This is a genomic window from Zemynaea arenosa (assembly GCF_004614185.1).
GTDB classification, from domain to species: Bacteria; Pseudomonadota; Gammaproteobacteria; order Burkholderiales; family Burkholderiaceae_D; genus Telluria; species Telluria arenosa.
In genome coordinates this window covers 1-47,991 of the sequence record NZ_SPVF01000275.1, presented here as the reverse complement: position 1 = coordinate 47,991, position 47,991 = coordinate 1, and the positions used below count along the sequence as shown (strand labels likewise).

General features: G+C 65.8%; 51 protein-coding genes. 30 read left to right on the top strand and 21 right to left on the bottom strand.

Annotation, left to right across the window (positions count from 1 at the left end; all coding sequences use genetic code 11):
* Positions 1-37: 37 nt before the first annotated feature.
* Positions 38-817 (top strand): ComF family protein, encoded by a 780-nt coding sequence (locus tag E4L96_RS23415; protein WP_135209632.1) that lies wholly within the window; start codon positions 38-40, stop codon positions 815-817.
* On the top strand, positions 810-1,280 hold the full coding sequence (gene trmL, locus E4L96_RS23410; protein WP_135209631.1) for a tRNA (uridine(34)/cytosine(34)/5-carboxymethylaminomethyluridine(34)-2'-O)-methyltransferase TrmL: 471 nt from the start codon (positions 810-812) through the stop codon (positions 1,278-1,280). Before E4L96_RS23415 ends, trmL begins: the two co-directional genes overlap by 8 nt.
* Positions 1,281-1,334: 54 nt before the next feature.
* Here the strand turns inward: trmL and E4L96_RS23405 are convergent, their stop codons facing one another.
* The 3 genes from E4L96_RS23405 to E4L96_RS23395 form a co-directional block, all read right to left on the bottom strand.
* A complete protein-coding gene (locus E4L96_RS23405) occupies positions 1,335-1,790 on the bottom strand; it encodes a nuclear transport factor 2 family protein (RefSeq protein WP_135209630.1) in 456 nt (151 codons plus the stop codon).
* A gap of 311 nt (positions 1,791-2,101) precedes the next feature.
* On the bottom strand, positions 2,102-2,584 hold the full coding sequence (locus tag E4L96_RS23400; RefSeq protein WP_135209629.1) for an adenylyltransferase/cytidyltransferase family protein: 483 nt from the start codon (positions 2,582-2,584) through the stop codon (positions 2,102-2,104).
* Positions 2,581-3,774 (bottom strand): PilT/PilU family type 4a pilus ATPase, encoded by a 1,194-nt coding sequence (locus tag E4L96_RS23395; protein ID WP_135209628.1) that lies wholly within the window; start codon positions 3,772-3,774, stop codon positions 2,581-2,583. Before E4L96_RS23395 ends, E4L96_RS23400 begins: the two co-directional genes overlap by 4 nt.
* Before the next feature lie 143 nt (positions 3,775-3,917).
* Between E4L96_RS23395 and E4L96_RS23390 the strand changes: the two genes are divergently transcribed.
* Complete coding sequence (locus tag E4L96_RS23390) at positions 3,918-4,865, top strand: hydrogen peroxide-inducible genes activator (protein ID WP_135209627.1); 948 nt, start codon at positions 3,918-3,920, stop codon at positions 4,863-4,865.
* 8 nt (positions 4,866-4,873) lie between these two features.
* Here E4L96_RS23390 and E4L96_RS23385 read toward each other — a convergent pair whose 3' ends face one another.
* The gene (locus E4L96_RS23385; RefSeq protein ID WP_135209626.1) at positions 4,874-5,611 is read right to left on the bottom strand and encodes a GAF domain-containing protein; all 738 of its coding nucleotides are present in this window, start codon (positions 5,609-5,611) and stop codon (positions 4,874-4,876) included.
* A 143-nt stretch (positions 5,612-5,754) separates the two neighbouring features.
* On the opposite strand from E4L96_RS23385, the gene E4L96_RS24695 reads away from it, so the two are divergent.
* The 5 genes from E4L96_RS24695 to E4L96_RS23360 all read left to right on the top strand — a co-directional run bounded on the left by E4L96_RS24695 (position 5,755) and on the right by E4L96_RS23360 (position 9,310).
* Positions 5,755-7,362 (top strand): methyl-accepting chemotaxis protein, encoded by a 1,608-nt coding sequence (locus tag E4L96_RS24695; RefSeq protein ID WP_135209625.1) that lies wholly within the window; start codon positions 5,755-5,757, stop codon positions 7,360-7,362.
* Positions 7,363-7,427: 65 nt separating this feature from the next.
* On the top strand, positions 7,428-8,285 hold the full coding sequence (gene ubiA / locus E4L96_RS23375) for a 4-hydroxybenzoate octaprenyltransferase (RefSeq protein ID WP_135209624.1): 858 nt from the start codon (positions 7,428-7,430) through the stop codon (positions 8,283-8,285).
* Between the two features lie 30 nt (positions 8,286-8,315).
* The gene (locus E4L96_RS23370; RefSeq protein ID WP_135209623.1) at positions 8,316-8,636 is read left to right on the top strand and encodes an ElaB/YgaM/YqjD family protein; all 321 of its coding nucleotides are present in this window, start codon (positions 8,316-8,318) and stop codon (positions 8,634-8,636) included.
* Between the two features lies 1 nt (position 8,637).
* Complete coding sequence (locus E4L96_RS23365; protein ID WP_229414736.1) at positions 8,638-9,018, top strand: phage holin family protein; 381 nt, start codon at positions 8,638-8,640, stop codon at positions 9,016-9,018.
* The gene (locus E4L96_RS23360) at positions 9,008-9,310 is read left to right on the top strand and encodes a hypothetical protein (RefSeq protein WP_135209622.1); all 303 of its coding nucleotides are present in this window, start codon (positions 9,008-9,010) and stop codon (positions 9,308-9,310) included. The genes E4L96_RS23365 and E4L96_RS23360 overlap by 11 nt, the downstream gene beginning before the upstream one ends.
* Positions 9,311-9,313: 3 nt before the next feature.
* Here the strand turns inward: E4L96_RS23360 and E4L96_RS23355 are convergent, their stop codons facing one another.
* Positions 9,314-9,637, bottom strand: a complete 324-nt coding sequence (locus tag E4L96_RS23355) for a DUF1330 domain-containing protein (RefSeq protein WP_135209621.1) — start codon at positions 9,635-9,637, stop codon at positions 9,314-9,316.
* A gap of 130 nt (positions 9,638-9,767) precedes the next feature.
* Here E4L96_RS23355 and E4L96_RS23350 point away from each other — a divergent pair, with 130 nt between their 5' ends.
* Positions 9,768-10,247: a MarR family winged helix-turn-helix transcriptional regulator gene (locus tag E4L96_RS23350; RefSeq protein WP_135209620.1), complete on the top strand. Its 480-nt coding sequence runs from the start codon at positions 9,768-9,770 to the stop codon at positions 10,245-10,247.
* Positions 10,244-11,092: a CPBP family intramembrane glutamic endopeptidase gene (locus tag E4L96_RS23345; protein ID WP_135209619.1), complete on the top strand. Its 849-nt coding sequence runs from the start codon at positions 10,244-10,246 to the stop codon at positions 11,090-11,092. The genes E4L96_RS23350 and E4L96_RS23345 overlap by 4 nt, the downstream gene beginning before the upstream one ends.
* Before the next feature lie 64 nt (positions 11,093-11,156).
* Here the strand turns inward: E4L96_RS23345 and proC are convergent, their stop codons facing one another.
* Both proC and E4L96_RS23335 read right to left on the bottom strand, forming a co-directional pair.
* Complete coding sequence (proC, locus tag E4L96_RS23340; protein WP_135209618.1) at positions 11,157-11,969, bottom strand: pyrroline-5-carboxylate reductase; 813 nt, start codon at positions 11,967-11,969, stop codon at positions 11,157-11,159.
* A gap of 16 nt (positions 11,970-11,985) precedes the next feature.
* Entirely contained in the window at positions 11,986-12,681 is a 696-nt protein-coding gene (locus E4L96_RS23335; RefSeq protein WP_135209617.1) for a YggS family pyridoxal phosphate-dependent enzyme, read from the bottom strand.
* An 87-nt stretch (positions 12,682-12,768) separates the two neighbouring features.
* Here E4L96_RS23335 and E4L96_RS23330 point away from each other — a divergent pair, with 87 nt between their 5' ends.
* From E4L96_RS23330 to E4L96_RS23315, 4 genes are all read left to right on the top strand, one after another.
* Entirely contained in the window at positions 12,769-13,812 is a 1,044-nt protein-coding gene (locus E4L96_RS23330; RefSeq protein WP_135209616.1) for a type IV pilus twitching motility protein PilT, read from the top strand.
* 18 nt (positions 13,813-13,830) lie between these two features.
* Positions 13,831-14,967: a PilT/PilU family type 4a pilus ATPase gene (locus tag E4L96_RS23325; RefSeq protein ID WP_135209615.1), complete on the top strand. Its 1,137-nt coding sequence runs from the start codon at positions 13,831-13,833 to the stop codon at positions 14,965-14,967.
* On the top strand, positions 14,967-15,449 hold the full coding sequence (locus tag E4L96_RS23320) for a glutathione peroxidase (protein ID WP_135209614.1): 483 nt from the start codon (positions 14,967-14,969) through the stop codon (positions 15,447-15,449). Before E4L96_RS23325 ends, E4L96_RS23320 begins: the two co-directional genes overlap by 1 nt.
* Positions 15,450-15,591: 142 nt before the next feature.
* On the top strand, positions 15,592-16,803 hold the full coding sequence (locus tag E4L96_RS23315; RefSeq protein WP_135209613.1) for a beta propeller repeat protein: 1,212 nt from the start codon (positions 15,592-15,594) through the stop codon (positions 16,801-16,803).
* Between the two features lie 4 nt (positions 16,804-16,807).
* Here the strand turns inward: E4L96_RS23315 and glcF are convergent, their stop codons facing one another.
* From glcF to E4L96_RS23300, 3 genes are read right to left on the bottom strand one after another with little or no spacing between them, the layout of a single operon-like run.
* A complete protein-coding gene (gene glcF, locus E4L96_RS23310) occupies positions 16,808-18,046 on the bottom strand; it encodes a glycolate oxidase subunit GlcF (RefSeq protein ID WP_135209612.1) in 1,239 nt (412 codons plus the stop codon).
* Positions 18,047-18,062: 16 nt separating this feature from the next.
* On the bottom strand, positions 18,063-19,154 hold the full coding sequence (gene glcE / locus E4L96_RS23305) for a glycolate oxidase subunit GlcE (protein ID WP_135209611.1): 1,092 nt from the start codon (positions 19,152-19,154) through the stop codon (positions 18,063-18,065).
* 4 nt (positions 19,155-19,158) lie between these two features.
* Positions 19,159-20,637, bottom strand: a complete 1,479-nt coding sequence (locus E4L96_RS23300) for an FAD-linked oxidase C-terminal domain-containing protein (protein WP_135209610.1) — start codon at positions 20,635-20,637, stop codon at positions 19,159-19,161.
* A 401-nt stretch (positions 20,638-21,038) separates the two neighbouring features.
* Here E4L96_RS23300 and E4L96_RS23295 point away from each other — a divergent pair, with 401 nt between their 5' ends.
* From E4L96_RS23295 to E4L96_RS23270, 6 genes are all read left to right on the top strand, one after another.
* Positions 21,039-21,431, top strand: a complete 393-nt coding sequence (locus E4L96_RS23295) for a GntR family transcriptional regulator (RefSeq protein WP_229414735.1) — start codon at positions 21,039-21,041, stop codon at positions 21,429-21,431.
* Complete coding sequence (locus E4L96_RS23290; protein ID WP_135209609.1) at positions 21,431-22,330, top strand: ABC transporter ATP-binding protein; 900 nt, start codon at positions 21,431-21,433, stop codon at positions 22,328-22,330. Before E4L96_RS23295 ends, E4L96_RS23290 begins: the two co-directional genes overlap by 1 nt.
* On the top strand, positions 22,327-23,001 hold the full coding sequence (locus E4L96_RS23285; RefSeq protein ID WP_135209608.1) for an ABC-2 transporter permease: 675 nt from the start codon (positions 22,327-22,329) through the stop codon (positions 22,999-23,001). Before E4L96_RS23290 ends, E4L96_RS23285 begins: the two co-directional genes overlap by 4 nt.
* A 14-nt stretch (positions 23,002-23,015) precedes the next feature.
* Positions 23,016-24,257 (top strand): acyltransferase family protein, encoded by a 1,242-nt coding sequence (locus E4L96_RS23280; protein WP_135209607.1) that lies wholly within the window; start codon positions 23,016-23,018, stop codon positions 24,255-24,257.
* Between the two features lie 83 nt (positions 24,258-24,340).
* A complete protein-coding gene (locus tag E4L96_RS23275) occupies positions 24,341-24,898 on the top strand; it encodes a cob(I)yrinic acid a,c-diamide adenosyltransferase (protein WP_135209606.1) in 558 nt (185 codons plus the stop codon).
* A 13-nt stretch (positions 24,899-24,911) separates the two neighbouring features.
* Positions 24,912-25,895, top strand: a complete 984-nt coding sequence (locus E4L96_RS23270) for a rhomboid family intramembrane serine protease (protein WP_167758783.1) — start codon at positions 24,912-24,914, stop codon at positions 25,893-25,895.
* A 3-nt stretch (positions 25,896-25,898) separates the two neighbouring features.
* Here the strand turns inward: E4L96_RS23270 and dxs are convergent, their stop codons facing one another.
* Genes dxs through E4L96_RS23255 form a run of 3 tightly spaced genes read right to left on the bottom strand, consistent with a single transcriptional unit; the run spans position 25,899 to position 28,938 of the window.
* Positions 25,899-27,776, bottom strand: a complete 1,878-nt coding sequence (gene dxs / locus E4L96_RS23265; protein ID WP_135209604.1) for a 1-deoxy-D-xylulose-5-phosphate synthase — start codon at positions 27,774-27,776, stop codon at positions 25,899-25,901.
* Between the two features lie 35 nt (positions 27,777-27,811).
* Positions 27,812-28,714: a polyprenyl synthetase family protein gene (locus tag E4L96_RS23260; RefSeq protein WP_135209603.1), complete on the bottom strand. Its 903-nt coding sequence runs from the start codon at positions 28,712-28,714 to the stop codon at positions 27,812-27,814.
* A complete protein-coding gene (locus E4L96_RS23255) occupies positions 28,711-28,938 on the bottom strand; it encodes an exodeoxyribonuclease VII small subunit (protein WP_267874348.1) in 228 nt (75 codons plus the stop codon). The genes E4L96_RS23260 and E4L96_RS23255 overlap by 4 nt, the downstream gene beginning before the upstream one ends.
* A gap of 243 nt (positions 28,939-29,181) precedes the next feature.
* Here E4L96_RS23255 and E4L96_RS23250 point away from each other — a divergent pair, with 243 nt between their 5' ends.
* Genes E4L96_RS23250 through E4L96_RS23240 form a run of 3 tightly spaced genes read left to right on the top strand, consistent with a single transcriptional unit; the run spans position 29,182 to position 32,095 of the window.
* A complete protein-coding gene (locus tag E4L96_RS23250; protein WP_135209602.1) occupies positions 29,182-30,291 on the top strand; it encodes an aromatic ring-hydroxylating oxygenase subunit alpha in 1,110 nt (369 codons plus the stop codon).
* Between the two features lie 25 nt (positions 30,292-30,316).
* Positions 30,317-31,240 carry a DMT family transporter gene (locus E4L96_RS23245; RefSeq protein ID WP_135209601.1) on the top strand — a complete coding sequence of 308 codons (924 nt, stop codon included), beginning with the start codon at positions 30,317-30,319 and terminating at the stop codon, positions 31,238-31,240.
* A gap of 9 nt (positions 31,241-31,249) precedes the next feature.
* Positions 31,250-32,095 (top strand): sulfurtransferase, encoded by an 846-nt coding sequence (locus tag E4L96_RS23240; protein WP_135209600.1) that lies wholly within the window; start codon positions 31,250-31,252, stop codon positions 32,093-32,095.
* 187 nt (positions 32,096-32,282) lie between these two features.
* Here E4L96_RS23240 and E4L96_RS23235 read toward each other — a convergent pair whose 3' ends face one another.
* On the bottom strand, positions 32,283-33,032 hold the full coding sequence (locus E4L96_RS23235) for a ZIP family metal transporter (protein ID WP_135209599.1): 750 nt from the start codon (positions 33,030-33,032) through the stop codon (positions 32,283-32,285).
* 94 nt (positions 33,033-33,126) lie between these two features.
* Positions 33,127-34,011 (bottom strand): dienelactone hydrolase family protein, encoded by an 885-nt coding sequence (locus E4L96_RS23230; RefSeq protein WP_135209598.1) that lies wholly within the window; start codon positions 34,009-34,011, stop codon positions 33,127-33,129.
* Between the two features lie 84 nt (positions 34,012-34,095).
* Here E4L96_RS23230 and E4L96_RS23225 point away from each other — a divergent pair, with 84 nt between their 5' ends.
* A complete protein-coding gene (locus E4L96_RS23225; protein ID WP_135209597.1) occupies positions 34,096-34,551 on the top strand; it encodes a DUF1579 domain-containing protein in 456 nt (151 codons plus the stop codon).
* Between the two features lie 94 nt (positions 34,552-34,645).
* Here E4L96_RS23225 and polA read toward each other — a convergent pair whose 3' ends face one another.
* Positions 34,646-37,393, bottom strand: coding sequence for a DNA polymerase I (gene polA, locus E4L96_RS23220; protein WP_135209596.1), 2,748 nt, complete (start codon positions 37,391-37,393; stop codon positions 34,646-34,648).
* 183 nt (positions 37,394-37,576) lie between these two features.
* Between polA and E4L96_RS23215 the strand changes: the two genes are divergently transcribed.
* The 3 genes from E4L96_RS23215 to E4L96_RS23205 are packed head-to-tail and all read left to right on the top strand — an operon-like array spanning position 37,577 to position 39,781.
* On the top strand, positions 37,577-38,044 hold the full coding sequence (locus E4L96_RS23215) for a hypothetical protein (RefSeq protein WP_181017641.1): 468 nt from the start codon (positions 37,577-37,579) through the stop codon (positions 38,042-38,044).
* Between the two features lie 3 nt (positions 38,045-38,047).
* Positions 38,048-39,004 carry a homoserine kinase gene (locus E4L96_RS23210; RefSeq protein ID WP_135209595.1) on the top strand — a complete coding sequence of 319 codons (957 nt, stop codon included), beginning with the start codon at positions 38,048-38,050 and terminating at the stop codon, positions 39,002-39,004.
* A 3-nt stretch (positions 39,005-39,007) separates the two neighbouring features.
* A complete protein-coding gene (locus E4L96_RS23205) occupies positions 39,008-39,781 on the top strand; it encodes a BPSS1780 family membrane protein (protein WP_135209594.1) in 774 nt (257 codons plus the stop codon).
* A 44-nt stretch (positions 39,782-39,825) separates the two neighbouring features.
* Here the strand turns inward: E4L96_RS23205 and E4L96_RS23200 are convergent, their stop codons facing one another.
* Complete coding sequence (locus tag E4L96_RS23200; RefSeq protein ID WP_135209634.1) at positions 39,826-40,212, bottom strand: VOC family protein; 387 nt, start codon at positions 40,210-40,212, stop codon at positions 39,826-39,828.
* Positions 40,213-40,398: 186 nt separating this feature from the next.
* Positions 40,399-40,926, bottom strand: a complete 528-nt coding sequence (locus tag E4L96_RS23195; RefSeq protein WP_181017640.1) for a DUF8737 domain-containing protein — start codon at positions 40,924-40,926, stop codon at positions 40,399-40,401.
* A gap of 118 nt (positions 40,927-41,044) precedes the next feature.
* Between E4L96_RS23195 and E4L96_RS23190 the strand changes: the two genes are divergently transcribed.
* A complete protein-coding gene (locus E4L96_RS23190; protein ID WP_229414734.1) occupies positions 41,045-41,443 on the top strand; it encodes a winged helix-turn-helix transcriptional regulator in 399 nt (132 codons plus the stop codon).
* Positions 41,444-41,532: 89 nt separating this feature from the next.
* Here E4L96_RS23190 and E4L96_RS23185 read toward each other — a convergent pair whose 3' ends face one another.
* Both E4L96_RS23185 and E4L96_RS23180 read right to left on the bottom strand, forming a co-directional pair.
* Positions 41,533-41,829 (bottom strand): hypothetical protein, encoded by a 297-nt coding sequence (locus E4L96_RS23185; RefSeq protein ID WP_135209592.1) that lies wholly within the window; start codon positions 41,827-41,829, stop codon positions 41,533-41,535.
* A 101-nt stretch (positions 41,830-41,930) separates the two neighbouring features.
* A complete protein-coding gene (locus E4L96_RS23180) occupies positions 41,931-44,249 on the bottom strand; it encodes a UvrD-helicase domain-containing protein (protein ID WP_135209591.1) in 2,319 nt (772 codons plus the stop codon).
* A gap of 174 nt (positions 44,250-44,423) precedes the next feature.
* Here E4L96_RS23180 and E4L96_RS23175 point away from each other — a divergent pair, with 174 nt between their 5' ends.
* Together E4L96_RS23175 and E4L96_RS23170 are read left to right on the top strand one after the other, a co-directional pair.
* Positions 44,424-44,927, top strand: coding sequence for a hemerythrin domain-containing protein (locus tag E4L96_RS23175; protein WP_167758782.1), 504 nt, complete (start codon positions 44,424-44,426; stop codon positions 44,925-44,927).
* A gap of 58 nt (positions 44,928-44,985) precedes the next feature.
* Entirely contained in the window at positions 44,986-45,555 is a 570-nt protein-coding gene (locus E4L96_RS23170; RefSeq protein ID WP_135209589.1) for an SRPBCC family protein, read from the top strand.
* Positions 45,556-45,719: 164 nt separating this feature from the next.
* Here E4L96_RS23170 and E4L96_RS23165 read toward each other — a convergent pair whose 3' ends face one another.
* A complete protein-coding gene (locus tag E4L96_RS23165) occupies positions 45,720-47,816 on the bottom strand; it encodes a M13 family metallopeptidase (protein ID WP_135209588.1) in 2,097 nt (698 codons plus the stop codon).
* Between the last annotated feature and the right edge of the window lie 175 nt (positions 47,817-47,991).

Here is a 47,991-nt window from a genome sequence, read left to right as displayed (position 1 = left end):
GCGCGAGGCGTGGCGACATTTGCGCGGGGAGCAGGCCATGGCACGTGAGCTGGGGCTGGCGTGGCGGCGCTGGGTGGCTGCGGCGCTGCGCGCGGCGCTGCCATCGCACTGCGCGCTGTGCGGGATGGCGGCAGGCGGCATCATTTGCGTGCCTTGCCATGCCGATTACGTCGCACCACAGCGGCCGCGCTGCCGCGTCTGCGCCAATCCAGTGGCCGACCACCGCATCCGCACCTGCGGGCGCTGCCTTGCGCATCCGCCGCCGTTCGATGCCACCGTGGCCGCCGTCGACTACGCCGCCCCCCTGGACCGCCTGGTCCTCCAGCTCAAGTTTGCCGCCCGTCTCCCCTACGCCACCTGGCTCGCCCAAGCCATGACTGACGCCGTCCTCGCCCAGCCGCACCTCGAACTGCCGCACGTGCTCTGCCCCGTCCCGCTCGGCCCCAAGCGACTGGCTGAGCGCGGTTTCAATCAGGCCCTGGAGATCGCCCGTCCACTGTCCCGCTCCCTTGGGATCCCGCTGCGGCCACGACTCGCGTGCCGTCCGCTGGACACCCGAGCCCAATCTTCCATCAGCCCTCGGGAACGCCACGCCAATCTGCGCAACGCCTTCACCCTGCCGCCCGAAAGCGTTCACCTCGTACGCGGCCTCCACATCGGCGTGGTTGACGATGTGATGACAAGCGGCCACACTCTCGCCGCATTGGCCGCCACCCTCAAGCGCTTCGGCGCCGCGCGCGTCACCAACATCGTGTTCGCCCGTACACCCCCATCCACGGACGCGCAACCAGAAACCGAAGGAAACCGCAGTGTTTAACGTCGTCCTCGTCGAGCCCGAAATCCCACCGAACACCGGCAACGTGATCCGCCTGTGCGCCAACACCGGCGCCCAGCTGCACCTGATCGAACCGCTCGGCTTCCCACTGGACGACGCCAAGATGCGCCGCGCCGGACTGGACTACCACGATTACGCCAGCATGATAGTCCACCAGAGCTGGGACGCGTTCCTGGCCGCCGAGCAGCCGGACCTGCACCGGATGTTCGCCATGACCACGCACGGCTCCAGCCCCTTCGCCCAGCAGCAGTTCCAGCCCGGCGACTGGTTCATCTTCGGCAGCGAAACGCGCGGCCTGCGCCCCGAGCTGCGCGAGACCTTCCCGCCCGCCCAGCGCATCCGTTTGCCGATGCGGCCGGACAACCGCAGCCTCAACCTCTCGAATACCGTGGCCGTGGTGGTGTACGAAGCCTGGCGGCAGCACGGCTACGCCGGCGGCGCCTGAACGACGCGCAGAAAAATAGCCCGCCGAAGCGGGCCCGTTTGTATTACACAAGCGTCAGTGAATCGGCGGCCGCTGCGGCTGCGTGGTCTGCTGCCGCCCCAGCATGGTCCCGGCGCCGTACGCCAGGGCCGCCTTGTGCGTGTCCCCGTACTCGCAGAACCGGATCACCTTCCCGTTTCGCACGGTGAAGACGTGCATCCAGTCGCTGTCGAAGCGCTGCCCGCTGGCCTTGACGGTCCAGCCGTAGTGGCCCATGACGGCCACCTTGTCGTTCTGCGCGATGTAGTCGATGGGGCGGAAGTCCTGCACATCCTGCAGATCGCTCAGCTGCTTGAAGAAAGACGCGACTTCATCGCGCCCATAGCGGTGGCCGGAAAACGGCACCCCTTCCACCTCTGGCAGCTGCCAGTCGATGTCCTGGTCCATGTAGGACAGCAGGCGCGGCATGTCGCGTTTGATGAACGCGTCATAGCACTGCCGGACCAGGTCAATGTTTGCTTGCTCATTCATGGTCGCCTCCCTTGTTCTGAGACTTCCAGTATGTGCCGCCGCCCCGCGAGGTCAATGGTCCCCCGGTATCATTTCCCACGACTGCCCTCCCACAACAAGTTCCCGTCCCTAGCCCGTCTCCCCTCAGCGTTTGAGCAAAATCAAAAAGGTGCCTGACCCCGGTAGCGGGAAGCGCTACAAAGTCGCGGAATCCAACACCGGGGTCAGGCACCGGTTTGAGGGGGCGCAAGGGTGGCGAGGGGCGGTTTTCGGCGCGGGAACTCGGTGCCTGACCCCGGTAGCGGAAGCTGCTACCGGAGGCGGCTCAGCAGCTAGCGGTAGGCGCGGACGCGGGCGAGGAGCTTGGTGGTGGAGCGGTCGTGCTCGAAATCGATGGCGACGGCGGTGCCGCCCCAGGCGAGGACGGCCTGGCCTTCGGGGATCTCCGTCATCACGTAGTCGCCACCCTTGGCGTAGATGTCGGGGTGGGCGGCGACCACGGCTTCCAGCGCGGTGTCTTCATCGAAGTCGACCACCAGCGAGACCGATTCGAGCGCGGCCAGCACGGCCATGCGGTCGGCGCAGGTATTGAGCGGACGGTCGTCGCCCTTGCCGAGGCGCTTGACGGAGGCGTCGGTGTTGGCGGCCACCACCAGCGAGGCGCCCAGCGCGCGCGCCTGGGCGAGATAGGTCACGTGCCCGCGGTGCAAAATGTCGAACACGCCGTTGGTCATCACCACCGGTTTGGGTAGCGCGGCCACACGCGCGGCCAGTTCGTCCCGCGTGCAGATCTTGGATTCAAACGCGGCACTCACTTCTTGTCGCCTTCCTCGTCCTCTTCGTCCTCTTCGATGGCCATCGAGAGGTCGTTCGAGGTCACCGCGCCGGCACCGGCGCCCGGTTCCTTGCGGTCGCCGCGTAGCTTGATCTGCAGCCGCAGCCCGTTGGCCGAGTCGGCATTGCGGATCGCCTCCTCGTAGCTGATGTAGCCCTTGTTGTACAGCTCGTACAGCGCCTGGTCGAAGGTGCACATGCCCAGCTCGCGCGACTTGTGCATGATCTCCTTGATGCCGTGGAAGTTCCCCTTCAGGATCATCTCGCTGATGGTCGGCGTGTTCAGCAGGATCTCGATAGCCGCCTTGCGCCCCTTCCCGTCCTCGGTCCGCACCAGCCGCTGCGACACGATCGCGCGCAGGTTGGACGACAGGTCCATCAGCAGCTGGTTGCGCCGCTCTTCCGGGAAGAAGTTGATGATCCGGTCCATGGTCTGGTTGGCATTGTTCGCGTGCAGCGTGCCCAGGCACAGGTGGCCGGTCTCGGCAAACGCGATCGCGTGTTCCATGGTCTCCGTGTCGCGGATCTCGCCGATCAGGATCACGTCCGGCGCCTGGCGCAGCGTGTTCTTCAGCGCGTTGTGCCACGACAGCGTGTCCACGCCCACTTCGCGGTGCGTGATCAAACAGCCCTTGTTCTTATGCACATATTCGACCGGGTCCTCGACGGTGATGATGTGCCCCGCCGAGTTCGTATTCCGGTAGTCGATCATCGCCGCCAGCGTGGTCGACTTGCCCGAGCCGGTGCCGCCCACCACCAGCACCAGCCCGCGCTTGGTCATGATGACGTCCTTGAGCACGTCCGGCAGGTCCAGCTTCTCGAAATTTGGAATCTCGGACGCAATGGTCCGGCACACCATCGCCACCGCCTGCTGCTGCACCAAGACGTTGATGCGGAACCGCGTCGCCCCCGGGACAGAGATCGCGAAGTTGGATTCCAGCTCCACCTCGAACTCGCCGCGCTGCTTGTCGTTCATGATCGACAGCGCCAGCGCCCGCGTGATGTCGGGCGTCAGCCGCTGCTGGCTCATCGGCTTCATCGCGCCCTGGTGCTTCATCGACGGCGGGAAATCCGCCGAAATGAACAGGTCGGAGCCGCCCTGCTGGTGCATCACGGTCAGCAGCTTGTAGAGATAGGCCCGGGCTTCCTCGGGACCGAAGGTGGTGGACATGCAAAGACCTTTCGAACCGGTAAAACGTCGGGGCCATTATCGGCACCCCGCGCACGCCTGACAAGCATTTGCTGACTCTACGGCAACATTGTGTCAGGATGGTGGCATTGCGCGCACAAAACCCTTGTGATTCAATAGCCTCCATGACCTTGACTGAACTGAAATACATCGTCGCCGTCGCCCGGGCGAAACATTTCGGCCACGCGGCGGAAGCCTGCTTCGTCGCGCAGCCGACGCTGTCAGTCGCCATCAAGAAGCTGGAAGACGAGCTCGGGGTCGTGCTGTTCGAGCGCGGCGGATCGGAAGTCTCGGTCACCCCGCTGGGCCAGCAGATCGTGGCGCAGGCCGAGCGGGTGCTGGAACAGACCGCCGCCATCAAGGAACTGGCCAAGCAGAACAAGGACCCGCTGGCCGGGCCGCTGCGCCTGGGCGTAATCTACACGATCGGCCCCTACCTGTTGCCGCCACTGGTCAAGAACGTCATCGAGCGGGTGCCGCAGATGCCGCTGGTCCTGCAGGAGAACTTCACCGTGCGCCTGCTGGAGCTGCTGCGCCAGGGCGAGCTCGATGCGGCCATCATGGCGCTGCCGCTGCCGGAACATGGCATGGCCTCGCAGCCGCTCTACGACGAACCGTTCGTCGTCGCCATGCCCAAGGCGCACCCGTGGACCAAGCGGCAGGCCATCGCCGCCGAGGACCTGAAGCAGGAGACCATGCTCCTGCTGGGGAACGGCCACTGCTTCCGCGACCAGGTGCTGGAAGTGTGCCCGGAGATGGCGCGCTTTTCCGCACCGGGCAACGGCATGCAGCGCACCTTCGAAGGCTCGTCGCTCGAAACCATCCGCCATATGGTTGCCAGCGGCATCGGCCTGACCGTGCTGCCGCGCGCCTCGGTGGCGGACATGAATCCGAAAGACGGCATGCTGCGCTACGTGCCATTCGAGGAGCCGGTGCCTTCGCGCCGCGCGGTCATCGTGTGGCGCAAGAGCTTCACCCGCAAGGCCGCCATCGACGCGGTGTGCGCGGCCGTCGCAGCCTGCGACCTGCCGGGCGTGCAGATGCTCACCCACAGCGCGCTCGCTGCGGCTTGATGCTTCGTTCAGTGGCCGGTGCGCCGCTGGATTTCTTCCGACGCCATGATCGCCAGCTCGCGCAGCGCCTTGAGCTCGCGCTCGCGCAGCTTGCGCGCCTCGCGGTCCAGCACACATAGGGTGCCGAGGCGGAAGCCGTGCGCGTCCTGCAGCGGGAAGCCGGCGTAGAAACGGATGTGCGGCTCGCCCGTCACCAGCGGGTTCTCGCGGAAGCGCGGGTCCTGCAGCGCGTCCTCCACCACCATCGATTCACCCAGCAGCGCGTAGCTGCAGAAGGCCCACGAACGCGGGGTCTCGCGCAGTTCCACGCCAGTGCGGGACTTGAACCACTGACGCCGCGCGGTGAGCAGCGTCATCAAGGCCATCGGCGAATCCGTCACTTGCGCAGCCAACCAGGTCAGGCGGTCGAACACCCACTCGTCCGGCGTGCCGACCAGCTGGGCCTCGCGCAGCGCGGACAGGCGCGCCGCCTCATCGTCCGGCACCGGGTAGGCCGGCTGGAGTGCGGGCAGGAACTCGTCCGCCAGCGCGGTATCCCATTGGATCGCTTGCGGATGCCGGACCTCGCGCTCGCCCAGCACCTGCAGCACGTCGCTGCGCCTGGTGCGGCGGTGCCCGCCCGGCGTTTTCCACGACGGGATGGCGCCGCTCTCCATCCACAGCTGCGCGGTGCTGACGGCCACGCCGAGCAGTTCGGCGGCCTGGCGGGTTGTCAGGATCGGATCGGGTGGCGTGCTGGAACCCATGGGTGTTGTAAGGATGTATCTGACAAAGACACCCGCCATTATACAAAGCTCAACCCGCATTGACTTACAGAAAGAACCCCATCAGAATTGACCGCTTGGCAATCGATTTCGTCATTTTTCTGAAACCTCTTCCTGGAGTCCGCATGCCCCAGTTTTCCCAGGCCCGGGTAGGCACCCGGCTGTTCCTCTCGTTCGCCACCATCGCCGGCCTGATGCTGCTCCTGGCGGGCTTCGCGGTGCTGCGCCTGCAGGGCCTGCAGACGGCCATCGACCACGAAGAGGCCGTCCGCGGACGGAAACTGGAGCCCCTGTACGTGGCGCGGGAGGCGCTCGCGCAAACCGGTATGGCCGCCCGCAATGCCTACATCTTTGCCGATGCCGCTGCCGCGCGCCGCGAGCTCGATATCGTGGACGAGCAGAAGGCGCTCTACCTGTCCGCCCTCACCCGTCTGGAACCGGCGTTCGGCAGTGATGCCGCCTTCGCCAAAGTGAGCGCGGGCCTGCGCCAGATGGCCGCCGAGCTGGCGCGCCCGCGCAAGTACCGCGACGCCAACGACATGGAAGGCTACGGCAAATTCCTGACCGAGGAATGCAGCCCGCTGCGCCGCCGCATCGTCGCGGACATCGACGTGGTCCTCAAGCAGGTGCAGGCCGACAGCGCTGCGGCCACTCTGGCGCTGAACCAGGCCAATGCCAGCACCATCCGCTGGATCGTGGGCGTGTCGGCGCTGATCCTGGCGCTGGCCACGGCCATCGGCGTGGTGCTCGCGCGCGGCCTGCTGCGCCAGCTGGGCGGGGAACCGGTCTACGCGGCCGAAGTGGCCGGCCGCATCGCACAGGGGGAATTGATGCACGATGTGGAGATCGGCGACGCGGCCAACGACAGCCTGATGGTCGCCATGAAGTCCATGCGCGACAAGCTGGCCGGGATCGTGGCGCGCGTGCGCACCGGCACCGATGCGATCACCGCCGCCTCCACCGAGATCGCGGCCGGGAACATGGACCTGTCCTCCCGCACCGAGCACCAGGCGGGCGCGCTGGAGGAGGTTGCATCCTCGATGAAGCAGCTGGTGCAGTCGGTACGCACCAACGCAGCCGACGCGCAGGAAGCCGAGCGCCTGGCCGGCAGCGCGACCGAGGTCTCGGTCCACGGCGGCCAGGTGATGGGCCAGGTGGTGGAGACCATGGGCGCCATCAACGAGTCCTCGCGCCGCATCGCGGACATCATCGCCGTCATCGATGGCATCGCCTTCCAGACCAATATTCTCGCCCTGAATGCGGCGGTGGAAGCGGCACGCGCCGGAGAACAGGGGCGCGGCTTCGCGGTCGTCGCCAGCGAAGTGCGCAACCTGGCGCAGCGCTCGGCCGCAGCGGCCAAGGAGATCAAGGCGCTGATCGAGGACTCGGTCGGCAAGGTCGGCGCGGGCACCACGCTGGTCGAAAAGGCCGGCGGCACCATGCAGCAGGTGGTGGACGGCATCCACCGCGTTTCGGACATCATGGCCCGCATCAGCGCGGCCTCGCGCGAGCAGACCGACGGCATCGAGCAGATCGACCGCGCCATCGTGGAGCTGGACGACATGACCCAGCAGAACGCCGCACTGGTGGAGGAAGCCGCAGCGGCCGCGCAGTCGCTGCAAGCCCAGGCCACCGGGCTGGCCGAAGCGGTGGGCGTGTTCCAGCTGGCCGAGGCCCACACCCGCCTCGCCGCCCCAGCTGCGCGGCGCCTGCCCGCCCCCGCCGCGTACTGAACGCCTTCTTGCCGGGTTGGCAAACACGTTAGAATGCGACGTTTGTCAAACACCCCGAAGAAGGAATGAACAGGCTCGCACTGTATTGGCGGCTGGTCCGCCTGGACAAGCCGATCGGCATCCTGCTGCTGCTCTGGCCCACGCTCGACGCGCTGTGGCTTGCCTCGCACGGCCATCCACCGTGGGGCATCGTGGCGATCTTCGTGGTGGGCACGGTGCTGATGCGCTCCGCCGGCTGCGCCATCAACGACTACGCGGACCGCGACTTCGACCGGCACGTCAAGCGCACCGCCCAGCGGCCGCTGACCAGTGGCCGCATCCGCGCCTGGGAGGCGGTGGCCATCGCCACCGTCTTGTCCTTGATCGCCTTCATCCTGATCTGGCCCCTCAACACGCTGACCAAGCAGCTGTCGGTGGCGGCGCTGATCATCGCGGGGACGTACCCCTATTTCAAGCGCTTCTTCGCCATCCCGCAGGCCTACCTGGGGATCGCGTTCGGCTTCGGGATTCCGATGGCGTTCGCCGCCGTGCAGGACCAGGTGCCCGCGGTGGCCTGGTGGCTGCTGGTGGCCAACGTGTTCTGGGCCGTCGCCTACGACACCGAATACGCGATGGTGGACCGGGACGATGACCTCAAGATCGGCATCCGCACTTCCGCCATCACCTTCGGCCGCTTCGACGTCACGGCGGTGATGCTGTGCTACGGCGCCTTCTTCGCCATCGAGCTGGCCTGCGCCTGGGAGCTGGGGCTGCGCTGGTGGTTCGTGGCGGGGCTGGCGGTGGCGATCGGCATGTCGCTCTATCACTACGCCCTGATCAAGGACCGGGACCGCATGCGCTGCTTCGCCGCCTTCCTGCACAATAACTGGCTGGGCGCCGCCGTGTTCGCGGGGATCGCGCTAGACTATGCCCTGAGTAAATAATCAACGTATTACACAATCGGAGGAGAACCCATGATGCAAGCCATCCCCACCAAATCGTCTGCGCGCGAAAAGCTGATGGACGATCTGCGCACCGTCGTCTCGGATGCCCAGAACTGGATCAGCCAGGGCGGCCAGATGACCGGCGAAGAACTCGCGGCGCTGAAGGACAAGCTGGAACGCGCGGTGGTCGGTGCCAAGGACGAACTGGTGAAGCTGGGCGAGCCGGTTATCGAAAAGACCAAGGAAGTGGCGCAGGCCACGGACAACTACGTGCACGAGAATCCGTGGAAGTCGGTGGGCATCGGCGTGGGCGTCGGTGTCGTGATCGGCATGCTGCTCGCCCGCCGCTGACATGGCGCTGCTGGAATCGGCGGGGCGTATGGGCGCCACCCTGGTCGCGATGCTGCACACGCGGCTCGAACTGGCGGTGGTGGAGATCGAGGAGGAGTCGCAGCGCTTTTTGCGCTACCTGATCCTGTCGCTGCTCGCGCTGTTCCTGTTCGGGATCGCGAGCGTGCTGGTGGCGCTCTTCGTGATCGTGCTGTTCTGGGATTCCTACCGTCTGGCCGCCGTGGCCGGCATGGCGCTGGTGTTCATCGCCGCGGGGGCCATCCTGGCGGTCAAGGTGCGCGCGGAGATGCGCGCCAAACCGCCGCTGCTGGCCGATACCATTGGCGAGCTGCGGCAGGATATCGCCTGCATCCGCGGGCTGGGGGGCAACCATGACACATGAAACCCTGTCCGCGCGGCGCGTGCGGCTGAAGGCCGAGTGCTCGGCGCAGCGGGCGGCCATGCAGGCGGCGGTGCTGTCCATTCCGGCCCCGCGCGACCTGCTGTCTTCCTTGCCGCGTCCATCGAAGCCGGTGCTGATCGCGGCCGGCCTGGCCCTCGGCCTGTTCGTGTCCCGCCCGCGCAAGCTGCTGGCCCTCATCCCCGCCGCCGCGGGCCTGTGGAAGCTGGCCCGCCCCCTGCTCGAAACCATCCGCCAGGCCTCCAGCGCCGCAGCGCATTCGAGCCAGCTGTAATCCTCAGCCGCCCAGCACATCGACGCCTCGGTGGCCCGGCGGTACGCCGTTCACCAAGAACAGCGTGCCCTCGGTGTTCGCCGTCCGCAGAGTCTTGATGGCCTGGTAGGCGGGCGAGGCGTACCACGCCTGGGCGTGTGCCATGTCCGGGAAGCGGATCGCAACCAAGTCGCCCGCCAGCGCGCCCTCCTTCACCTCATACGGCCCGCCGTGGATGGCGAATTCGCCGCCGTACGGCGCCAGCGTGGCGTCGATGCGCTGCAGGTATTCACGCACCTCGTCATTGAAGCGAGTCTCGGTGATCAAGGCGATGGCGTAGGCGGTCATGGTGTTTCCCTCTTGCGTGTGCGTCGATGGCTGCATTCTGTCCCTCGCCATGGCGCCCGGCGATTACCTCCCACGTCATACATCTGCAAAAATACTTAAGCACTTATATAATCTGTGATATTCTTGCCGCATGAGACAAGGACTGGGCACCCAATTGCGGCATCTGATCGAACTGCTGGACGGCGACGTGGCCCAGTCCTATGTGGACGCGGGCCTCGACTACCGTCCGCGCTACACCCCCGTGATGCGCGTGCTGGCGCAGGAGGAAGCGGCCTCCGTGGGCCGCATCGCGCAGGTGGCGGGCATCACCCAGCCCGCCGCCACGCAGACCATTGCACTGATGAAGAAAGAGGGGCTGGTTACCGTCGGACCGGGCGCGGACGGCCGCGAACGCGTGGTGCGCCTGAGCGAAGCGGGGCTGGAGATGCTGCCGCAGGTGCAGGCCTGCTGGGCCGCCACCAAGGCCGCCGCCGACTCGCTCGATGCCGACCTCCCCTATGCCCTCTCCCAGTGCCTGGCCGATGCCATCGAGGCGCTGCAGAAGAAACCGTTCGGAGCCCGTATCCAGAAGGCCCGCACCGTCATCAAGAAGAAAGGTACAACACCATGAACACCGCAGTCGACGTGCAGGCCCTGCGCCCCTCCGTGGCGAAGCGTATCTTCAAGTCCACCCCGATCCGCATCGTGCTTGCCGCGCTGGTGGTGATGCTGGCGACCTTCGTGCCGATCGCCGTGATCCACTCCTGGGTACCCAAGATGTATCGCCCGCTGTGGCCCGAGCTGGTCTCCGCCACTGTCGCCCTGCTGGTCTACCGCTTCTACACGCGCCGCACGGAAAAGCGAGACGTGACGGAGCTTGCTGCGCCGCGTGCGCTGCCCGAACTGGCGGCCGGATTCGGCGTCGGCTTCGTGCTGGTCTGCGCCGTGTTGGCGGTGCAGGCCCTCTTGGGCGTGTACCACCTGGAGCGCATGAACCCGATGAGCTTCGCGGTCATCAAGCCGCTCGGCGAGATGGTCTTCGTGGGCACGCTGGAGGAACTGCTGTTCCGCGCGATCCTGTTCCGCATGCTGGCCACCGCCTGGGGCACACTGCCTGCGCTGATCGTGTCCTCGCTGCTGTTCGGCCTCGCCCACGTGCCGGGCGCCTCGCCCACGCTGCTGGCCCTGGGCGTGATCGTGGTCGCGAGTCTGATGCTGTCCGCCGCCTACCTGCGCACGCGCCGCGTGTGGCTGTGCATCGGCATCCATGTGGGCTGGAACTACACGCTGGGGACGATCTGGTCGATCGCCGTCTCCGGCCATGAGGTCAAGGAGGGTCTGTTCACCGGCCAGCTGACCGGCCCGGATTGGCTGACCGGTGGCGTCTACGGACTGGAGGGCTCAGTCGTGTCGCTGGTGGTGCTCATCATCGCGACCATCGCCCTCATGCGCCGCGCACGATTCGCCTGGGCGTGACAAGAATGCATCGCGCGCCGCCCCGTGCGTCCGCAAGGCGTGTGCACGCCGGCCGGGGGCGCGTCTAGTCGCGGCCCAGCTGTTCGCCCAGCTCGCGCCCGCGCGCGGCCGCGGCCTGCATCGCCGCGCCGATGGCCGCGGCCACTCCGCTCTGTTCCATGCTGGTGATGGCCGCATAGGTGGTGCCGCCCTTGGACGTCACCCGCTCGCGCAGCACCGTGACCGGCTCGGGCGACTGCACGGCCAGTTGCGCGGCACCGGCAAAGGTGGCTAGCGCCAGCTGGCGGCCCTGCTCCGCCGAGAGACCCATCTCTTCGGCCGCCTTCTGCATCGCCTCGATGAAGAAGAACACATAAGCCGGACCACTGCCCGATACCGCCGTCACCGGATCGATCAGCGCCTCGTCATCCAGCCACACCGTCTGGCCGACCGCGCGCATGATGCTGTCGGCCGCCGCGCGCTGCTCGCCGCTCACGCCCGCGGTGGCCACCATTCCGGTGATGCCCATGCCGATCAGCGCCGGCGTATTCGGCATGGTGCGCACGATCGCAGCGTAGCCGCCCAGCCAGCGCGCCAGGTCCGCCGCGCGGATGCCCGCCGCAATCGACAGGACCAGCTGGCGTGCCAGATGCGGCTGCAGCGCCGCCGCGACCTCGCGCATCTGTTGCGGTTTGACCGCAAGGACGACGACATCGGCCGCCGCGATGGCCCCATCGATGGTGGGAGATGTGCTCACGCTGAACTGGTGATGCAGCCGCGCCAGCGCGTCCGCATTCGGGTCCACCACATGAATGTTGGCGCCCGAGGTCAGCTTGCCCGCCAGCCCGGCGATCAATGCCGTGGCCATGTTCCCGCCACCGATGAATGCGATTTTCATAAGTTGCTCAATCGAGTCACGTCTGTTTATAAGTGCGCGCGCCGAAGATCGCGCTGCCGACGCGGACGATGGTCGCGCCTTCCTTGATCGCCGCATCCATGTCGCCCGACATGCCCATCGACAGCGTGTCCAGGTCCAGCCCGTCCGCACGCAGCGCGTCGTAGAGAGCCCGCAGTTGACGGAACGGCACGCGCTGCTGCTCCTCATCCGCCGCCGGTTCCGGGATCGCCATCAGCCCGCGCAGCCGCACGCCCGGCAGCGCAGCCACAGCGCGCGCCAGCTCCGGCAGCTCGGCCGGAGCACAGCCGCTCTTGGTCTGCTCGCCGCTCACGTTCACCTGCAGGCAGATGTTCAGCGGGCCAAGCGCCGCGGGCCGCTGTTCGGAGAGACGCTGCGCGATCTTCAGCCGCTCGACCGAATGCACCCACGCGAAGTTCTCGGCGATGGGCCGCGTCTTGTTACTTTGGACAGGCCCGATGAAATGCCACTCGATTCCCTGACCCGCCAGCGCTACAATCTTGTCCAGCGCTTCCTGCAGGTAGTTCTCGCCAAAACGGGACTGCCCGGCGCGCACCGCCGCGAGCACCGCCTCGGGCCCAAAGGTCTTCGATACCGCCAGCAGCTGCACCTCGTCCGCCCGCCGTCCCGCCTGCGTGGCGGCAGCGCCAATCCGGTCAACGACAGCTTGCAAGTTCTCGGCGATTGTGGACATAATCTTTTCAGCGGGCAACATACACGCGGGGCTGCGTTCGCGCCTGCACCAACGCGCAAGCCCATCCCCACCGGCACAGGATTATAAATGGACATCTCCGAACTTCTCGCCTTCTCCGTCAAGAACAAGGCCTCCGACCTCCACCTCTCGGCCGGCCTGCCGCCGATGATCCGCGTGCACGGCGACGTCCGCCGCATCAACCTGCCGCCGCTGGAGCACAAGGACGTCCACGGCATGATCTATGACATCATGAATGACGGCCAGCGCAAGCAGTACGAAGAGGTGCTCGAGTGCGACTTCTCGTTCGCGATTCCCGGCCTGGCGCGCTTCCGCGTCAACGCCTACAACCAGGAGCGCGGTGCCGCTGCCGTGCTGCGGACCATCCCGTCGAAAATCCTCAGCCTGGAAGACCTGAACGCGCCGCGCATCTTCGCGGAGTTTGCGCTCCGCCCGCGTGGCCTGGTGCTGGTCACCGGCCCGACCGGCTCGGGCAAGTCGACCACGCTGGCAGCGATGATCAACCACCTCAACGAAAACGAGTATGGCCACATCCTCACCATCGAGGACCCGATCGAATTCGTGCACGATTCGAAGAAGTGCCTGATCAACCAGCGCGAAGTCGGCCCGCACACCCTGTCCTTCAACAACGCGCTGCGCTCCGCACTGCGGGAAGACCCGGACGCGATCCTGGTCGGCGAGCTGCGCGACCTGGAGACCATCCGCCTCGCGCTGTCCGCCGCCGAGACGGGCCACCTGGTGTTCGGCACCCTGCACACCTCGTCCGCCGCCAAGACCATCGACCGTATCGTCGACGTGTTCCCGGCCGATGAAAAAGAGATGGTGCGCGCGATGCTGTCCGAATCGCTGCAGGCCGTGATCTCGCAGACCCTGCTCAAGACCAAGGATGGCTCCGGCCGCGTGGCTGCGCACGAAATCATGGTGGGCACGCCCGCCATCCGCAACCTGATCCGCGAAGCGAAGATCGCGCAGATGTACTCCGCGATCCAGACCGGCTCCAACGTCGGCATGCAGACGCTGGACCAGAACCTGACGGACCTGGTGCGCCGCAACGTGATCTCGTCGTCCGCTGCGCGCGCGTACGCCAAGATCCCCGAGAACTTCCCGGGTTAATCGACAGGAGCACTGACCATGGAACGCGATCAGGCCTCCAAATTCATGTTCGACCTGCTGCGCCTCATGGTGAGCAAGGGCGGGTCGGACCTCTTCATCACCGCCGGCTTCCCGCCCGCGATGAAAATCGATGGCAAGGTGACGCCAGTCTCCAACCAGCCGCTGACCGCCGCGCATACGGCGGACCTGGCGCGCGCCATCATGAACGACAAGCAGACCGCCGGCTTCGAGCTGACCAAGGAAGCCAACTTCGCCATTTCGCCGGGCGACCTGGGGCGCTTCCGCGTCTCGGCCTTCGTGCAGATGAGCTGCGTGGGCATGGTGCTGCGCGTGATTACCACCACCATTCCGAAGCTGGAAGACCTTGACCTGCCGCCGGTCCTCAAGGACGTCATCATGACCAAGCGCGGTCTGGTGATCATGGTGGGTGCCACCGGCTCCGGTAAATCGACCACGATGGCCGCGATGGTCGGCTACCGCAACGAGAACTCGCATGGCCACATCCTGACCATCGAGGATCCGGTCGAATACGTCCACCCGCACCGCAACTGCGTGGTCACGCAGCGCGAAGTCGGCGTCGATACCGAATCCTTCGAGGCGGCGCTGAAGAACTCCCTGCGCCAGGCGCCGGACGTGATCCAGATCGGCGAGATCCGCGACCGCGAGACGATGGAACATGCGATCGCGTTTGCCGAAACCGGCCACCTGTGTCTCGCCACCCTGCACGCCAACTCGGCCAACCAGGCGCTGGACCGCATCATCAACTTCTTCCCGGAAGAGCGCCGCCAGCAGCTGCTGATGGACCTCTCGCTCAACCTGAAGGCGCTGATTTCGCAGCGCCTGATTCCGAAGAAGGAAGCCAAGGGCCGCGTGGTGGCCATCGAGATCATGCTGAATTCCCCGCTGATCTCGGACCTGATCTTCAAGGGCGAAGTCCACGAGATCAAGGAAATCATGAAGAAATCGCGCGAGCTGGGCATGCAAACCTTCGACCAGGCCCTGTTCGACCTGCACGAAGCGGACAAGATCACCTACGAGGACGCGCTGCGCAACGCCGACTCGGTCAATGACCTGCGCCTGAATATCAAACTGAATGGCAAGTCGGCCAAGGACCGCGACCTCTCGGCCGGCACCGAACATCTGGGGCTGATCTGATGAACGTCTACGACTTTTCGGCGGTGGCGCTGGACGGCGCGCCGGTCGACCTGCAGCAGTATCACGGGAAGGTGGCGCTGGTCGTGAACACGGCCAGCGAGTGCGGCTTCACGCCGCAGTACCAGGGGCTGGAGGAGCTGTACCGGCGCTACCGGGACCGCGGCTTCGTCGTCCTCGCCTTCCCGAGCAACCAGTTCGGGGAGCAGGAGCCGGGCAGCGCGGACGAGATCCGCACCTTCTGCGCGTCCAAGTACGGCGTGACCTTTCCGCTGTTCGCTAAAACGGACGTCAACGGCGACAACGCGCATCCGCTCTGGCAGCACCTCAAGAAAGAAGCTCCAGGCCTGCTGGGCACCCAGGCCATCAAGTGGAACTTCACCAAGTTCCTGGTGCGGCCGGACGGCACCGTCTTCAAGCGCTATGCACCGAATACAGCGCCCGCCGACATCGCAGCGGATATCGAGGCGCTGCTCGCGGCGTAAGCACGCGGCGCCCGCCCGCGACATTTCGCGACAATCTCCCGACAATGATCCTCAGGACTTCGGAGCCCTGCCCTTTCTAAAATGGCCACGCCCCACAAGGGCGCCCGGCCGCAGGCAGTGCGGTGCTTCCCTCGAGGTATTCATGACGTTCCCACGCCTTGGGCCGGCCTGCGCGGCTGCCCTGGCCGCCCTGCTGACCGCATGCGGCGGCGGTTCGACCACCAGCACTCCTGAGACGCCCAGCGCGCCGGTCCAGACCCGCGTCGACCTCCTCGCGAGCTCGGTGCGCGGCATCGAAAGCATCGCCTTCCGTGGCAATACAGCGTATGTTTCGCTGTCCAATTCCCAGCTCGATGGCACCTCGGTGATGAAAACCACCCTGCCGCTGCAGGCCAGTTCCACCTGGACCGACGTGGCCCTCGGCAGCTGCGCGCTGGGCACCACGACGCAGTTCACGCCCACCCGCGCGCCGCGCCTCAAGGTGCTGGGGTCGAGCGTCTGGCTGTTCCAGCAGTGGTCCGACGAAAACAGCGCCACCAAAACCGAGCACTCGCTGTGCGTGCTCGAAGCGGGCAGCACCGCCTTCACGCCGCGCGATCAGGGCCTGCAAGCCTGCGCAGGCGGCTATTGCTCCACCTTGTGGATGACGGACCTGAAACAGGTCGGCAACCGGCTTTTCACCAACGCGGGCGCGGGCCTCAACGTGTTCGTGTCGGACGACCAGGGCACGAGCTGGCGCGTGCTGCTCGGGCAGTTCGACTCGATGATCTGCACGCACTCGGCATTCAGCGTTGTCGGAGACAGGGTTCTGGTGGGCGGCGAATGCCCGCTGGACGATGCCTTCCTGCGCGCCTACCCACTTACCCCTGATGTGAAACTGGCGTCGCCTGCGGAAGTGCCCCTGGCACTGCCGGTGCTGGAAAACCGCAACGTGCAGTTCATTGAACCGGTGCCGAATTCGCAGCGCGTGTTCGCTGGTGTCGAGGGTGGCCTGCTGCGCAGCGACGATGGTGGCAAGACCTTCAAGTTCGTGATCCAGCAGCCGCTGAGCGGCACGCAGAATTATCCGTACATCCGCTCGTTCGTGTCGCTGTCCGCCAAGCCCACGACACTGGTCGTAGGCGGCTTCGACAAGGCGGCCGCCAAGCCTTACCTGGCCTGGTCGTCCGATGGCGGTGACCACTGGACCGACATCTCGTCCCTGCTGCCCGGCTACTCGTCCCTCAACGGCACGCCCACGCTGGCCGAGGTCACCTCCGTCACCGAAGACCCTCAGGGCCGCATCATCGTCACCGTCAACGAAGACGCCAACGCCAAGGGCCGTCTGCTCCTGCTGACGCTCGGCGCGCGCTGAGGGGTCAGGCCAGCATCCGGTCCAGCAGCTCGATCCAGTGGGTGACTGGAAGCTGGGTGCCGGATTGGAGGTGAGTCTGGCAGCCGACGTTGGCGGAGACGATCTGGCGGGCGCCAGTCGCTTCCAGGTGAGCGAGCTTGCGGTCCCGCAGTTCGGCCGCAAGTTCCGGATGCAGCACCGAGTAAGTGCCCGCGGAGCCGCAGCACATGTGGCTCTCGTGGCACAGCACGACGTCCACACCGGCGGCGCGCAGCAGGCTTTCGACCTTGCCGCGGATTTGCTGGCCGTGCTGCAGGGTGCAGGGCGGGTGGAAGGCCACGCGCTCGTCCACCATATGGCGCGCGCGCTCCGCGACTTGCGCTTCGAATTCCGGCAGCACTTCGGACAGGTCTTTCGTCAGCAGAGAAATGCGCGCGGCCTTGGCGGCGTAGCGCTCGTCGTGAGCGAGCAGGTGGCCGTATTCCTTGACGGTGGCACCGCAGCCGGAGGCGGTCATCAGGATCGCCTCGACTTGCGGTCCGCCACTGGCCGGGTCAACGTAAGGCCACCACGCGTCGACGTTGCGGCGCATGTCATCCAGGCCTGCTGCCTGGTCGTTCAAGTGGTAGCGCAGCGCGCCGCAGCAGCCGGCCTTCGGCGCCACCAGCAGCTGCACGCCCAGCGCGTCGAGCACGCGGGCGGCGGCGGCGTTGATGTTGGGGGCCATTGCGGGCTGCACGCAGCCGTCCAGCACCAGCATCTTGCGGGCGTGTTCGCGGCGCGGCCATGCGCCTGCGTCGGCGGCGGGTTGTTGCTTCTTGCTCAAGGTCGGTGGCAGCAGGGGCGCTACGGCACGGCCGGTTTTGAAGGCGGGCGTGAAGATCCACCTGCGAGGCAGCGTTTCCTTGAGCAGGGTGCGCTTGATGCGGTCCAGCGGAGGGCGCGGCACGCGCTCTTCCACCACGCGGCGGCCGATGTCGGCCAGGCGGCCATAGCGCACCCCGGACGGGCACGTGGTCTCGCAATTGCGGCAGGTGAGGCAGCGGTCCAGGTGCAGCTGGGTCTTGCGAGTGGGCGTGGCGCCTTCCAGCACCTGCTTGATCAGGTAGATGCGGCCACGCGGGCCATCCAGTTCGTCGCCCAGGATCTGGTACGTCGGACAGGTGGCGGTGCAGAAGCCGCAGTGCACGCAAGCGCGCAGGATCGCCTCGGCTTCGTCGCCGTCCGGCGTGCCCTTGATGAAGTCGGCTAAATTCGTTTGCATGGTTTGGCTTTACCGCTTAATACATCCGTCCGGGGTTGAAGATGTGGGACGGGTCGAAGGCGTCCTTCATGCGGGAGTTGATGGCCGCGAGCGCCGGGGCGAGCGGGTGGAAGACGCCAGCCGATTTGTCCGCGCCACGGTACAGAGTCGCATGGCCGCCCGCCGCAGCGGCAGCGGAGCGGATGCGCTGCGCGGTGCCGCTGTCGGCGGCCGCCTTGAGCCAGCGCTGCGCCCCGCCCCACTCGATCAACTGCCCGCCTCCCAGCGCCAGCGCAGGCGCGGTGCTCGGCAGCGACAAGCGCCACAGCGCATCGCTCGGGGCCGCGCCGCCATCGCCAACACATGCGACGCCGAACCATGCGTGCGTTTGGTCGCGCAGGCTGTCCCAGAAGGCGCCCGCATCATCGACGCGCTGCCCGCCCAGCATGCGCACGGCGGCATCCACCGCGGCCTGCGCGCCGGAGAGGCGCAGCGTGAGCTCTCCGTCCAGCCAGCAGCTGCCCGACAGCGGCAAGGGCTGCCCGCCCCACTCGTTCAGGCGCCGCAGGGCATCCTGCTCGCTCATCTCCATCCGCAGCGTGGCCTCGCACAATGGCCGCGGCAGCACCTTGATGGAATGCTCCAGCATCAGCCCCAGCGTCCCGAGCGACCCCGCCATCAGCCGCGACACGTCATATCCCGCCACGTTCTTCATCACCTGCCCGCCAAAGCGCAGTACCTCGCCCTGCAAGTCCATGATCCTGGTTCCGAGGACGAAATCGCGCACCGCCCCACTGTTCGCGCGCCGCGGCCCCGAAAGTCCACTTGCGATCACGCCGCCTATCGTCGACGCCGGCCCAAACCGTGGCGGCTCAAACGCCAGGAACTGGTTGCGCTCCGCCAGCGCCGCCTCGATTTCCGCCAGCGGAGTCCCGCAGCGCGCCGTGATCACCAGCTCCGTCGGCTCATAATCCACGATTCCGCTGTACGCACGCGTGTCCAGCACCTCGCCAATCAAAGCCTGCCCATACCAGTCCTTGGTCCCGCCCCCGCGAATCCGCAACGGCGTGCGCAAAGCAAAGGCTGCACGAATCTGATCCCGGAATTGTTCAATCGCCTGCACCTGCATCTCCTTAAAACCGCGGCAGGTCCGCGAACGGCAACTGGCCTTTGGACACGTGCATGCGTCCGAACTCCGCACACCGGTGCAGGGTCGGAATCGCCTTGTCCGGATTGAGCAGGAAGGACACGTCGAAGGCGCGCTTCACCGCAAAGAAGGTATCCAGCTCCGCGCGCGTGAACTGGATGCACATGGAGCCAATCTTCTCGATGCCCACGCCATGCTCGCCCGTGATGGTGCCACCCACCTCAACGCACAGCGCCAAAATCGCCGCGCCAAACGCCTCCGCGCGCTCGAATTCATCCGGCTTGTTGGCATCGAACAGGATCAGCGGATGCAGGTTCCCGTCTCCCGCATGGAACACGTTGGCGCAACGCAGCCCGAACTCCTGCTCCATGCGCTCGATCCCGCGCAGCACCTGCGCCAGGTTCTTGCGCGGGATGGTGCCGTCCATGCAGTAGTAGTCCGGCGAGATGCGGCCCGCCGCCGGGAAGGCGTTCTTGCGGCCGGACCAGAACTTAAGCCGCTCCGCCTCGCTGCGCGACACCGCGATGGCCGAGGCGCCCGCGTCTTCCAGCACCGCCGACATGCGGCCGATTTCTTCTTCCACTTCCAGCTCGGTGCCATCGGCCTCGCACAGCAAGATGGCCGCGGCATCGGTGTCATAGCCTGCGTGGACAAACGGTTCCACCATGCGCGACGAGGTCCGGTCCATCATCTCCAGCCCCGCCGGGATGATGCCGGCCGCGATCACGCTGGCCACCGCATTCGCACCGGTCACCACATCGTCGAACGATGCCATGATCACGCGCGCCTGCGCGGGCTTGGGCACCAGCTTGACGGTGACTTCGGTGACGATGCCCAGCATGCCCTCCGAGCCGATGAAGACCGACAGCAGATCCAGCCCCGGCGCATCCAGCGCCTCGCCGCCCAGCTCCACCACATCGCCCTCGATGGTCGCTACGCGCACCCGCAGCACGTTGTGCACCGTGAGCCCGTACTTGAGGCAATGGACTCCGCCCGAGTTCTCGGCCACGTTCCCGCCGATGGTGCAGGCGATCTGCGAGGACGGATCGGGCGCGTAGTACAGCCCGTGCGGCGCCGCCGCCTCCGAAATCGCGAGGTTGCGCACGCCCGGCTGCACCACGGCCACGCGGGCGTAAGGATCCATGCGCACGATGCGGTTCAGGCGCGCGGTGGACACCACCACGCCATCGCTGATCGGCATCGCCCCGCCTGACAGGCCGGTGCCCGCACCGCGCGGCACGATGCGCACGCCCAGTTCCCGGCACACGTTAAGGATGGTGACGACCTGCTCCTCGTTTTCCGGCAGCGTCACGATCATCGGTAACTGGCGGTACGCGGCCAGGCCATCGCACTCGTACGGACGGGTATCTTCGGGATCGGACAGGACAACGCGCTCGGGCAGGCGGGCACGCAGCGCGGCCGCGACGGAATGGCGGCGTTCAGCGAGGGGCAGGTCGGACGGCATCCGGCCATTGTAAGCGTTTTGGCGAGCAGTCAGCATCTGGCGCGGGCAGGCACAGGCCCATCACGCACCCGCTTCGGCTTTTTCCCGGTCCCAACCAAAGTATCAAAATTCGCCACCGGGGTCAGGCCCCGTTTTGATTTCCCTCAACCATCCACGGTGGCATGCCCGACCCGCAGCACCCGGCGCCAGACCCCGGTAGCGCAAACTGCGCCAAAGTCGCGCCATCCAATACCGGGGTCAGGCTCCTTTTTGATTTCCGTCAAGCGCCGAGAGCGATGGGGTTGGGCGGCTGGGGGCCGGTGCCTGACCCCGGTCGCGGGGAACATGGGGCCGGTGACGGGCCGTGCCGCCTGAGCGTCTTTTCTGCTTGCACCCGGCGGAAAAGTGGATATACTGTGTATATGGACATGCACAGTGGCATCACGATCTCCCAAACCGACGGCCGCCCGATGTACCTGCAGATCATCGAGCAGATCCGTCACAAGGTGGCGGTGGGGGACTGGACGGCGGGCCAGGACATCCCGTCCATCCGCCAACTGGCGGCGGACCTGTGCGTCAGTGTCATCACCATCAAGCGCGCCTACCAGGAACTGGAACGCGATGGCGTGATCGTCACCGTGCAGGGCCGTGGTTCGATGGTCGCGGCGGTCCCCAACCTCGGCGGGCCGCAGCGGGAACAGGAATTCGAGGCCGCGCTGCGCCATGCGGTGCGCAGCGGCGCGTTGCTCGGCCTGGCCGCCGATGAGATTGTGGTCCGGCTGCGCCGTGCCATCGACGAGATGAAGGAGGAGTGATGGACCAGACCCTGGCCGTACGGATGCGCGGCGTATGCAAACGCTATCCCCATTTCACGCTGGACGGGATGGACCTGTCGGTGCGCCAGGGCAGCATCATGGGCTTCCTCGGGGCGAACGGCGCTGGCAAATCCACCACCCTCCGTATCCTGATGGGACTGGTACTGGCTGATGCTGGCGACGTCTGCGTGCTGGGCCACGAGATCCCGGCCGGCGGCGCCCTGGCGCGGCAGGAGATCGGGTTCGTGTCCGAGGACCTGCGCCTGTACGGCCGCGCCACCCTGCAATGGCACATGGGCTTCGTCGCGTCCTTTTACCCGCGCTGGGACCAGGCTTATGCCGAGCGCCTGCTGCGCCGCTTCGACCTGCGTCCGGCGCAGCAGATCAAGGGCATGTCGCACGGCCAGCGGGTCAAGGCGGCGCTGCTGCTGGTGCTCGCCCGCCACCCGCGCCTGCTGGTGCTGGACGAGCCGACCAGCGCCCTTGACCCGGTCGCCCGCCACGAAGTGCTGGCCACGCTCATGGAGGTGATGGGTGACGAGGAGCGCAGCGTGCTGTTCTCGTCCCACAACACGCACGAGGTCGAGCAGATTGCCGACGCGGTCACCATCATCGACCGGGGCCGGCTGCTGGAGACCGATGACAAGGAATCCTGCCTGGACCGCTGGCGCCGCCTGCGGCTCGAGGTGCCGGCCGGCGTCACGCTGCCGCGCTTGCCATCGGTCGTCGCACTGCAGGGCCACGGCCGGGCCCAGGTGCTCACCAGCAGCGACTTCGGCGCCGAGCTTACCGCGGCCCTGCAGGCGGCGGGCGCGCGCATCCACGCAGTCGAGACCATGAGCCTGGAAGAGATTTTCGTCAGCACCGTGATGCACCGCCGCGAGGAGACCACCGCATGAGCGTCCACCCCCTGCTCCACCTGCTGCGCAAGGACTGGCACCTGGTCGGCGTGCCGGTCATGGCCTATGCCATCGCCGGCGCCGCCGCCGTGATCCTGCTGGGCCTGCAAAACCAGGCCGCCTTCTACGCCGGCACCGTGCTGCTCATTACTGTGCTGGTCACGCTGGGCGTGCACCCGGCCACCGCCACGGTGGTCAGCGAACGCAAGGATCAGACTATCGCCTTCACCATGAGCCTGCCGATTTCGGCCGCCGACTATCTTCGCTCGAAGCTGGCGTTCAACCTGCTGGCGTACTTTGTGCCGTGGGGGGTCCTGCTGCTGGCCACCTGCGCCCTGTTCGCCTGGCAGGACAACCTGCCCGACGGCCTGATCCCGCTGGTGCTGATCCTGTTCGGCGCGCTGGCCATGAATGCCGTACTCATCCTCAGCGCCGCCCTGCTGACCGAATCGATGGAGACGACCATCGCCACCATGGCCGTGTGCAACCTCGCGTTTCACGGCGTGCTGTTCGGCGCGGCCAACATGTCCGCCATCGGGCCCACCCTCCATGCGCCGCATCCCGTCTGGAGCCCGGCCGTATTCGCCTTCCTCGGCACCTATGCGCTGGTGATCGCGGCCAGCCTGGCGCTGGTCACCTGGCGCCACGCCCGCAAGACCGACTTCCTCTAACCCTGGAGATCTCCATGACAACTGACAAGCAGTCCTTGGCAGCGGGCTCGGCTCGCCTGCCCGGCCTGGACGCCGTCCGCGCTTTCGCCCTCGTGCTGGGCGTGGTGCTCCACGCCACCATGTCGTTTTTCCCGGAACGCGTCTGGCTCGTGGATGACAGCGCCAGCAGCACCGGCGCCACCGTACTCTTCTACGTCATCCATATGCTGCGCATGCTCACCTTTTTCCTGCTGGCTGGGTATGTGGCCCGCATCAGCCTGCACAAGCTGGGGGCGCGCGCCTTCTTCCGCGACCGGGCGCTGCGGATCGGGCTGCCATTGGTGGCCGGCTGGCCGCTGGTGTTCGCGGCCTTCACTGTCGCCATCATCATCGCCGCCGTCATTGCCAACGGCGGCGCCATGCCAGCGGGCAAGCCGCCGGAGCAGGGATTCGGCTTGCGGACCTTCCCGCTCACCCATCTGTGGTTCCTGTATCTGCTGGCCCTGCTGTATGCCGGTCTGGCGCTCGCCCGTCCCCTGCTGCAGGCGCTCGACCTGCGCACGGGTGGGTGGTTGGGCACGGTGGCCGGCCGGGTGACCAGCTTCTTGCTGCAGCCCTGGGGTCCGCTCGTGCTGGGGTTGCCGCTGGCTGGCGCGCTGTACGCGGAACCGGGGTGGATCATGTGGTTTGGCATCCCGACGCCCGACCACGGCTTCCTTCCCGCGCCCGCGCCCTGGGTGGCATACGGGGGCGCCTTCCTGTTCGGCTGGCTGGCCCAGCGCCAGGGCGGCGCGGTCGACCGGTGGCGCCGGCACTGGGCCTGGCATCTGGGTGTCGCGCTGGCCCTGACCGGCGCCTGCCTGGGGATGGCCGGCCTGGCGCCGCGGCTGCTCCCGGCAACGCCAGGATCAGCCACGCTGGCCTACGCCGTCTGCTACGGCATCGGCGCCTGGAGCTGGGCGTTCGCCCTGACCGGCCTGGGCTTGCGCTTCTTCGACCGTCCGCATCCGCTGCGCCAGTACCTGGCCGATGCCTCCTACTGGATCTACCTCGTGCACCTGCCCTTGGTGGTGCTGCTGCAGGGCCTTGTATCGCAACAGGGGTGGCCATGGGCGCTCAAGCTGGCCAGCATCGTGGCCGGCGCCTTCGCCGTCATGCTCGCCACCTACGCCTGGATGGTCCGGGGCACCTGGGTCGGTGCGGTGCTGAATGGCCGGCGCAAGGGCCCGCTGCGCGCCCGCGCGCGCTCGTCCCAGGCCAGGCCAGCCGCCACCTGAACGCCGCTGGGGGGTGGCCCGGCATGGCGGGCGCCTACATTTTGTAATATGCTCGCCATTCTTTCAGCTACCAAGGCAAGAACATGGGCAACCGGCTCTCCAAGATTGCGACGCGCACGGGTGACAACGGCACCACCGGCCTGGGCGACGGCAGCCGCACCACCAAGGACAGCCTGCGCATCCAGGCGCTTGGCGATGTGGACGAGCTCAATTCCTTCGTCGGCCTGCTGCAATGCGAACCGCTGCCGGATGGCCTGCTCGATGAGTTGAGCGCCATCCAGCATGACCTGTTCGACCTGGGCGGAGAACTGTGCATTCCAGGCTATCAGCTGATCAAGGACGAACACGTGGAACGGCTCGATGACCTGCTCGAGAAGTACAACGCCGACCTGCCGCCGCTGAGGGACTTCATCCTCCCCGCCGGCTCGCGCGCCGCCTCGCTGGCGCACGTGTGCCGCACCGTGTGCCGCCGCGCCGAACGCGCCATCGTGGCGCTGGGCAGCGAAGAGACCATCAACGAGCAGCCGCGCCAATACGTGAACCGCCTGTCCGACCTGATGTTCGTGCTGTCGCGCGTGTTGAACCGCTTTGCGGGGCGCGACGGCGACGTGCTGTGGAATCACGAACGCAAGCGTACCTGAGCGGATGACCAGCATGGCAGAACGCTTCACCGTCCGCTTCTACATGAACACGCCGAACCGGCCAAAGAACGACTTCGGCTTTTTCGATGATGGAGTACTGGAGGTGGGGCCGGATGCGGTGACCCTCAGTGGCAAGGTGCACCGCTCCTTCCGCTTCGCGCGCCAACATGCGGAGCGTATCGAGCAGCAGAACGTGTGGAACGCGTGGAGCGACCGGGACGAAATCATCTTCGACTGCCGGGATGGGAACAAGCTGCGCACCGTGGGCTTTACGGTGTCCAGCCCCAATGATTCGCGGCGCATCATGGAGCTGCTGCCGATGCAGCAGACCAAGGACTATGCGGTGCGCCAGACGGAGCGCGAGGTGTTCTATGACCGCATCCAGCACTGGAGCCCGGGCTCGCCGGTGATGTGGACCATCCTCGCGGTCAATGTGGCGATCTTCGGCTTGATGTGGCTCGCTGGGGTCTACAAGAACCCGTCCACCACCGCGCTCGCGCTGGTGAAGTGGGGCTCGAACTTTGGCCTGCTGACGGCGCACGGCCAGTGGTGGCGGCTGGTCAGCTCCATGTTCCTGCATGGCGGCGCGCTGCACATCCTCTTCAACATGGTGGCGCTGGTGCAGATCGGAGGCTTGGTGGAACGGCTGTTCGGCAGCTCGCGCTTCATCGCGCTGTATCTGCTGGCGGGTGTCTGCGGCAGCTTCGCGAGCCTGTGGTGGACGCACGGCGTGGGCAACAGCGTGGGCGCATCGGGCGCGATCTTCGGGCTGATGGGCGGCCTGCTCGCCTTCCTCCGCAACCCGCACAGCGGCGTGCCCGCCACCGTGGTCAAGGACCTGCGCGGCTCGGCCACGGGCTTCATCCTCTTCAACATCTTCGCGGGCTTCGTCTACCCGCACACGGACAACGCAGCCCACATCGGTGGCCTGGTGGGCGGCTACCTCGCCGGCCTGCTGCTGGCGCGCTCCCTGCACGTGCCGGGAGCGCGGGCCTGAGGCTTACGCGGCCGAGGTATTGTTGACGACGAGGCGCGGGAGGGATGCGCCGAAACGGTCGCGGATCGATTTCGCGATACCCGTTGCGTCCAGGCCCACACTGGCCAGCAGCACACCCGGGTCGCCGTGGTCGATGAACTTGTCCGGCAGGCCCAGATGCAGGATCGGCTTGACGATGCCCGCTTCGGCCAGCGCTTCCGCCACCGCCGACCCGGCGCCGCCCATGATGCAGCCCTCTTCCACCGTCACCAGGTAGTCGTGGTCCGCCGCCAGCTGGCGCACCAGGGCCACGTCCAGCGGCTTCACGAAGCGCATGTCGGCCACGGTGGCATTCAGCGTCTCGGCCGCGCCCAGCGACGGCGCGACCATCGAACCAAAGGCCATGATGGCGATCGACTTGCCGGTGCGGCGCACCAGGCCCTTGCCGATGTCCAGAGTCTCCAGCGCCGGCTCGATGGCCGCACCGACACCCGCGCCACGCGGATAGCGGATCGCCGCCGGGCCGTTGAAGTGGAAGCCCGTGCTCAGCATCTTGCGGCACTCGTTTTCGTCCGACGGCGCCATCACCACCATGTTGGGGATGCAGCGCAGGTAGGCCATGTCGTAGTTGCCCGCGTGGGTCGCGCCATCGGCACCGACCAGGCCTGCGCGGTCCAGCGCAAAGGTCACGTCCAGGTTTTGCAGGGCCACGTCATGAATCAGCTGGTCGTAGGCACGCTGCAGGAAGGTCGAGTAGATCGCAACCACCGGCTTGAGGCCTTCCGTGGCCAGGCCCGCGCCGAAAGTGACCGAGTGCTGTTCGGCGATGCCGACGTCGAAGTAGCGGTCCTTGTACAGCTGCTCAAAGCGCACCATGCCCGAGCCTTCGCGCATGGCGGGCGTGATGCCGACCAGGCGCTTGTCCGCGGCGGCCATGTCGCACAGCCAGTTGCCGAAGACTTCCGTGTAGGTCACCTTGGTTGACTTGGCAGGCTTGATGCCTTCGGTCGGATTGAACTTGCCCGGGCCGTGGTACAAAATCGGGTCGGCCTCGGCCAGCTTGTAGCCTTGGCCCTTCTTGGTCACCACGTGCAGGAACTGCGGGCCTTTCAGCTTGCGGATGTTTTCCAGCGTCGGGATCAGCGAATCGAGATCGTGCCCGTCGATCGGGCCGATGTAGTTGAAGCCGAATTCCTCGAACATCGTGGCCGGGACCACCATGCCCTTCGCATGTTCTTCCAGCTTGCGCGCCAGCTCCAGCACAGGGCCAGGCAGCACGGTGCGGCCGACGTTGCGCGCCGCGGCGTAGAACTGACCGGACATCAGGCGCGCCAGGTAGCGGTTCAGGGCACCGACCGGCGGCGAGATCGACATGTCGTTGTCGTTCAGGACCACCAGCAGCGGCAGGTCGTCTTCCACGCCGGCGTTGTTCAGCGCCTCGAAGGCCATACCGGCCGTCATGGAGCCATCGCCGATCACCGCGATCGCGTGGCGCTGCTCGCCCTTGATCTTGGCGCCGAGTGCCATGCCCAGCGCCGCCGAGATGGACGTCGACGAGTGCGCCGTCCCGAAGGTGTCGTACTCCGATTCCACCCGGCGCGGGAAGCCCGAGATGCCATTCAGCTGACGCAGGCCCGGCATCTGGTCGCGGCGGCCGGTGAGGATCTTGTGAGAGTAGGTCTGGTGGCCCACGTCCCACACGATGCGGTCGTGCGGCGTGTTGAACACGTAGTGCAGCGCGATGGTCAGCTCCACCGTGCCGAGATTCGACGACAGGTGGCCGCCGGTCTTGGACACGGAATCGAGCAGGTAGGCACGCAGCTCGTCGGCGAGCGGAGTCAGTTGGCTGCGCTGCAGTTTGCGCAGGTCCGCCGGATCGTTGATGGTGTTCAGGAGACTCATGTTCTATGTACTCTTTTCCGCTTGTACGTTGCGACTTATGCGTTGCGTTGCACGATCAGGTCCGCCAGATCGCGCAGGTGGCGGGCATTGTCGCCGAAGGGTGCCAGCGCGGCGTGGGCTTCATCGCGCAGGGTCTGCGCCAGCGCCTTCGATTCTTCCAGCCCGAGGATGGACACGTAGGTCGGCTTGTTGGCCGCCGCGTCCTTGCCCGCGGTCTTGCCGAGGGTGGCCGAATCGGCGGTGGCATCCAGCACGTCGTCCACCACCTGGAACGCCAGGCCGATGGCGCGGGCATAGGCGTTCAGCGCCTGCATCTGTTCCTCGTTCACTTCCGCCCCGGCCAGCGCCCCCAGGACCACCGATGCGCGCAGCAGCGCACCGGTTTTCAGCTGGTGCATGCGCTCCAGCTGCTCCAGCGTGAGCTGCAGGCCGACGCTATCGAGGTCGATGGCCTGGCCGCCGCACATCCCAGCCGCACCGGCCGCATGGGCCAGCACCTTCAACATCCACACCAGGCGATCATGCGGCACCGTGTGCGCATTGGCCAGCACGTCGAAGGCCTGCGCCTGCAGCGCGTCGCCGACCAGCAGCGCGGTCGCCTCGTCGTATTGCACGTGGACGGTCGGCTTGCCGCGCCGAAGCGCGTCGTCGTCCATGCAGGGCATGTCATCGTGAACCAGCGAGTACACGTGGATCATCTCGACGGCGCAGGCGGCATGGGCCAGGGCCCGCTCGTCCGCGCCGAACAGCGCGCCCGCGGCGTAGACCAGCAACGGGCGTACCCGCTTGCCGCCGCCCAGGGCCGTGTAGCGCATCGCCTCGTGCAGCTTGCGCGGCTCCTCACCGGCCGGCGGCAGGAAGGCGGAGAGCTCATGCTCCACCTTGTGCTGCACGGTCTTCATCCAGTCGGCGAATTGACCTTCTCGTGCACCGCTCATTCAGCGTCCTCGCCGCCGTCGTTGAACGGCTTGAGCATGTCACCTTCCAGCACCTTGACCTGCTGCTCGACCTTTTCCAGCTGCGCCGCGCAGTACTTCACCAGCTCCGAGCCGCGTGCGTATGCCGCCACCGACGCTTCCAGCGGCAGCTGCCCCGATTCCATCTGGGTGACCAGTTGGGCCAGTTCGGCCATGGCCTGTTCGAACGATTCCGGCGTCGCCACCTGTGATCCCCGCTTAAACCTGATTCGCAAAGGGTGAATTTTAGCGTATCCGGCGCCTTCCCTCGAAAAATCATGCCAAGCTGGCAAAGGAAATTTCACCTTTCTGCCGTTGAATCGCGGGACGGAACCCCCATTTGGCGCTATAATCTCCGGTTCTGTCCAAACAAACCGTATTCGCAACCAATACTGGTCTCTGGATTCTTTCTCTTCTTTGGGTTGAAGACTTTTTAAAGGGGGGTTGGGATGTCCGATCTGGCTACCCACGCAAAGCTCGCGCGTTCGCGCGCACAGCTTCCGGTAGACGTCTATTTTGACGCCGCGCTGCTCCAGCGCGAACTGCAACTGCTCTTCAAGAACGGCCCGCGCTACGTGGGCCATGAGCTTATGGTTCCGGAGGTGGGCGACTACGCCACCATGCTTGGGGAGAACGAAGGCCGCATGCTGGTGCGGAATGCGAACGGCGTCGAGATCCTGTCCAATGTGTGCCGCCATCGCCAGGCATTGATGTTCAATGGCCGCGGCCATGCGGACAACATCGTCTGCCCGCTGCATCGCTGGACCTATGACCTGAAGGGTGAGCTGATCGGCGCGCCGCATTTTCCGGACACGCCCTGCCTCAACCTGCCCAAGACCCAGCTGCAAAGCTGGAACGGCATGCTGTTCGAGCAGAATGGCTACGATGTCAACGCGCGCCTGAAGCAGCTGTCCGTGGCCACCGACCTCGATTTTTCGGGCTATATGTTCGACCACGTCGAAGTCATGGAGTGCAACTACAACTGGAAGACCTTCATCGAGGTCTACCTGGAGGACTACCACGTCGAGCCGTTCCACCCGGGCCTCGGGGGCTTCGTCAACTGCGACAACCTGCGCTGGGAATTCGGCCAGGATTACTCGGTGCAGACCGTGGGCGTGAACCGCGAGCTGGTCAAGCCGGGCTCGAAGATCTACAAGCGCTGGCAGGAGCAGGTCCTCAAGTTCAATAACGGCGTCGCGCCGGACAAGGGCGCGATCTGGCTGACGCTCTACCCGAACATCATGGTGGAGTGGTACCCGCACGTGCTGGTGGTGTCCACGCTGATCCCGGAAGGGCCGCAGAAGACGAAGAACGTCATCGAGTTCTACTACCCCGAGGAGATCGTGCTGTTCGAGCGTGATTTCATCGACGCGGAACGCGCGGCCTACATGGAGACCGTGAAGGAGGACGACGAGATCGCCCTGCGCATGGACGCTGGCCGCCAGGCCCTGCTCGCGCGCGGTGAGAACGACGGCGGCCCTTACCAGTCGCCGATGGAAGACGGGATGCAGCACTTCCACGAGTGGTACCGCAGCCATATCGAGGTGGGTTCGGTTTGATCGATTCGTCTGCTGCGAGGTTCTGATGGCATCCGCCTGGATGCTGGTGGCCACCTTCCTGTTTGCGCTCATGGGCGCATGCGTGAAGGTGGCTTCTTTACATTGGTCGACCGCCGAAATCGTGATGTACCGGGGGCTGATCGGCACCGTCATGCTGTTCTTTACGGTGCGGCTGCGGGGCGGGTCGTTCCGCACCCTGCTGATCAAGGATCACCTGTGGCGCGGGTTCGTGGGCGTGGTGTCGCTGTGGCTGTGGTTCGTCGCGATCGCGCGGCTGCCGCTGGCGACGGCCGTCACGCTCAACTACATGTCGCCGATCTGGATCGCCGTGTACCTGTTCTGCGCGGGCTGGTGGCAGGCGCGCAAGCATGTGGAGTGGCCACTGGTGACGGCGATCGTCGCCAGCTTTGTCGGCGTGACGCTGGTGCTGCGGCCCGCGTTCGAGGCGCAGCAATGGGCGGGGGCGCTGATGGGGCTTTCGTCCGGCATGCTGTCCGCGCTCGCGTACCTGCAGGTGCGCAAGCTGGGGCTCATGGGGGAGCCTGAGTACCGGGTCGTCTTCTATTTTTCGATTTCGAATTTCGTGGCCGGGCTGGCGGGCGTGCTGCTGGAATCGGCCGGCTCCCCTGCTCCCGCCTTCCACGCGTTCGATGTCAAGGGTGCGGCGCTGATCCTGGTGCTGGGCGTCTCGGCCACGCTGGCGCAGATGGCGATGACGCGCGCCTACCGGGTCGGCAAGACGCTGGTGGTGGCGAACCTGCAGTACAGCGGGATCATTTTCTCATCGGTGCTGGGCGCCGTGTTCTGGGGTGACCTGTTCGACTGGCACGTGTGGCTGGGGATGGGGATCATCCTGTGTTCGGGCATCGCCGCGACGTTCTACAATACGCGCACCACGGCGCGCGGCAAGGCCATCGCCGACACCGATCCCATTGCGAGCGAAACCTGAGGAGCGACCATGTACACGACACTGATTTCGGCCGCCGAGCTGGCGGAGCACATCGAGGACCCGCGCTGGGTGGTGATCGATTGCCGGCATGACCTGGTCAACCTGGATGCGGGGCGCGAGGGCTATGCGATCGGGCACATCAAGGGGGCGCAGTTCGTGAACCTGGAGACCGAGCTCTCGGGCGAGAAGCGCGGTGTCGACGGCGCCTTCCGCGGGCGGCACCCACTGCCCGCGCGTGCTGAATTCGTGGAGGTGCTGCGCCGCCTCGGCGTCAATGACGATACCCAAGTGGTGGCCTACGACGCGCACGGCGGCATGTACGCTGCGCGCTTGTGGTGGATGCTGCGCTGGATCGGCCACCCGGCGGTCGCGGTGCTTGATGGCGGCATGGCGGCATGGCAGTCCGCGGGCCTGCCGATGGATGCGGCGGTGCCCTCGCGGGCGCCGGGTTCCATCGAAGCCAAACCTTCGCTGGTAGAGACAGTCGATATGGCGGCGGTACTGGCCAACCTGGAGTCCGGGGAGTTCACCGTGGTCGACGCCCGCGCGCCCGACCGCTTCCGCGGCGAGAACGAGACGATCGATCCGGTGGGCGGGCACATTCCCGGCGCCGTGAACCGCTTCTTCAAGGACAACCTCCAGCCCGACGGCAAATTCAAGGACCCGGCGCAGCTGCGCGCCGAACTGACCGCAGTGGTCGCCGATCCGTCGAAAGCCGTGATGCAATGCGGCTCCGGCGTCACCGCCTGCCACAACCTGCTCGCACTGGAAGTCGCCGGCCTCCCCGGCGCCGCCCTCTACCCCGGCTCCTGGAGCGAGTGGTCCGCCGACCCGTCCCGCCCCGTCGCCCGCTAACCCGCCCCTTTTTGCGCCCCCTCAACCGGGGTCAGGCCTCTTTCCATCTCCTTGGGGTCAGGCCCCCGCTTGTCTGGACGCAACAGCGCAGAGCGAGAAATCTGTGGATAATCTGTGGATAACTAACCGGAGTCAGGCACCCTCTATGAGAGACAGGCCTGACCCCGGGGTTGAGGTAGCGCAAGGGCTAGTGGTGCGCAGTGAGGAAGAGGACGAGCACCACGCCGAGGGCGATTAACAACACTTGGGGGATCGATTCGCGCACCGTGGCGCGGCGCTGCATCTGGGGCATCAGGTCGCTCACGGCGATGTAGATGAAGCCCGAGGATGCGAACACCAGCACATACGGAATCAGCCCGCTCGCCTTGTCCAGCGTGAAGTAGCCGAGCAGGCCCCCGATGATCGCCATCAGGCTGCACAGAAGGTTGTAGACGTAGGCCCGCATCCGCGAAAAGCCGGCATTCAGCAGCACGATGAAGTCGCCAATCTCCTGCGGGATCTCGTGCGCGACAATTGCGAGGCCCGTGACGATGCCCAGCTGCGGATTGGCCAGGAACGCCGCGGCGATCAGGATGCCGTCCGTGAAGTTGTGCATGCCGTCGCCGACCAGGATCATCCACCCGCTCTTCCCCGCCTCGCGCGCGTCATGTCCGTGCGCATGGTGGTGGCCGTCCCCTTCGTGATGATGCGAGTGCCGCAGGATGGCCAGCTTCTCCAGCATGAAGAAGGCGAGCAGGCCAATCAGCAGGGTCGCGAACAGCGAACGCGGATCGGCATTCGACTCGAACGCCTCCGGCAGCGCATGCAGCAGCGAGGTGGCCAGCATGATGCCGACCGAGAGGCTCACCATGCGTTCCACCATCTTCGACAGCAGCGCGAACGAGAACACCGCCGCGGCGGTGATGCTGGCGACGCCGGCGATCGTGGTCGCCAGCAAAATGCTGATCAGGGTGGAGTCGATTTTCTAAACCTCGTGTGGGTGCGCAGGCGCGCAGCCGGCTATTGTAGCGCTCCGGCCCGCGCCATGCACCTCAGGCCACGCCGTGTGCCTTGAACCAGGCCAGGGCGCGCGTCCAGCCGTCCTTCGCATCCTTCTCGACATAACTCGGGCGGTAGTCGGCGTGGAAGGCGTGGCCCGCATCGGGGTAGACCACGAACTCGGAAGTGTTCCCGGCCTTGGCCAGCGCCGCCTTCATCTGGTTGATGCTCTCCTGCGGAATGCCGCTGTCCTTGCCGCCGTATAGACCAAGCACCGGCACCTTGAGCGTGGGCGCGATGTCGATCGGATGCGATGGGTTGATGCTGTTCTTCTCGCCCACCAGCCGCCCGTACCACGCGACGCCCGCCTTCACCTGCGGGTTGTGCGCGCTGTACAACCACGTGATCCGCCCACCCCAGCAGAAGCCCGTGATACCGAGCCGGGTGACGTCGCCGCCATTGGCCTTGGCCCAGGCGACGGTGGCATCGAGGTCGCCCATGACCTGCGCGTCAGGCGTCTTCGAGATGATGTTCTTGATGAGGGAGGCCATGTCCGGCTCCTTGCCCGCATCGCCCTGCCGCACGAACAGCTCGGGCGCCAGCGCCAAATAGCCCTGCTTGGCGAAGCGGCGCGCGACGTCGGCGATGTGTTCATGCACGCCGAAGATCTCGGAGACCACCAGGATCACGGGCAGGTTGCTCTTCCCCTCGGGCTGCGCGCGATACACCGGCACGGTCTGCGCGCCCACCTTGATCTGGATGGTGCCTTCGGTGAGGCCCTTGCTGTCCGTCTTGAGCACGTGCTGCGCCATCACGGGCAGCGTGGCTGCGGCAAAGCCGGTGCCGAGGGCTACCTTCAGGAAGTCGCGGCGGTCGACGCCATCGGACAGTGCGGTCGGTGGCAGCAGGCTGCTGCCGTCTTGAACCAGGTCTTCCATGCGGGTGTCCTCCTGAAAGAATGAACGAAGTGCGCTATCTTAGCAGCGAACTTTGGTCCCGTAATCCATCAGGAGAACCACAACATGGATGCACTCGCTCCGCTCGGTCCCTTTCTCGGCACATGGGAAGGTGAGGAAGAGATCATGCCCAGCAAATGGGGGCCGGGCGGTCCCGCCCACGCGCAGGCGGTATGGCGCGCGGACCTGGGCGGCAAGGCAGTGATCCATGAGTACCGCGCCGTGCGCGATGGCGCGCCATGGCTGCAGGCGCACGCGCTGTTCACGCCTCAGGCGAACGGCGGTCTGGCACTGCACTGGTTCGACAGCCTGGGCTTCGTGCCGGAGCAGGCCGCGCTGGGCAGTGCGGAAGGCGCACAGCTGCTGTTCGTGCGCCGCTCGCCGCGCGGGATGTCGCGCCACGTTTGGGCACCTCTCGGCGCGGACGCCTACACCCTGGCGCTCGATACCTCGTTCGACGCTGGCGCCAGCTGGACGCCGATCATGCGCGGCAGGTACACCCGCACTGCGGCGGAGGATTGAAGTGCCGCGCGTTACAGCGCGTCCGGTCCCGAAAAAAGCAAAGAAACGGGCGGCGCTTGCACGCGGCCGCCCTCACAGCGCCCAGCGGTGGCGCTTAGTGCGCCTCGTCCCAGTTCTCGCCGATCCCGACTTCCGCCAGCAGCGGCACATCCAGCTTGGCGACGCCGGCCATCAGCTCCGGCAGCCTGGTTTTCACCAGTTCGATCTCCGCTTCCGGCACTTCCAGCACCAGTTCATCGTGCACCTGCATGATCATCTTGGTCTTCAGCTGGTCGCGTTCCAGCCAGTCCTGCACCGCGATCATCGACAGCTTGATCAGGTCCGCCGCCGTACCCTGCATCGGCGCGTTAATCGCCGCGCGTTCGGCGCCGGCGCGGCGCGGGCCGTTGGGTGAGTTGATCTCCGGGAGCCACAGGCGGCGTCCGAACACTGTCTCCACATAGCCGCGCGCCTTGGCCTGCAGGCGGGTCTCGTCCATGTAGCGCTTCACGCCTGCGAAGCGGGCGAAGTATTTGTCGATGTAGCTGGTGGCCGCCGCACGTTCGATGCCCAGGCGCGAAGCCAGGCCGAATGCGCTCATGCCGTAGATCAGGCCAAAGTTGATGACCTTTGCGTAGCGCCGCTGCTCGCTCTGCACTTCGGCCAGCGGCACGCCAAACACCTCGGATGCGGTGGCCGCGTGAATGTCTTCCCCGGCGCCGAACGCGCGCAGCATGGCCTCGTCGCCCGCGATATGCGCCATGATGCGCAGCTCGATCTGCGAGTAGTCAGCCGACATGAGCACGTGCCCCGGCGGCGCGATAAAAGCTTCGCGGATGCGCCGCCCTTCCGCCTCGCGGATTGGAATGTTCTGCAGGTTCGGATCGTTGGACGCGAGGCGCCCCGTCACGGCCACCGCCTGCGCGTAGTTGGTGTGCACGCGGCCCGTACGCGGATTGACCTGCTTGGGCAGCTTGTCGGTGTAGGTCGACTTCAGCTTGGACAGCGCGCGGTGTTCGAGGATCAGCTTCGGCAGCGGGAAGTCCTCGGCCAGCTTTTGCAGCACCTCTTCGTCCGTGGACGGCGCGCCGGTCGGCGTCTTCTTGATGACCGGGAGCTTCAGCTTGTTGAAGAAGATATCGCCGATCTGCTTGGGCGAACCGAGATTGAACGGACCTTCCGCCAGCCCGTACGCCTGCTGCTCCAGCTCCACGATGCGCGCGCCGAATTCCTGCGACAGGCCGCCCAGGAATTCCGCGTTGATCAGCACCCCGTTGCGCTCGATTTTCTGCAGCACCTCGGCAGTCGGCAGCTCGATGGCGCGGTAGATGTGGTTCAGTTTTTCGTCACCTTCCACGTGCTTGATCATCGACTGGTGCAGGCGCAGGGTGATGTCCGAGTCCTCCCCCGCATACTCGGTCGCGCGGTCCAAGGCCACCAGGTCGAAGCAAATCTCGTTGGCGCCCTTGCCGCACACGTCCACATAGGGGATGGTCTGGTAATTCAGGTGGCGCATGGCCAGCGAATCCATGTCGTGCGGCTTGTGGGACTCGAACACGTAGGACTCCAGCAGCGTGTCATGCTGGATGCCGCGCAGGGTCACGCCATGGTTGGCGAGGACGTGCGCGTCGTACTTAAGGTTCTGGCCGACCTTGGGCTTGGCCGGGTTTTCCAGCCAGGGCTTCATCTTTTCCAGCACCAGCTCGCGCGGCAGCTGCTGGGGCACGCCTTCGTAGCGGTGCGCGACCGGGATGTAGGCGCCCTTGCCCGGTTCCACGGCCAGCGAAATGCCGACCAGCTCCGCGGACATCGGATCCAGGCAGGTGGTCTCGGTGTCGACGGAGGTCAGCGCGGCGCTGTCGATGGCAGCCAGCCAGCGATCCAGCGCCTCCATCGTGGTCACGGTCTCGTACTCGCCACGTTTGATTGCGGCCTCGCCGCCGAACAAGTCGGCGGTGGTAGGCGAATCGAGCGGAGTACCGCCCGGCAGCGCGGCCGGGGAACGCGCGGTCAACTCGCGCAGCAGGGTCTTGAAACCATAGCGCGCGAAGAAGTCCTGCAGGCCTTCGCGATTCTCCGGCTGGCCCACCAGCGTTTCGTGGATCGACACCACGTGCGGGGTCAGGTCGCAGTCGCACTTCACGGTGATCAGCTGGCGGCCCTGCGGCAGCCACTCCAGCGCGGCGCGCAGGTTCTCGCCGACGGCACCGGTGATGGTGTGCGCGTTCTGGATGACGGCATCCAGGTTGCCGTGCGCGGTCAGCCACTTGAGTGCCGTCTTGGGGCCGCACTTGGTCACGCCCGGGATATTGTCGACCGTGTCGCCGATCAGCGTGAGATAGTCGATGATCAAATTGGGCGGCACGCCGAACTTGGCCAGCACGCCCGCTTCATCGAGCTTCTCGTTGGTCATCGTGTTGATGAGGTAGACGTTCTCGTTGACCAGCTGCGCCAGGTCCTTGTCGCCGGTCGAGATGATCGTCTTGAGTCCGAGCTGGGTCGCCTGCACCGACAGGGTCCCGATCACGTCGTCCGCCTCCACGCCCTCCACCATCAGGATCGGCCAGCCCATGTGGCGCACCGCCTCATGAATCGGCTCGATCTGCTTGGCCAGGTCCTCAGGCATGGAGGCGCGGGTGGCCTTGTACTCGGCGTACATATCGTCGCGGAAGGTCTTGCCCTTGGCGTCGAACACGCAGGCGATGTACGCGGCCGGATAATCGGCGCGCAAGCGGCGCAGCATATTGACCATGCCATGCATCGCGCCGGTCGGGTAGCCGTCCGGGCTGCGGAGATCGGGAAGGGCGTGATAGGCGCGGTACAGGTAGCTGGAACCGTCGACGAGCAGCAGGGTGTTGTCCATGTGATCTTTGGGAGAGGGAGAGCGGGCGGTGACGCCGGCCATTATCGCAGAATCGAATGCTCTCCATATGGGGACGTTTCCGAGGATTTACACCACCTCGGCACAGCCAATTGGGCGGCATTCGCGGCGCTTTGTTACAATGATTGAAACGACATCCGAGCCCTTACCGCAGGCGAATCCATCATGTTGCGCACCTCCCTCTTCCTGGCCCTGACCGCGGCCACCGGACTGGCCCTGGCCCAGTCGTCTTCCACCGCCCCGGGCCAGAGCCGCCCCAGCTCCGCGCCGCCGGCCAACGTGGCGCCGATCGAAGCTGGCAGCGACCAGCCGGTGACCGTGATCCCGGACCAGCCGCGCACCCGCATCACCGAGAAGAAGGCCGAAGGCGGCCAGGTGACCGAGGTGCAGGTCCAGAGCGGCAAGAGCCACTACACCCTGCGTCCGAATGCGCCCGCAGGCAACGCGCAGCCGGGCACCACGGAGGCGGGCGGCACCCGCGCGCCGCTGTGGACCGTGAAGGAATTTGACATCCTGGGCAAGAAAAAGAAGGAAGGCGCGGCTGAAGCAGCCGACACTGGCAGCAATGCCAATGCGCAGCCGCCGGCACCGCCAGCCGGGACCTCGCAGCCGCCCGCCGCCAACAACCGTTAAGCGATGGCCGTTTTCACCGCCGTCTCCCTGGACGACGCACGCGCCTGGATCGCACAATTCCCGCTGGGCGAGGCGCGCGCCGTGCGCGGCATCGCGTCCGGAATCGAGAACTCCAACTTCTTCCTCACCACGGATGCGGGCGAGTACGTCCTCACCATTTTTGAAAACCTGAGCTTCGAACAGCTGCCGTTCTACCTGGAGCTGATGAAGCACCTGGCCGACCGCGGCATCCTGGTGCCCGCGCCGGTGCCGAACCACGAAGGGAAGCTGTGCGTGCCGCTGCACGGCAAGCCGGCCGCCATCGTGAGCAAGCTGGCAGGCGAATCGCAGCTGGCGCCGCAGCCGGTGCATTGCGCGGCCGTCGGCACCATGCTGGCGAAGATGCACCTGGCGGGGCGCGAGTTCCCGCTGCAGCAGCCCAACCTGCGCGGGCTGGATTGGCTGAACGAGACGGCACCCAAGGTGCTGCCGCACCTGGACCGCGACCGCGCCGAGCTGCTGAAGGCCGAGATGCATTTCCAGAACGCGTTCTACAGCTCCGGGCTGCACCACGCGCTGCCACGCGGCCCCGTGCATGCGGACCTGTTCCGCAATAACGTGATGTTCGTGGGCGAGCGCCTGACCGGGTTCTTCGACTTCTACTTCGCAGGTGTCGACACCTGGCTGTTCGACCTGGCCGTCACCGTCAACGACTGGTGCGTGGACCTGGCCACCGGCGTGCTGGATGCCGCGCGGGTGCGCGCCCTCACCGATGCATACGCGGCCGTGGTGCCCTTCACCATCGCCGAACAGGAAGCCTGGCAACCGATGTTGCGCGCCGCTGCGCTGCGCTTCTGGATGTCGCGCCTGTACGACTACTACCTGCCGCGCGAAGCGGAGATCCTCACGCCGCACGACCCGACGCACTTCGAGCGCATCCTGCGCGAGCGCATCGCGGTGCCGGCCCCGCACCTTATTTAAGCCATGACCGACTCTCCGATCTCCAGCCTGCCCGCGGGTACCGGCTGGCAGTGGTTCAAGCAGGGCGTGGCGCTGTTCCGGCGCCAGCCGGGGGCGCTCACCACCATCCTGTTCATCAACCTGATGGCCAGTTCCATCGTCAGCAGCCTGCCCATCATCGGGCCGATCGTGGTGCTGATGTTCGTGCCGTCGATGGCGATGGCGATCATGCAAGCCTGCGCGCTGATCGACCAGAACCGGCGCGTCGACCTGCGCGTGCTGGGGACGGGCTTCCGCAAGCCCGCGCTGCCACGGCTGGTGGGCGTGGGACTGGTGTATCTGCTGGTGTCGCTGGCGATGGCCTCGCTGGCATTCATGATGAGCGACCATGAGGCGATGCGCAAAGTGCTGGAGCAGGTGCGCAGCAATTCGCCGCAGCAGGTGGACACTTCGGCGCTGACGCCGCTGGTGGGGATGTCGTTTGCGAACATGGCGATCCTGACCGCGCTGGCGTTTGCGGCGCCGCTCACGGCGTGGCAGCAGATGGGCGTGGGGAAGGCGGTGTTCTACAGCGTGTTTGCGACCCTGCGGGCGTTCAAGGTATTCCTGGTGCTGCTGCTCGGATGGCTGGTGACGATGATCGTCAGCGTGCAGCTGGTGGTGTTCGTGTTTTCGCTCCTCAGTCCCTTCGCGGGGCTGGTGATCGGTATGTGGCTGGGCACCATCTTCCTGCTGCTCCTGCAGTGCGCGCTCTACGCGGGCTACCGCCAAGTGTTCGGCGTACCGCAGCTTGGTTAAGCCGCGCTAAACGTTTTCCAAATCGTTTAGCGCGGCTTAACGGATTACGTCAGGCCGAAACTGGCCCGGAAGGGCTCGGCGGCATCCTCTCTCGTATTGAACTCAACGAGCACCCCGCCCGGGATGGTGCAGAAGAAGCGCGAACCACGGGCGTGCCGGATGAGGTCCGTGTCCAGGTGTGCGCCGTCCGCATGCACGTGGGCGTACAGCTGTTCGAGCGCCTGCACGGTCGGCAGCTCGAAGCCGATGTGGAAGTTGTGCGGCCACGCGACCGGGCGGTCCGCGGCGTGCTCGATGACGATGTCGAAATCGTGACGCTTGAGGATGCGGCTGGCGCCGAAAGCCGTGCCGGTGCAGCCGAGATAGCGCTCGAAGAAACTCGCTGTCGCGGCCACGTCGGTCGAGGGGAAGCTGACGTGATTGAACTTCATGTGAGACATAAGCTTGACTCCAGAGATGGGAGGAGCCAGCGCAGGCGGGGAGCGCAAGGGGGCGGACAGCCGGCTGGTCAACCATGCAGCGCCCGACACCATGCGCGCACTTGCGATGCGCGTGGTCCTGTTGGGCGTTGGTTGACGTGAACGCTTACGGCCATCCGTGAGAACAGCGGCGCTATGTTAGCACGACTGCAAGGGCGCCGCGGTCGGGCTGGGAGCGCTCCGCAGCAATAGGGCAAACGTCAGCAGATGGCTCCAGAGCAGGAGCGGAACGGTCACCGTCGGAATGAACCAGGCGGCGCCCAGCCACGAGGTTTCGATGCCGACCCCGACCGCGCCCTGGTAGTAGGCATACAGCAGGTCGCCGATGCCAAACACGTTAAAGGCCCAGATGGCTGCGCGCGCATGTCGACCGCTTCCGGCCAACAAGGCCAGCCACGCCAATCCCATTGCGAGCAGGTCCCCATACGCCGCGGGCGAACCAAACGCCAACGGAAGCTGCGGGCTGACGACGCCCGGCACGATGAACGCCAGCCCGATGAACCTGAACAGATGCAGGTGCAAGATCGGCCGCACGGCTTCATGCAGGGGCAAGCCGCGCAGGCGCGGCCAGACATAGTGAAGCGCCACTGCGCCCCACGCGAGCATGGCAAAGGCAATGCTCGACACAAAAGGCAATAAGGTGGCCAGGTTCTTTGAAGTCTCCATGCTGCTTTCCCCTTCGTGAATCGTGATCGGTGATTACACTTGCGTTTTGCAAGTGCAGACTTGCATTATGCAAGTACCGCTGATAAAGTCAAGTCTTGACTCAGAAAGGAGCAGCGCCGTGCCGAATGAGAAGCCACGCAAGGCACCCGCCCGGAAGGCGGCAGTGCAGCCGCCGGACGAGGGCCACCGCTCGGTGTGCCCGGTTGCTTGCGCCCTCGACCTGTTCGGCGACAAATGGACGCTGCTGGTCATCCGGGACCTGATGAGCGGGAAGATGTTTTTCAAGGACTTCCTGTCCTCGCCGGAGAAGATCTCGACCAATATCCTGGCCGACCGGCTGGCACGGCTAGTGGAGAATGGCCTGGCTGAGCGCTTTCCGACCCCTGACGTGGCCGGGCGGGACGCTTATCGTCTGACCGCCAAAGGACAGTCCCTGCGCAGCGTGCTGGCCGCGCTCAAGGCCTGGGGTCTCGCGCATATTCAGGGCACGGAAGCGCAGATGCAGCCGGCCAGCTGACTACCCGAAAACAAGCAAGCTCGCGACAGATGGCAGACGCCGCTCCGCGCCGGCGGGCCAAGTCTTCGGCATACCGAGCGCTGACGATGCTACAGGTCGCTGGACGCGAGAAGCTCGTCGGTGTCGGGCCAGCGTAGTTGCCAGCCCCGCTGCATTTTGCCCCGCGCGATGTCCCGACAAAAGCGCAGCGCAAGTTCCAGCGCTTGCCAGCTGTCTTCTCCAAAAATTGAGACAGGTGCCTCATCAAACCCCGGATCAGCCAAACAGGACATCCGGCCCTCGGTGTCGCAAACCGGGGCAGCGATCCGCGCGGTGATCACCTTGCGCTCGCCTGCCGGAGACAGTCCCGCCCACGTCCGCATTGCAATGTAAGTGTTCAACGTCATAGGTTCTCCTCGCAGCGCCGGTCTCGCTCAGCCACAAGGCTCGCTTGCCTAGCGTAGCACTGTTCGCGAGCTTTTCGTGTTCGCAGCCCGGTGCAGCAAAGCTAGCGGCCGACGCGCTCCAGCTTGGCGATAGAGAGGTCCAGCATCTTCATGCCGGACTTGCCGAAGTTGATCTGCGCGCGGGCGTTGGTGCCGCTACCTTCGATGTTGACGATCACGCCTTCGCCGAACTTGCCGTGCATGACCGATTCGCCGATACGCCAGCCCGGCCCGCCGGCGGCGGCCAGCGACTTGGTCTTCATCTGCTTGGCCAGCGCGTTGTCGGTGCCGCCCTCGCGGAAGCTGGCGTCATCCCAGGCCGTCTTCTTGTTCGCGAACCAGTGCGACTGCACGCGCGGCGTGATCCACTTGAGCGATTCCTCCGGCAGCTCTTCAAAAAAGCGCGACTTGATGTTGTAGCGCGTCTGCCCATGCAGCATGCGCGACTGCGTGAACGTCATGTACAGTCGCTTCTTGGCGCGCGTGATCGCCACGTACATCAGGCGCCGCTCTTCATCCAGCCCGTCGTTCTCGCGCGCCGAAGACTCGTGCGGGAACAAGCCCTCTTCCAACCCGGTGATGAACACCGCGTCGAACTCCAGCCCCTTGGCCGAGTGCACCGTCATCATCTGCAGCGCATCCTGCCCAGCCTGGGCCTGCGCATCGCCCGCCTCCAGCGAGGCATGCGACAGGAAGGCGGACAGCGGAGACATCACGGTGGCCAGCGGCGCATCCGCATCCATCACTTCGATGCCGTCCGCGTTGACGACCGGCGTGCCCGCCTGCGCCAGCGCCTGCGGCCCGAGATGCGCGGGCGCGGACAGGCCAAAGCCTTCCTCCTGCACGAACTGCGTGGCCGCACCGACCAGCTGTTCCAAGTTCTCGATGCGATCCTGCCCTTCCTTTTCATTGGCGTAGTGCTGCAGCATGCCCGACGCATCGAGCGTCACGCGCACCAGCTCCGGCAGCGAAAGCTGCTGCGTTTCGAAGCGCGTGGATTCGATGATCTTGACGAAGCCGCCCAGCAGCCCGCCCGCGCGCCCCGTCATGTACGGCACGGCCGCATACAGCGATACGCCATACATGCGCGCCGCATCCTGCAGCTGTTCGATCGAGCGCGCGCCGATGCCGCGCGCCGGGAAATTCACCACACGCAGGAAGGCTGAATCGTTGTGCGGATTGTCCATCAGCTGCAGGTAGGCGATCGCGTTCTTCACCTCCGCGCGCTGGAAGTAGCGCAGGCCGCCGTACACGTGATACGGAATCCCGGCCGCAAACAGCGCATGCTCGATCACGCGCGATTGCGCGTTGGAGCGGTACAGCACCGCGATCTCGTCACGCTTGGTGCCATCGTTGATGAGGTTCTTGACCTCGTCGATGATCCACTGCGCTTCTTCCAGGTCAGTGGACGCCTCGTACACGCGCACCTGCTCGCCCTGCCCCGCGTCCGTGCGCAGGTTCTTGCCGAGCCGCTTGGCGTTGTTCGAGATCAGCAGGTTGGCCGCATCGAGGATGTGCCCATGCGAGCGGTAGTTCTGCTCCAGCTTGATCAGGTTTTCGACGCGGAAGTCGCGCTCGAAGGCCTGCATGTTGCCGACGTTGGCGCCGCGGAAGGCGTAGATCGACTGGTCGTCGTCGCCCACCGCGAACAGCGCGCTCGGCCGGCCGGTGCCGTGGCCGGACATCAGCTTCAGCCAGGCGTACTGCAGGTTGTTGGTGTCCTGAAACTCATCGACCAGGATGTGCTGGAAACGCGTCTGGTAGTGCTCGCGCAGCGGCTGGTTGCGCAGCAGCAGTTCGTAGCAGCGCAGCAGCAGCTCGGCGAAGTCGACCACGCCTTCCTTCTGGCACTGGTCGTCGTACAAGCCGTAGAGCTCGGCGAACTTGCGGGTGATGGGGTCGTAGGTCTCGACCTCGCCCGAGCGCAAGCCTTGGTCCTTGGCATTGTTGATGAAGTACATCAGATCCTTGGCCGGATACTTCTCGTCGTCGATGTTATTGGCCTTGAGCAGGCGCTTGATCATCGAGAGCTGATCCTGCGAATCCAGGATCTGGAAGGTCTGCGGCAGCGCCGCGTCGCGGTAGTGCGTGCGCAGCAGGCGGTTACACAGGCCGTGGAAGGTGCCGATCCACATGCCGCGCGTGGACATCGGCAGCATCGCGGACAGGCGCGTCAGCATCTCCTTGGCCGCCTTGTTGGTGAAGGTGACCGCCATGATGCCCGAAGGACCGATCTGCCCGGTCTGGATGAGCCAGGCGATGCGCGTGGTCAGCACGCGCGTCTTGCCCGAGCCGGCACCGGCCAGGATCAGGGCGCTTTGGGCGGGGAGCGTGACGGCAGCGAGCTGTTCGGGATTGAGGTTGTGGAGGAGATTCTGCATCCCGCCATTATACCGCCGGGGTTCCGCGCGGAACGGCTGCCGGGCCTGTCGCGGCGCTGGTTTTTTTCGCTGCTTATTTAGCTTGAAAAAACGCCATGCATGTTCATATGCTCATGAGGTTCCGATGAACTTCGGATGAGATGTTTCGTCAAACAAAGAAGCAAGGAGGCTGACATGAATGACGACAACGAAGATCTCAGCAAGCGTCACAGCTGGGATGCCATCAACCACCCGCTGGACGGCTTGCTGTCAGACCACGAACTGGTCCGCAAGCTGGCCGCCACCTGGCGCGGCAGCAGCGACAAGGAGGTCCGCAAGCAGGCTGCCGGCCAGTTGCTGCAAGCCATCCACACCCATTCCCGGATCGAGGAGTCCGTGTTCTATCCGCGCATGCGGGATGCGGACGAAGCCATGATTGCCCACTTCGAGCAGGAGCATTTGAAGGTGGACGACCTGGTGGCCACGCTGCAGGGCATGTCGCTCGACGAACCGCAGGCGGACCGCCTGATGAGCGAGATGCTGGACAGCGTGCTGCGCCATATCGAGCAGGAGGAAAAGGAATTCTTCCCCAAGCTGGAGAGCCGTGACATGGCGCCGGTCGGGCTGGAGATGCAATCGTTCGAAGCGAACCTGATCCATATGCAGGCCCAGATCTCCGATACCGGCGCGCGGCGCTGAGTGCGGTCCGTCCGGGCTTGAACTTCCACCATCAAGAACAAGGAGAACACGTATGCCTATGCTGAACCGAGTTGTGAAAATGGCGGCCCTCGCGGCCGGGGGTGTGCTGCTGGCCAAGCAGTATCAGAAACGCAAGGAGACCGGCCAGAAGTCCGGCCTGTCGTACGTCGAGGAGTCGCTGGAAGTGAACGCCCCGGTGCACGCCGTCTACGAACAGTGGGCCCAGTTCGAACAATTTCCAACCTTCATGGCGAGCGTGCACGAAGTGAGGCAGCTGGACGACGGACGGCTGCACTGGAGGGCCAGCGTTGCCGGCAAGGACAAGGAATGGGACGCCGAGATCACCGACCAGTTGCGGGACCAGTGCATCGCCTGGCGCAGCACGAGCGGCCCGCGCAACGGCGGCGTCGTGACCTTCGACAAGATTTCGGAGAACTGCACCCGCGTGGTGCTGCGCATGGATTACGAACCGGAAGGCCCGATGGAAACGATCGGCGACGCGCTCGGGGTGGTGCGCATGGAAGCGCGCGCCAACCTGCAGCGCTTCAAGGAGATGCTGGAAAAGCGCGGCAACGAACCGGGGGGCTGGGGCGGAGCCAATCCACAGCGCGATGCGCTGAAGCATTGACAGCGGCGGATCGTGATGCGTGATTGGGGGTGTTCCGCTGATGCGTCATCACTGATGCGTCATCACTGATGCGTCATCACTGATGCGTCATCACTGATACGCCGCCGCTGAGACAGCGCCGCCCGGGAGAGCTCCGGGCGGCGCGTCGGCTCACGTGCGTGCGCTTACCACACGCGGCAAGCCTTCGCGGCCACCATCGGCTGCCCGGCCTTGCACTGGAACGCGGCCTGGAACTGCGGCATGTTGACCACCAGGCCATTCACGCGGAACTTGCCCGGCGAGTGCGGGTCGGTCATCGCGTGCAGGCGCTGGTTCTCGGGCCGGTCGTTTTCGCACGCCCATTGCGCATTGCCGACGAAGAAGCGCTGCTCCGGCGTCAGGCCATCGCGCAGGCCTTGCGACGCCTGCTGCGGCATGCTCGCCATCTCCTGCTTCCACGCCACCCACGCCAGAATCAGGCCACCGAGGTCGGCCACGTCTTCGCCCAGGGTCAGCTTGGAATTGATCTTGATGTCATCCACGACCACGTACTGCGCGTACTGGTCGACGATGCACTGCGCGCGCTCCTGGAAGGCTTTCGCATCTTCCTTGGTCCACCAGTCCTTGAGGTTGCCCTTGGCGTCAAACTGGCGGCCTTCGTCGTCGAAGGCGTGGGTCAGCTCGTGGCCGATGGTGCCGCCGGTGTTGCCGTAGTTCGGTGCGTCATCCATCTTCGGGTCGAATAGCGGCGGCTGCAGCACGCCGGCCGGGAAGTTGATGTCGTTCATCTGCGGGTCGAAGTAGGCGTTGACGGTCGGCGGCGTCATGCTCCACTCGCTGCGGTCCAGCGGCTTGCCGATCTTGGCCAGCTGGCGGCGCGCCTCGAAGGTATTCCCGCGCAAGACGTTGCCGGCGAAGTCGCGCGCCTGCACATCATAGGCGCTGTAGTCGCGCCACTTGTCCGGGTACCCGATCTTGTTGACGATGGCGGCCAGCTTTTCCTGCGCGCGCTTCTTGGTCGCAGGGCTCATCCAGTCCAGCGACTCGATATCGTCCTTCATCGCCACTTCGATCTGGCGTGTCATTTTGAGCGCCTTCTCCTTCAGCTCGGGGCTGAAGGCGCGGCTGGTGAATTCCTGGCCCAGTGCTTCGCCGAGCTGGTTGTCGACCAGGCCCACGCAGCGCTTCCAGCGCGGCCGCTGCTGCTCGATACCGCGCAGGGTCTTGCTGTAGAAGGCGAAGTGCTCATCGTCGAAGTTCTTCGACAGCGAGGACGACATCAGCTGGGCCACATGCCAGCGCAGGTAGGTCTTCACGGCGGCGACGTCGTTGGCCTTGAGCTGGCGCGAGACTTCCTTGAAGAAGGCGGGTTCGGTCACGTTGAACTGCACGGTGCGCGGCACGTCCATGCTGGCCAAGTAGGCCTTCCAGTCGAAGTTCGGGGTGAGGGCCTGCACCTGGGCGAAGCTCATTTTGTGATCGAGTTTGTGCGGGTCGCGCTTCTCGACGCGGGTTAGCGTGGCTTTTGCCAGCGCGGTTTCGATCTCCATCACCTTGGCGGCGTCGCGCGCGGCGGCGTCTTTCGATTCGCCCAGCAGCTCGAAGGTGCGTGCCACGTGGGCCACGTACTTGGCGCGGATGTCCTTGGACTTGTCGTCGGTCTTCAGGTACGAGTCGCGGTCCGGGAGGCCGAGGCCACCGCCGGAAGCGAAGGCGATCACACGTGTGGAATCGGCGAAGTCCTGGCCGGAGCCGAAGCCGAACAGCAGGTCGCTGTCGCGGAAGGCCAGCTGCAGGCGGGCCAGCACGGCGGGCAGGTCACGCGTGGTCTTGATGGCCGCGATCTGGTCGAGCCAGGGCTTGAGCGGCTCGGCGCCGCGCGCTTCGATGGCTTTTTCGTCCATGCATGCGCCGAAGTAGTCGCCGATTTTCTGTTGGGCGGAGGTGCGGCCCTCCTTCTGCTGCGCGAGGCTTTCGAGGATGCCCCACAGGTAGCGCTGGTTGTCCTGCGCGAGCTTGCCGTACACGGACCAGCGGGCCTGGTCGGCGGGGATCGGGTTATGGGTTTTCCAGCCGCCGCAGGCGTACTGGTAGAAGTCGACGCAAGGGTCGGCGGTGCGGTCCATGGCCGAGGGGTCGAGGCCAGGGGTGTAGGGGAACTCAGTGGCCGGGCGCTCGGCCGGTGCGGCGGCGGCGGGTGCGGCTGGGGTTTGGGCTTGCGCGCTGAAGGCGGCGCTCAGGGACAGGGCAAGCGAGGACAGGACAAACGCGAACGGGCGCATGGCGGCTCCGATGATGAATGAGCGGCGTATGCTGCCACAGCATTGTCAGGTCGGCAATGTATGCATGAGCGCGGCGTTGTATGGAGGTCGCGCGGAAGTGGACCACATCGCTGTGAAACACGGGCCGCGGGCCACCGGGCCGGGCGGTGCGGCGGTGCGGGGTCGCGGGGTCGCG

What these genes read in the sequence shown, in the direction of transcription:
- E4L96_RS23415 (WP_135209632.1), top strand. Translation starts at nt 38, where the DNA reads ATGGCACGTGAGCTGGGGCTGGCGTGGCGGCGCTGGGTGGCTGCGGCG.
- E4L96_RS23405 (WP_135209630.1), bottom strand. Translation starts at nt 1,790, where the DNA reads ATGAATGAGCAAGCAAACATTGACCTGGTCCGGCAGTGCTATGACGCG.
- E4L96_RS23395 (WP_135209628.1), bottom strand. Translation starts at nt 3,774, where the DNA reads ATGTCCACCACCTTCGGTCCCGAGGAAGCCCGGGCCTATCTCTACAAG.
- E4L96_RS23390 (WP_135209627.1), top strand. Translation starts at nt 3,918, where the DNA reads ATGACCTTGACTGAACTGAAATACATCGTCGCCGTCGCCCGGGCGAAA.
- E4L96_RS23385 (WP_135209626.1), bottom strand. Translation starts at nt 5,611, where the DNA reads ATGGGTTCCAGCACGCCACCCGATCCGATCCTGACAACCCGCCAGGCC.
- E4L96_RS24695 (WP_135209625.1), top strand. Translation starts at nt 5,755, where the DNA reads ATGCCCCAGTTTTCCCAGGCCCGGGTAGGCACCCGGCTGTTCCTCTCG.
- ubiA (WP_135209624.1), top strand. Translation starts at nt 7,428, where the DNA reads ATGAACAGGCTCGCACTGTATTGGCGGCTGGTCCGCCTGGACAAGCCG.
- E4L96_RS23370 (WP_135209623.1), top strand. Translation starts at nt 8,316, where the DNA reads ATGATGCAAGCCATCCCCACCAAATCGTCTGCGCGCGAAAAGCTGATG.
- E4L96_RS23365 (WP_229414736.1), top strand. Translation starts at nt 8,638, where the DNA reads ATGGCGCTGCTGGAATCGGCGGGGCGTATGGGCGCCACCCTGGTCGCG.
- E4L96_RS23360 (WP_135209622.1), top strand. Translation starts at nt 9,008, where the DNA reads ATGACACATGAAACCCTGTCCGCGCGGCGCGTGCGGCTGAAGGCCGAG.
- E4L96_RS23355 (WP_135209621.1), bottom strand. Translation starts at nt 9,637, where the DNA reads ATGACCGCCTACGCCATCGCCTTGATCACCGAGACTCGCTTCAATGAC.
- E4L96_RS23350 (WP_135209620.1), top strand. Translation starts at nt 9,768, where the DNA reads ATGAGACAAGGACTGGGCACCCAATTGCGGCATCTGATCGAACTGCTG.
- E4L96_RS23345 (WP_135209619.1), top strand. Translation starts at nt 10,244, where the DNA reads ATGAACACCGCAGTCGACGTGCAGGCCCTGCGCCCCTCCGTGGCGAAG.
- proC (WP_135209618.1), bottom strand. Translation starts at nt 11,969, where the DNA reads ATGAAAATCGCATTCATCGGTGGCGGGAACATGGCCACGGCATTGATC.
- E4L96_RS23335 (WP_135209617.1), bottom strand. Translation starts at nt 12,681, where the DNA reads ATGTCCACAATCGCCGAGAACTTGCAAGCTGTCGTTGACCGGATTGGC.
- E4L96_RS23330 (WP_135209616.1), top strand. Translation starts at nt 12,769, where the DNA reads ATGGACATCTCCGAACTTCTCGCCTTCTCCGTCAAGAACAAGGCCTCC.
- E4L96_RS23325 (WP_135209615.1), top strand. Translation starts at nt 13,831, where the DNA reads ATGGAACGCGATCAGGCCTCCAAATTCATGTTCGACCTGCTGCGCCTC.
- E4L96_RS23320 (WP_135209614.1), top strand. Translation starts at nt 14,967, where the DNA reads ATGAACGTCTACGACTTTTCGGCGGTGGCGCTGGACGGCGCGCCGGTC.
- E4L96_RS23315 (WP_135209613.1), top strand. Translation starts at nt 15,592, where the DNA reads ATGACGTTCCCACGCCTTGGGCCGGCCTGCGCGGCTGCCCTGGCCGCC.
- glcF (WP_135209612.1), bottom strand. Translation starts at nt 18,046, where the DNA reads ATGCAAACGAATTTAGCCGACTTCATCAAGGGCACGCCGGACGGCGAC.
- glcE (WP_135209611.1), bottom strand. Translation starts at nt 19,154, where the DNA reads ATGCAGGTGCAGGCGATTGAACAATTCCGGGATCAGATTCGTGCAGCC.
- E4L96_RS23300 (WP_135209610.1), bottom strand. Translation starts at nt 20,637, where the DNA reads ATGCCGTCCGACCTGCCCCTCGCTGAACGCCGCCATTCCGTCGCGGCC.
- E4L96_RS23295 (WP_229414735.1), top strand. Translation starts at nt 21,039, where the DNA reads ATGGACATGCACAGTGGCATCACGATCTCCCAAACCGACGGCCGCCCG.
- E4L96_RS23290 (WP_135209609.1), top strand. Translation starts at nt 21,431, where the DNA reads ATGGACCAGACCCTGGCCGTACGGATGCGCGGCGTATGCAAACGCTAT.
- E4L96_RS23285 (WP_135209608.1), top strand. Translation starts at nt 22,327, where the DNA reads ATGAGCGTCCACCCCCTGCTCCACCTGCTGCGCAAGGACTGGCACCTG.
- E4L96_RS23280 (WP_135209607.1), top strand. Translation starts at nt 23,016, where the DNA reads ATGACAACTGACAAGCAGTCCTTGGCAGCGGGCTCGGCTCGCCTGCCC.
- E4L96_RS23275 (WP_135209606.1), top strand. Translation starts at nt 24,341, where the DNA reads ATGGGCAACCGGCTCTCCAAGATTGCGACGCGCACGGGTGACAACGGC.
- E4L96_RS23270 (WP_167758783.1), top strand. Translation starts at nt 24,912, where the DNA reads ATGGCAGAACGCTTCACCGTCCGCTTCTACATGAACACGCCGAACCGG.
- dxs (WP_135209604.1), bottom strand. Translation starts at nt 27,776, where the DNA reads ATGAGTCTCCTGAACACCATCAACGATCCGGCGGACCTGCGCAAACTG.
- E4L96_RS23260 (WP_135209603.1), bottom strand. Translation starts at nt 28,714, where the DNA reads ATGAGCGGTGCACGAGAAGGTCAATTCGCCGACTGGATGAAGACCGTG.
- E4L96_RS23250 (WP_135209602.1), top strand. Translation starts at nt 29,182, where the DNA reads ATGTCCGATCTGGCTACCCACGCAAAGCTCGCGCGTTCGCGCGCACAG.
- E4L96_RS23245 (WP_135209601.1), top strand. Translation starts at nt 30,317, where the DNA reads ATGGCATCCGCCTGGATGCTGGTGGCCACCTTCCTGTTTGCGCTCATG.
- E4L96_RS23240 (WP_135209600.1), top strand. Translation starts at nt 31,250, where the DNA reads ATGTACACGACACTGATTTCGGCCGCCGAGCTGGCGGAGCACATCGAG.
- E4L96_RS23230 (WP_135209598.1), bottom strand. Translation starts at nt 34,011, where the DNA reads ATGGAAGACCTGGTTCAAGACGGCAGCAGCCTGCTGCCACCGACCGCA.
- E4L96_RS23225 (WP_135209597.1), top strand. Translation starts at nt 34,096, where the DNA reads ATGGATGCACTCGCTCCGCTCGGTCCCTTTCTCGGCACATGGGAAGGT.
- polA (WP_135209596.1), bottom strand. Translation starts at nt 37,393, where the DNA reads ATGGACAACACCCTGCTGCTCGTCGACGGTTCCAGCTACCTGTACCGC.
- E4L96_RS23215 (WP_181017641.1), top strand. Translation starts at nt 37,577, where the DNA reads ATGTTGCGCACCTCCCTCTTCCTGGCCCTGACCGCGGCCACCGGACTG.
- E4L96_RS23210 (WP_135209595.1), top strand. Translation starts at nt 38,048, where the DNA reads ATGGCCGTTTTCACCGCCGTCTCCCTGGACGACGCACGCGCCTGGATC.
- E4L96_RS23205 (WP_135209594.1), top strand. Translation starts at nt 39,008, where the DNA reads ATGACCGACTCTCCGATCTCCAGCCTGCCCGCGGGTACCGGCTGGCAG.
- E4L96_RS23200 (WP_135209634.1), bottom strand. Translation starts at nt 40,212, where the DNA reads ATGAAGTTCAATCACGTCAGCTTCCCCTCGACCGACGTGGCCGCGACA.
- E4L96_RS23195 (WP_181017640.1), bottom strand. Translation starts at nt 40,926, where the DNA reads ATGGAGACTTCAAAGAACCTGGCCACCTTATTGCCTTTTGTGTCGAGC.
- E4L96_RS23185 (WP_135209592.1), bottom strand. Translation starts at nt 41,829, where the DNA reads ATGACGTTGAACACTTACATTGCAATGCGGACGTGGGCGGGACTGTCT.
- E4L96_RS23180 (WP_135209591.1), bottom strand. Translation starts at nt 44,249, where the DNA reads ATGCAGAATCTCCTCCACAACCTCAATCCCGAACAGCTCGCTGCCGTC.
- E4L96_RS23175 (WP_167758782.1), top strand. Translation starts at nt 44,424, where the DNA reads ATGAATGACGACAACGAAGATCTCAGCAAGCGTCACAGCTGGGATGCC.
- E4L96_RS23170 (WP_135209589.1), top strand. Translation starts at nt 44,986, where the DNA reads ATGCTGAACCGAGTTGTGAAAATGGCGGCCCTCGCGGCCGGGGGTGTG.
- E4L96_RS23165 (WP_135209588.1), bottom strand. Translation starts at nt 47,816, where the DNA reads ATGCGCCCGTTCGCGTTTGTCCTGTCCTCGCTTGCCCTGTCCCTGAGC.